General features: G+C 62.0%; 51 protein-coding genes (1 of these 51 only partly in view). 31 read left to right on the top strand and 20 right to left on the bottom strand.

The window, feature by feature from the left end:
- The 3 genes from AADW18_RS08190 to AADW18_RS08180 form a co-directional block, all read right to left on the bottom strand.
- Positions 1-117: the 5' portion of an alkene reductase gene (locus AADW18_RS08190; protein ID WP_337342881.1), read on the bottom strand. The gene continues 978 nt to the left of window position 1, outside the view; only the first 117 of its 1,095 coding nucleotides appear in the window; it begins with the start codon at positions 115-117; its stop codon lies beyond the left edge, outside the window.
- Positions 118-209: 92 nt separating this feature from the next.
- Positions 210-1,064, bottom strand: a complete 855-nt coding sequence (locus AADW18_RS08185; RefSeq protein WP_337342880.1) for a pirin family protein — start codon at positions 1,062-1,064, stop codon at positions 210-212.
- A gap of 23 nt (positions 1,065-1,087) precedes the next feature.
- Positions 1,088-1,471, bottom strand: a complete 384-nt coding sequence (locus AADW18_RS08180; RefSeq protein ID WP_337342879.1) for a DoxX family protein — start codon at positions 1,469-1,471, stop codon at positions 1,088-1,090.
- A gap of 127 nt (positions 1,472-1,598) precedes the next feature.
- Between AADW18_RS08180 and AADW18_RS08175 the strand changes: the two genes are divergently transcribed.
- The 6 genes from AADW18_RS08175 (at position 1,599) to AADW18_RS08150 (ending at position 7,006) form a co-directional block, all read left to right on the top strand.
- Entirely contained in the window at positions 1,599-2,519 is a 921-nt protein-coding gene (locus AADW18_RS08175) for a LysR family transcriptional regulator (protein ID WP_337342878.1), read from the top strand.
- 247 nt (positions 2,520-2,766) lie between these two features.
- Complete coding sequence (locus tag AADW18_RS08170) at positions 2,767-3,987, top strand: helix-turn-helix domain-containing protein (protein ID WP_337342877.1); 1,221 nt, start codon at positions 2,767-2,769, stop codon at positions 3,985-3,987.
- Positions 3,988-4,046: 59 nt separating this feature from the next.
- Positions 4,047-4,724 (top strand): glutamine cyclotransferase, encoded by a 678-nt coding sequence (locus AADW18_RS08165; RefSeq protein WP_337342876.1) that lies wholly within the window; start codon positions 4,047-4,049, stop codon positions 4,722-4,724.
- 10 nt (positions 4,725-4,734) lie between these two features.
- Positions 4,735-5,160: a GFA family protein gene (locus AADW18_RS08160; RefSeq protein WP_337342875.1), complete on the top strand. Its 426-nt coding sequence runs from the start codon at positions 4,735-4,737 to the stop codon at positions 5,158-5,160.
- Positions 5,161-5,544: 384 nt separating this feature from the next.
- On the top strand, positions 5,545-6,342 hold the full coding sequence (locus AADW18_RS08155) for a thioredoxin family protein (RefSeq protein ID WP_337342874.1): 798 nt from the start codon (positions 5,545-5,547) through the stop codon (positions 6,340-6,342).
- 31 nt (positions 6,343-6,373) lie between these two features.
- A complete protein-coding gene (locus tag AADW18_RS08150) occupies positions 6,374-7,006 on the top strand; it encodes a hypothetical protein (protein WP_337342873.1) in 633 nt (210 codons plus the stop codon).
- A gap of 198 nt (positions 7,007-7,204) precedes the next feature.
- Here the strand turns inward: AADW18_RS08150 and AADW18_RS08145 are convergent, their stop codons facing one another.
- The 4 genes from AADW18_RS08145 to AADW18_RS08130 form a co-directional block, all read right to left on the bottom strand.
- The gene (locus tag AADW18_RS08145; RefSeq protein ID WP_337343296.1) at positions 7,205-7,951 is read right to left on the bottom strand and encodes a DNA-formamidopyrimidine glycosylase family protein; all 747 of its coding nucleotides are present in this window, start codon (positions 7,949-7,951) and stop codon (positions 7,205-7,207) included.
- A gap of 250 nt (positions 7,952-8,201) precedes the next feature.
- A complete protein-coding gene (locus tag AADW18_RS08140; RefSeq protein WP_337342872.1) occupies positions 8,202-9,737 on the bottom strand; it encodes a CoA-acylating methylmalonate-semialdehyde dehydrogenase in 1,536 nt (511 codons plus the stop codon).
- A gap of 108 nt (positions 9,738-9,845) precedes the next feature.
- Positions 9,846-10,961 carry an alanine dehydrogenase gene (gene ald / locus AADW18_RS08135; RefSeq protein WP_337342871.1) on the bottom strand — a complete coding sequence of 372 codons (1,116 nt, stop codon included), beginning with the start codon at positions 10,959-10,961 and terminating at the stop codon, positions 9,846-9,848.
- A 62-nt stretch (positions 10,962-11,023) separates the two neighbouring features.
- Positions 11,024-12,400, bottom strand: a complete 1,377-nt coding sequence (locus AADW18_RS08130; protein WP_337342870.1) for an aspartate aminotransferase family protein — start codon at positions 12,398-12,400, stop codon at positions 11,024-11,026.
- Positions 12,401-12,664: 264 nt separating this feature from the next.
- Here AADW18_RS08130 and AADW18_RS08125 point away from each other — a divergent pair, with 264 nt between their 5' ends.
- From AADW18_RS08125 to AADW18_RS08115, 3 genes are all read left to right on the top strand, one after another.
- Positions 12,665-13,213, top strand: a complete 549-nt coding sequence (locus tag AADW18_RS08125; RefSeq protein WP_337342869.1) for a cupin domain-containing protein — start codon at positions 12,665-12,667, stop codon at positions 13,211-13,213.
- 261 nt (positions 13,214-13,474) lie between these two features.
- Positions 13,475-14,977 carry an aldehyde dehydrogenase gene (locus tag AADW18_RS08120; protein WP_337342868.1) on the top strand — a complete coding sequence of 501 codons (1,503 nt, stop codon included), beginning with the start codon at positions 13,475-13,477 and terminating at the stop codon, positions 14,975-14,977.
- 161 nt (positions 14,978-15,138) lie between these two features.
- Entirely contained in the window at positions 15,139-16,437 is a 1,299-nt protein-coding gene (locus AADW18_RS08115; RefSeq protein ID WP_337342867.1) for an MFS transporter, read from the top strand.
- Between the two features lie 133 nt (positions 16,438-16,570).
- Here AADW18_RS08115 and AADW18_RS08110 read toward each other — a convergent pair whose 3' ends face one another.
- Both AADW18_RS08110 and AADW18_RS08105 read right to left on the bottom strand, forming a co-directional pair.
- Positions 16,571-17,857, bottom strand: a complete 1,287-nt coding sequence (locus AADW18_RS08110) for an FAD-binding oxidoreductase (RefSeq protein ID WP_337342866.1) — start codon at positions 17,855-17,857, stop codon at positions 16,571-16,573.
- Between the two features lie 169 nt (positions 17,858-18,026).
- On the bottom strand, positions 18,027-19,424 hold the full coding sequence (locus tag AADW18_RS08105; RefSeq protein ID WP_337342865.1) for a glutamine synthetase family protein: 1,398 nt from the start codon (positions 19,422-19,424) through the stop codon (positions 18,027-18,029).
- Between the two features lie 209 nt (positions 19,425-19,633).
- Between AADW18_RS08105 and AADW18_RS08100 the strand changes: the two genes are divergently transcribed.
- The 10 genes from AADW18_RS08100 (at position 19,634) to AADW18_RS08055 (ending at position 31,581) form a co-directional block, all read left to right on the top strand.
- The gene (locus AADW18_RS08100; RefSeq protein ID WP_337342864.1) at positions 19,634-20,401 is read left to right on the top strand and encodes a gamma-glutamyl-gamma-aminobutyrate hydrolase family protein; all 768 of its coding nucleotides are present in this window, start codon (positions 19,634-19,636) and stop codon (positions 20,399-20,401) included.
- Positions 20,398-21,789, top strand: a complete 1,392-nt coding sequence (locus tag AADW18_RS08095; RefSeq protein WP_337342863.1) for a glutamine synthetase family protein — start codon at positions 20,398-20,400, stop codon at positions 21,787-21,789. The genes AADW18_RS08100 and AADW18_RS08095 overlap by 4 nt, the downstream gene beginning before the upstream one ends.
- Before the next feature lie 169 nt (positions 21,790-21,958).
- The gene (locus AADW18_RS08090) at positions 21,959-23,320 is read left to right on the top strand and encodes an aspartate aminotransferase family protein (RefSeq protein WP_337342862.1); all 1,362 of its coding nucleotides are present in this window, start codon (positions 21,959-21,961) and stop codon (positions 23,318-23,320) included.
- An 82-nt stretch (positions 23,321-23,402) separates the two neighbouring features.
- The gene (locus AADW18_RS08085; protein WP_337342861.1) at positions 23,403-24,518 is read left to right on the top strand and encodes a polyamine ABC transporter substrate-binding protein; all 1,116 of its coding nucleotides are present in this window, start codon (positions 23,403-23,405) and stop codon (positions 24,516-24,518) included.
- A gap of 178 nt (positions 24,519-24,696) precedes the next feature.
- A complete protein-coding gene (locus AADW18_RS08080) occupies positions 24,697-25,830 on the top strand; it encodes a polyamine ABC transporter substrate-binding protein (RefSeq protein WP_337342860.1) in 1,134 nt (377 codons plus the stop codon).
- A gap of 150 nt (positions 25,831-25,980) precedes the next feature.
- Positions 25,981-27,111, top strand: coding sequence for a polyamine ABC transporter ATP-binding protein (potA, locus tag AADW18_RS08075; RefSeq protein ID WP_337342859.1), 1,131 nt, complete (start codon positions 25,981-25,983; stop codon positions 27,109-27,111).
- Complete coding sequence (locus AADW18_RS08070) at positions 27,108-28,046, top strand: ABC transporter permease subunit (RefSeq protein WP_337342858.1); 939 nt, start codon at positions 27,108-27,110, stop codon at positions 28,044-28,046. The genes potA and AADW18_RS08070 overlap by 4 nt, the downstream gene beginning before the upstream one ends.
- Entirely contained in the window at positions 28,043-28,885 is an 843-nt protein-coding gene (locus tag AADW18_RS08065) for an ABC transporter permease subunit (RefSeq protein WP_337342857.1), read from the top strand. The genes AADW18_RS08070 and AADW18_RS08065 overlap by 4 nt, the downstream gene beginning before the upstream one ends.
- Positions 28,886-29,041: 156 nt before the next feature.
- Positions 29,042-30,403, top strand: coding sequence for an NAD-dependent succinate-semialdehyde dehydrogenase (locus AADW18_RS08060; RefSeq protein WP_337342856.1), 1,362 nt, complete (start codon positions 29,042-29,044; stop codon positions 30,401-30,403).
- Between the two features lie 293 nt (positions 30,404-30,696).
- The gene (locus AADW18_RS08055) at positions 30,697-31,581 is read left to right on the top strand and encodes a pirin family protein (protein WP_337342855.1); all 885 of its coding nucleotides are present in this window, start codon (positions 30,697-30,699) and stop codon (positions 31,579-31,581) included.
- A gap of 59 nt (positions 31,582-31,640) precedes the next feature.
- On the opposite strand, the gene AADW18_RS08050 is transcribed toward AADW18_RS08055, so the two are convergent.
- The 9 genes from AADW18_RS08050 to AADW18_RS08010 all read right to left on the bottom strand — a co-directional run bounded on the left by AADW18_RS08050 (position 31,641) and on the right by AADW18_RS08010 (position 42,319).
- On the bottom strand, positions 31,641-32,102 hold the full coding sequence (locus AADW18_RS08050; RefSeq protein ID WP_337342854.1) for a hypothetical protein: 462 nt from the start codon (positions 32,100-32,102) through the stop codon (positions 31,641-31,643).
- A 380-nt stretch (positions 32,103-32,482) separates the two neighbouring features.
- Complete coding sequence (aqpZ, locus tag AADW18_RS08045) at positions 32,483-33,205, bottom strand: aquaporin Z (protein WP_337342853.1); 723 nt, start codon at positions 33,203-33,205, stop codon at positions 32,483-32,485.
- Between the two features lie 268 nt (positions 33,206-33,473).
- Positions 33,474-34,337, bottom strand: coding sequence for a pirin family protein (locus AADW18_RS08040; protein WP_337342852.1), 864 nt, complete (start codon positions 34,335-34,337; stop codon positions 33,474-33,476).
- Between the two features lie 125 nt (positions 34,338-34,462).
- Positions 34,463-35,170, bottom strand: a complete 708-nt coding sequence (nfi, locus tag AADW18_RS08035; protein ID WP_337342851.1) for a deoxyribonuclease V — start codon at positions 35,168-35,170, stop codon at positions 34,463-34,465.
- A gap of 263 nt (positions 35,171-35,433) precedes the next feature.
- On the bottom strand, positions 35,434-36,297 hold the full coding sequence (locus AADW18_RS08030) for a DNA ligase (protein ID WP_337342850.1): 864 nt from the start codon (positions 36,295-36,297) through the stop codon (positions 35,434-35,436).
- A 353-nt stretch (positions 36,298-36,650) separates the two neighbouring features.
- Positions 36,651-37,190, bottom strand: coding sequence for a phosphoglycerate mutase family protein (locus AADW18_RS08025; protein WP_337342849.1), 540 nt, complete (start codon positions 37,188-37,190; stop codon positions 36,651-36,653).
- Between the two features lie 36 nt (positions 37,191-37,226).
- A complete protein-coding gene (locus tag AADW18_RS08020; RefSeq protein WP_337342848.1) occupies positions 37,227-37,973 on the bottom strand; it encodes an alpha/beta hydrolase in 747 nt (248 codons plus the stop codon).
- A 38-nt stretch (positions 37,974-38,011) separates the two neighbouring features.
- Complete coding sequence (gene mfd / locus AADW18_RS08015; protein WP_337342847.1) at positions 38,012-41,515, bottom strand: transcription-repair coupling factor; 3,504 nt, start codon at positions 41,513-41,515, stop codon at positions 38,012-38,014.
- Between the two features lie 258 nt (positions 41,516-41,773).
- Positions 41,774-42,319: a GNAT family N-acetyltransferase gene (locus tag AADW18_RS08010; RefSeq protein ID WP_337342846.1), complete on the bottom strand. Its 546-nt coding sequence runs from the start codon at positions 42,317-42,319 to the stop codon at positions 41,774-41,776.
- A gap of 110 nt (positions 42,320-42,429) precedes the next feature.
- Here AADW18_RS08010 and AADW18_RS08005 point away from each other — a divergent pair, with 110 nt between their 5' ends.
- The 5 genes from AADW18_RS08005 (at position 42,430) to AADW18_RS07985 (ending at position 48,215) form a co-directional block, all read left to right on the top strand.
- Positions 42,430-43,362: a cation diffusion facilitator family transporter gene (locus tag AADW18_RS08005; protein WP_337342845.1), complete on the top strand. Its 933-nt coding sequence runs from the start codon at positions 42,430-42,432 to the stop codon at positions 43,360-43,362.
- A gap of 432 nt (positions 43,363-43,794) precedes the next feature.
- Positions 43,795-45,951 carry a TonB-dependent siderophore receptor gene (locus AADW18_RS08000; RefSeq protein WP_337342844.1) on the top strand — a complete coding sequence of 719 codons (2,157 nt, stop codon included), beginning with the start codon at positions 43,795-43,797 and terminating at the stop codon, positions 45,949-45,951.
- A gap of 14 nt (positions 45,952-45,965) precedes the next feature.
- Positions 45,966-46,301, top strand: a complete 336-nt coding sequence (locus tag AADW18_RS07995) for a DUF3649 domain-containing protein (RefSeq protein WP_337342843.1) — start codon at positions 45,966-45,968, stop codon at positions 46,299-46,301.
- 10 nt (positions 46,302-46,311) lie between these two features.
- On the top strand, positions 46,312-47,859 hold the full coding sequence (locus AADW18_RS07990) for a PepSY-associated TM helix domain-containing protein (protein WP_337342842.1): 1,548 nt from the start codon (positions 46,312-46,314) through the stop codon (positions 47,857-47,859).
- The gene (locus AADW18_RS07985; RefSeq protein ID WP_346842726.1) at positions 47,856-48,215 is read left to right on the top strand and encodes a DUF3325 domain-containing protein; all 360 of its coding nucleotides are present in this window, start codon (positions 47,856-47,858) and stop codon (positions 48,213-48,215) included. The genes AADW18_RS07990 and AADW18_RS07985 overlap by 4 nt, the downstream gene beginning before the upstream one ends.
- An 88-nt stretch (positions 48,216-48,303) precedes the next feature.
- Here the strand turns inward: AADW18_RS07985 and rlmJ are convergent, their stop codons facing one another.
- Positions 48,304-49,158: a 23S rRNA (adenine(2030)-N(6))-methyltransferase RlmJ gene (gene rlmJ / locus AADW18_RS07980; RefSeq protein WP_337342840.1), complete on the bottom strand. Its 855-nt coding sequence runs from the start codon at positions 49,156-49,158 to the stop codon at positions 48,304-48,306.
- Positions 49,155-50,150: a LysR substrate-binding domain-containing protein gene (locus tag AADW18_RS07975; protein ID WP_337342839.1), complete on the bottom strand. Its 996-nt coding sequence runs from the start codon at positions 50,148-50,150 to the stop codon at positions 49,155-49,157. Before AADW18_RS07975 ends, rlmJ begins: the two co-directional genes overlap by 4 nt.
- A gap of 100 nt (positions 50,151-50,250) precedes the next feature.
- Here AADW18_RS07975 and AADW18_RS07970 point away from each other — a divergent pair, with 100 nt between their 5' ends.
- From AADW18_RS07970 to AADW18_RS07940, 7 genes are all read left to right on the top strand, one after another.
- Positions 50,251-50,946, top strand: a complete 696-nt coding sequence (locus AADW18_RS07970; protein WP_337342838.1) for an NAD(P)H-dependent oxidoreductase — start codon at positions 50,251-50,253, stop codon at positions 50,944-50,946.
- Between the two features lie 55 nt (positions 50,947-51,001).
- A complete protein-coding gene (creB, locus tag AADW18_RS07965) occupies positions 51,002-51,679 on the top strand; it encodes a two-component system response regulator CreB (RefSeq protein WP_337343295.1) in 678 nt (225 codons plus the stop codon).
- A gap of 266 nt (positions 51,680-51,945) precedes the next feature.
- Positions 51,946-53,376, top strand: a complete 1,431-nt coding sequence (gene creC, locus AADW18_RS07960) for a two-component system sensor histidine kinase CreC (protein WP_337342837.1) — start codon at positions 51,946-51,948, stop codon at positions 53,374-53,376.
- A 195-nt stretch (positions 53,377-53,571) separates the two neighbouring features.
- On the top strand, positions 53,572-54,942 hold the full coding sequence (gene creD / locus AADW18_RS07955) for a cell envelope integrity protein CreD (protein WP_337342836.1): 1,371 nt from the start codon (positions 53,572-53,574) through the stop codon (positions 54,940-54,942).
- A gap of 24 nt (positions 54,943-54,966) precedes the next feature.
- Positions 54,967-55,401, top strand: a complete 435-nt coding sequence (locus AADW18_RS07950; RefSeq protein ID WP_337342835.1) for a hypothetical protein — start codon at positions 54,967-54,969, stop codon at positions 55,399-55,401.
- 133 nt (positions 55,402-55,534) lie between these two features.
- Positions 55,535-56,134 (top strand): GNAT family N-acetyltransferase, encoded by a 600-nt coding sequence (locus AADW18_RS07945; RefSeq protein WP_337342834.1) that lies wholly within the window; start codon positions 55,535-55,537, stop codon positions 56,132-56,134.
- Positions 56,134-57,015 carry a carbon-nitrogen hydrolase family protein gene (locus AADW18_RS07940; protein WP_337342833.1) on the top strand — a complete coding sequence of 294 codons (882 nt, stop codon included), beginning with the start codon at positions 56,134-56,136 and terminating at the stop codon, positions 57,013-57,015. Before AADW18_RS07945 ends, AADW18_RS07940 begins: the two co-directional genes overlap by 1 nt.
- Positions 57,016-57,148: the final 133 nt, after the last annotated feature.

Below are 57,148 nucleotides of genomic sequence, written 5' to 3'. Positions count from 1 at the left end.
GGCGTCCCCTTCACCGGCTCGGCTCCGCGTCATCGGCGCCATGACGATCCGGCTTTTCAACGATAGCGAGCCGATCTGGACGGGTGACAGCAACGGGGCTAATTGGATAGCGGTCATGGTTGTTCTTCTCTCGTAGAAAGATGGAATGGACTCAGTCGATTTTTTTCAGCATGCGTTCGTTGCTTGCGCGGAAGCGGCACTTACGAACGCTAGCGTAGGCGCCCTTCGCTTCGCAGTTGTGCGCCGATGCGCTGGATCTCGGCTTCGCCCTGCGTGAGCGCCGCCTTGCTCGTGTGCACCGAGTAGTGGCCCGTCACCAGCTCGTGCGGGTGCTTCACTGCCGAGCCCAGCACGAAGGATGTATCGCCTCGGGCCACCACATCGATGGGTAGGCCGGACTCTTCGAACACCACCAATTCCCCGGCATGAACAGTGTCACTGCTATCAAAGTCGCCGGCATCAAGACTCCCCATGCTGACCGCCAGCCACGCCACGTTGTGATTGGAAGGAGGCACATAGCGCCAGCGTTCGCCGTCTTTCAGCTGCACCGCTAGGTAGTTCATGTCTGCAGGTGCGGGAATGGCGCTCTGCGCCTCACCATGGCGCCCGAGCAATACGCGCACAGGACCTTCTTGCGAGACCTGCGAAGGCGAAAGATACAAACTTTGCGCGGGTGCGTTTTCTTCCGAAGCGGGTAAAGCGATCCACAATTGGAACCCCATCATCGGCTCGCTGCCGACCGGGGTGCCCGTGTGCCATACACCGTTGCCCGCACGCATCCATTCCACTCCACCGGCGGGTAGCACACCTTGTTTGCCGGTGGTGTCTTCATAGCTCACGTCGCCTTCCATCAAGAAGGTCACGGTCGCGATACCGGAGTGCGGGTGCATGCCGAACTTCGGGAGTCCGGCTGAGCCCCGGGTGCTGAAAAAGTCGAGGAAGACGAAAGGCTTCAACAGCTCGCCCAGGTCGCCCGGGCTGACAAGGCGTGTGATCGGTCCATGCGTGTTGCTGCGCGTGCGGGAGACGATGGCGCGTGTGTCATTGGCGATTGCAGTTGTCATGTCGATTTCCTCACAGCGAAATGTCAGCGAACCGCGCCCGGGCGGAACACAGGCCGCAGCCGCCAAGCCACGAAGGCGGACAGCAAACCCAGCACCACGGCCGGCATCGGGCTGCCGCCTATCAGTACGAGATGTGTCGCCACGGCACCGATCATCGTTGCGGCGAGTAGCAGGGCACCGAAGAAGCCGGCGGCGGGTAGCAGGATCAGCACGGCGCCAATGATTTCCACAGCGCCGGTGACGTACCGGAACCACTGGCCCGCACCGATCGCATCGAACACCTGGATCATCTGCGGTACCCCCGCCAGCTTGGCCGCGCCAGCGGCGCCGAAAGCCAGGGCCAGGAGCACGCGGACACCCCAAACGATGCGGCGCTGGGTGATGGAGAGCGACGGAGAAGCGGTCATGGACGCGGCTACCTTGTGGCGAATGAAGGGCTTGGCGCCCTGATGCCAAAAGGTTAGGCTCGGTCCGATTGGTTGATAAGACGGTAGAGTAAGATTGGACTCGTCCATTTAGAACGGTAATAGGCTCATGCTCGATCTGAACGACATCGCCCTGTTCGTGCAAGTGGTGCGTGCCGGGAGCTTCGCCGAGGCGGGGAGGCGGCTGGGCGCGCCGCCCAACACGCTGAGCCGGCGCGTCCAGCATCTTGAAGAGCAACTGGGCACCCGACTGCTGCAGCGCTCCACGCGCAAGCTCACTCTCACCAGCGCCGGTGAGGCATTCCATGAGCGCTGCGCGGGCGCGGTGGATGGGTTAACGGAAGCGGGACAGGAGCTTGTGACCGGCACCCAGGAACCCAGCGGGCTGGTGCGTGTTGCGGCGCCGGCTGACTTCTTCAGTTTTTTCCCGATGGAGCGGGTGGCGGATTTTCTCGCCAGGCATTCCCGGGTGCGGCTTGACTTCGTGCTCAGCGACGCCAAGGCCGATTTGATCGTCGACCGAATCGATGTGGCGTTTCGCGGAGGGCCTCTGCAGGACTCGGGCTATGTCGGCCGGCAGTTGGTGAGCGCCGTCAGTGACGGCTTGGTATCCAGCCCTGCTTATCTTGCGGCGCGCGGTGCTCCCGGCACGCTGCAAGAACTGGTGAATCACGACTGTGTGAGCTTCTCCCACGCAAGCGGGTATGCCACTTGGCGCATGACCGGTCCCAGGGGCGTCGACGAGGAAGTGCAGGTTGTCGCGCGCTTCAGCGGCAACACTGCGCAGGCATTGCGCAAGGCCACCCTGGCGGGACTAGGTATCGCGCTGCTTCCCCACGCGATCGTCAGGCAAGACTTGCAAGCGGGCCTGCTGGTACCTGTGCTGCCAAAGTACCAACGGCAGGGCTACGGCATGCATGTGCTTTATCCGAGCAGGCGGCATCTGCCTCTGGCAGTGTCCGCGTTTATAGACATGGTGACGGAGAAGTTGAAGGAGATGCACGGCAGCGGTAGTGATGTCCTTGTCTGACAGCCGGAACGCGATTCGTGCTGGCCAGAGAGACGTAGAGCAGAGCTGCGCCCCGCGATAGCACCGAGTCAGTGGCAATGAGGCCGTCGCAACGGCAGGCGATAGCGAATAGCCGCCTACGGGCATTCAAGGTTGAGCCGGACCTGGAAGCAGCCGAGCAAGCTCGGCTCTACGTGAAGCGCATGCCGACGTGCGTTTGCGCGACCCGGCACAAGCGCAAGTACACACAGCAAGGTAGCCTGTTGCCATGGATTCCCTGATCGACGCCTCCGCGCGTGCGCTCGCCGCTGGCGATGCGCTCGGCGCCCTTAAGCGGATCGCGCTGCGCGACGATCCGCCGGCGCTGGCGCTGCGTGGCATCGCCATGGCTCAGCTAGGCGAACATCCGCGTGCGCGCGAGTTGCTGCGGCGTGCCGCCCGCGACTTCGGCAGCCACGAGGAATTGGCGCGCGCGCGCTGCATTGTCGCGGAGGCCGAAGTAGCACTGGCGATGCGCGACTTCGGTGGTTCGCCGCGCTCGCTTGCCGCTGCTGCTGCGACGCTGGAAGCGCGTGCCGATCATGCCAATGCGCTGCAGGCGTGGTTGATCACCGCGCGCCGCTTGTTGCTGCTCGGTCGGTTAGAAGAGGCCGCGGCCGCGCTGGCTCACCTCGATGGACACGGCCTGCCGCCAGCGCTGGCGGCGATGGCAGAACTGGCTACCGCCGAGCTGGCGCTGCGTTCGCTGCGTACCGGTCCTGCGCAAGCGGCGCTGGCGCGTGCGCATGAGGCAGCCGGTCACGCGCGCGTGCCGGCACTCATGGCGGAAGTAGCGGAGGCACGTGCCGCGCTCGATCGTCCTGCCGCCCGGCGCATATCCGCCGGCGCCGAGCACGCGCTTCGTCTCGACGAAGTGGAAGCGCTGCTGGAATCGGGTGCGCTGGTGGTTGACGCTTGTCGTCGCGGGTTGCGTGCGGGCACTTCATGGCAACCGCTGACGCGCCGGCCGGTGCTGTTCGCATTGGCGCGCGCGCTTGCAGAGGCGTGGCCGGGCGATATTGATCGGGAGGCGTTGATTGCTTGCGCGTTCCGCACCCGTAAACCTGATGAGACCCATCGGGCACGCCTGCGTGTGGAGATAGGCCGCCTGCGCGCGCTCATCGTGCCGTTGGCCCAGATCGAGGCCACGGCGCAGGGCTTCATCCTCAAGCCACGCAACGCCCGCGAGGTGGTAGTGCTGGCGCCGCCGATAGATGGCGATCAGGCCGCGCTGGTGGCGCTGCTCGCCGATGGCGCAGCGTGGTCGACCTCGGCGTTGTCGCTGGCGCTGGGTACCAGCCAGCGCACCATCCAGCGCGCGCTCGTCGAACTCGAGGAGGAAGGGCGGGTGCGCTCGATAGGACGGGCACGGGCGCAGCGCTGGCTGGCACCGCCGCTGACAGGATTCACGACGATCTTGTTACTCCCCACTGCGCTCTCGCCCGGGTAGATTGGCCTTGCGGCGCCACCCCGGGCGCGAAAGAACCTGTTCACGATGGGAGCCAAGCCATGAATACCAAGGCAAGCAAAAGCAGATCCGAAGCACCGGTACACGCGGCCGAGATCGTGCGCGAGTACGGCCCGTTTGGCGATGCCAAAAGCGTAGGTGGCGTCACTCACGACGGTCGCCACGTTTGGGCCGCCATCGGCGACAAGCTGGTCGCGTTCGATCCCGATAGCGGCGAGCAAGCACGCGCGCTGACCCGCACCGCCGACGCCGGCACCGCCTTCGACGGCACTTATCTCTATCAGATTGCCGAGACGCGGATCGACAAGATCGATCCCGCCACGGGCAACGTGGTCAAGTCGATCCCGGCGCCTGGCAACGGTGGCGACTCGGGGCTCACCTGGGCCGAGGGCAGTCTGTGGGTGGGCCAATACCGTGATCGCAAGATCCACCAGGTCGATCCCGAGTCCGGCGCCGTCATTCGTTCCATCGAGTCCAACCGCTTTGTTACCGGCGTGACCTGGATCGATGGCGAGTTGTGGCACGGCACGTGGCAGGACGATGAAAGCGAAATCCGCCGAATCGATCCGGAAAATGGTGCCGTGCTGGAGCGGCTGCAGATGCCGCAAGGCACCGGCGTCAGCGGGCTCGAATCCGATGGCGCGGATCTCTTCTACTGTGGCGGCGGCGGCGCTGGAAAGGTCCGTGCCGTGCGGCGCCCGAAAGAAGCCCGAGCCTAGGAGAACCAACATGAGCGATGTCTATACCGGCGGATGCGCCTGCGGTGCCATCCGTTATGAAATTTCTGGCGAACCTTTGTTCCAGAATCACTGCCAATGCCTCGACTGCCAACACAAAAGCGGCACGGGGCACGGCTCCTACTTGACCTTTCTGCGTTCGGGTGTGGAGCTGCAAGGTGAAGCGATGCACTGGGACATCGTGGCGGATAGCGGTAACCCGAAGACGCGCGCTTTCTGTCCTGTCTGTGGATCGCCCGTCTACGTGACGTTTTCCGCCATGCCAGAAAATATCGCCGTGCACGCGGCGAGCCTCGACGATCCCAGCCGATTCAAACCGCAAGCGGTGACGTATGCCGTGCGCGGGCACGCGTGGGATCTCCTTGATCCGGCACTGGTGAAGTTCGACAAGATGCCGATGATGGCCAGTACCGCATGACATCCGCAGCGGCGGCGCGCTCTTCGTAGAGCCGAGCTTGCTCGGCTGAATGTTTCCGGAGGCCGATACGCCGAGGCAGCGTGGCTTCAAGGAAATCAAAAATATCCGGTTTTACGAGAAGCGCCTTCACGCGATTGTTCGTTATCGCTTGCCGTTGCGACGGCCTCATTGTTACTGGCTCGGCGTCATTGTGGGGGCGCAGCTCCGCTCTACGCCGTCTTAGCCGCTGTCCGAAACACGGTTTTCCATCCGGCCACACAGGGCGAATGCACGCGCCTGTTGGTACCCCATTTTTCGGTTTTTGGACCGAATACAACCGCACCCATCATCCACTCGGTGAGTCAGGTGCACTGGCAAAAAAGCCCTAAAGCTAAGGACCACATGATGAACACCATGACCGTTATTACCGGCGAACCGAACACCAAGAACCATCCTGTCGTGTCGAGAGAGGAATGGCTGGCCGAACGCAAGAATCTGCTGGCGCGCGAGAAGGAGCTGACGCGGCTGAGCGACCAGATCGCCCGCGAGCGACGCGCACTTCCGTGGGTACGCGTCGACAAGAACTATATCTTCGATACGCTCGAAGGACCGCGCACGCTTGGCGATCTGTTTGAAGGCCGGCGCCAACTGCTGGTGCAGCATTTCATGTTCGCGCCGGGCTGGGAGCAGGGCTGCAAGAGCTGTTCCTACATGGCCGATCACAATGACGGCGCCAACCAACATCTGGCGCAACGCGACGTCACGTTTCTGGTTATCTCGCGCGCACCGCTGGCCGATATCGAGAAATTCCGCCAGCGCATGGGCTGGAAGTTCAAGTGGGTGTCCTCGTATGGCACCGACTTCAACCACGACTTCGGCGTCAATTTCTCCCAGGACGAGATGTCCTCGGGCAAGGTCAACTACAACTACATCAAGCAGCCTTTCGCGCATGAAGAGGCGCCCGGCATCAGCGTGTTCTACCAGGACGATACGGGCGAGGTCTTCCACACCTATTCGCGCTTCGGTCGCGGCGTGGAAGTGATGATGCACACCTACGCCCTGCTGGAGCTGACGCCCAAGGGCCGCGACGAGGACGCGCTTGAGTATCCGATGGCATGGGTGCGGCACCACGATCGCTACGAGCCGGCCGCGGCAGTGAAAGCGGCGTCGATAGCCGCCGCGTGCTGCGAAGCACACGCCTGATTCTGTTCCATTTCGCCTGGATGCATGCGACATGTCCGCCCTGTGGCCATGGCTCGCCATCGCCGGACTCGGCGCCCTGCATGGGTTGAGTCCGGCCAATGGCTGGATGTTCGCCGCGGCGTGCGGTGTGCGTGCGCGCGATACAGCGCAGGCGCGGCGAGCATTGCTGCCGATCGCCGTTGGGCATGCCGCGTCGGTTGCTGTGGTGGCGTGCGCCGTCGCGTTCGGGATGTGGTTGGTGGAACGCGCGTTGATACAAGCGCTGGCCGGTATGTTGCTCATAGGTGCGGCGTCATACCGTTTGTTACGCGGCGCCCGTGGAAGCCTGCATATCAGCACGCAGGCGGGCCACACCGGCATCGCACTTTGGTCGTTCCTGATGGCGACAGCGCACGGGGCGGGAATGATGCTGGTGCCAGCATTGGTGCCGCTATGTCTTGCGGATGGCCCCGCACGCGAGATCACCGCGTCCGGGTCGTTGGTTTTGGCGCTGGCGGCTGTCGGCGTTCACACGGTTGCGATGCTGGTGACAACTGGCGTCATCGCCACTGGTGTTTGCCGCGGTGTCGCGATGCAACCTCGTTTGCTGAGCGGCGCTGCGCCGCGTCAGGTATGGGCCGCGGCATTGGCTGTCACCGGGGTTCTGTTGATAGCATTTCGCTAGATAGTCCTGTGGCAGGCCGCGATAAATTTCGTCCTCCCGGTGCAGGCTGGTATCCGGTGTCATGCATTCCGGATGGCGAAAGTCACTGGGCTCCGGCCTGCGCCGGGATGACGGTGGAATTGTTACGAGCAGTCGTTCGATACGAAACTGCTTTTGCTTCCCGCGAGCTACTGGCACTCGGCTCCGACTCCCGTCTCCCTATTCTCGATTCCCGGCTCCATACAACACCTGGCAAGTCTCGCAAAAGAAACTACGCCGGTGAGTGGTGCCAAGGTGCGCTTTCGTCAGTCGTCCGTGTCCACGCGGGCATTCGGTCTTGGTGTGCACCAGCCAGTGTTTGCGCAGGACGAAGGCTTTCTTCCATTCCAGGAATTCGAAGCTGTAGTTCCGCACTTCTGTTATCAGTTGGGTGAGCTTGCGGGCAGGCAGGGCGCCGATCCTGCTGCAAGGATGCACGCGGATGCGGAACAGGACTTCGTTCTTGATGATGTTCCCCGATCCGGAAAAGATCGACTGATCCAGCAGTGCATCGCAGGCGAGCATCGCAGACTTGGCCTTGAGTTTGGCGCGGGCGGCCTTCGGATCCCAATGGTCGGACATGACGTCCGCGCTCCAGTCGTAGGCCTGATCCAGCGGCACTTCGATGTAGCGCAGCGAACAGTTGTAGAAATGCAGGTCGCCGTTATCGAAGCCCAAGCTCATTCGCGCGGGAACCGGTTTGGGATCGTCGATACGGTAGCTGCCGAACAGCATCAGATGGACGCGCATCGAAAAGTCGACGAACTCGATGAGGAAGTGCTTGCCCCAGCTTCGTAGCGATTCCACACGGCAGCCTTCCATGCGACTCAGGTCCAGCGTACTGTTGCCGGTGACACGGCGAACGATCTGACGCTCGAAGCGGGCGGCTTCTTCCCTCAAGATAACGATGGACGGACCTTCCGGCATGTCGATTGCTGGCATGCGACGCGATCCGTCGCTGTCCGGAGCCTGCCGAATGATGGGCGAAACGGGCGTGAAGGTTGGCCCGTGGGCGCGGATGGATTTTTGTGGGAGCGACGTAAGTCGCGACCGCGCCCCGATAACTATTCAGTGTGCAGGATAAAGAACGCGCCGCAGCGCGTCCGGATGGCGAACAAGCAGGCTTTCCATCGCTCGGATTCGCCGTCGCGACTCACGTCGCTCCCACAAAAGATACCTACTTCATCGTCGGCATCACGAACTCCGCATGCCGAGCGCCTTCCGGCCAGCGTGCGGTAACGGTCTTCAATCGCGTATAGAACCGCACGCCATCGGGCCCATGCACATGCAGCGGCCCGAACAAAGAACGTTTCCATCCACCGAAACTGTGGAAAGCCATCGGAACAGGGATGGGTACATTGATCCCCACCATGCCGGCTTGCACACGATGCGCGAATTCTCGCGCCGCGCCGCCATCGCGGGTGAACACGGCAGTGCCATTGCCGTATTCGTGTTCGTTGACCAGCTTCAATGCGGTTTCGAAATCCGGCACGCGCACCACGCACAGCACCGGCCCGAAAATCTCTTCGCGATAGATGCGCATGTCCGGCGTGACGCGGTCGAAAAGACAACCACCCATGAAAAAACCGGAATGGTTTCCCGCCATGTAGGAGCGGCGTCCCGCCGCGAGCTCTTGCTCTGAATCCAAACAGAATCCACGTCCATCCACCACCAGTTCTGCGCCTTCCGCCACGCCAAGATCGACATAGCCGCGCACCTTGTCGCGGTGCGCGCCCGTAACCAGCGGCCCCATTTCCGGATCGTCGCAACCTGGGCCGATCTTCAAGGAGGCGACCTTGGGCGCCAATGTCGCCACCAACGCATCGGCGGTGGCATCGCCCACGCACACCGCGACCGAAATCGCCATGCAGCGCTCACCCGCTGAGCCATAGCCGGCACCCAGCAACGCGGATGCGGCACCATCGATGTCCGCATCAGGCATGACCACCATGTGGTTTTTCGCCCCGCCCAGTGCTTGCACGCGTTTACCGTTGGCGCTGCCGCGTCCATAGATGTATTCGGCGATGGGAGTGGAACCTACGAAGCTGACTGCCTGCACGCGCGGTTCGTCCAGCAACGCATCCACTGCTTCCTTGTCGCCGTGTACCACGTTGAATACGCCGTCCGGTAAACCAGCCTGCTTCAGCAGATCGGCCATGAACAACGATGCCGATGGATCGCGCTCGGACGGCTTCAATATGAAGGTGTTACCGCACGCCAGCGACACCGGGAACATCCACAGCGGCACCATGGCGGGGAAATTGAAGGGCGTGATGCCGGCAGTGACACCGAGCGGTGCGTGTTCGCTCCATGAATCGACATCGCGGCCGACATTCATCGAATGCTCGCCTTTAAGAAGATGCGGAATGCCGCAGGCGAACTCCACCACTTCCAATCCGCGGGTGACTTCTCCGCGAGCATCCGACAGCACCTTGCCGTGTTCGGAAGTGATGACACGCGCCAGCTCGCTGGCGTGGCGTTCCAGCAGTTCCTTGAAACGGAACATCACGCGTGCGCGGTTGAGCGGCGTGGTTTCGGACCAGGCGGGAAAAGCGGCGGACGCAACGTCTACCGCATTGCGGACTTCATTCGTAGAAGCCAGCGGCACGCGCGAGGTGACGGTGCCGGTGGCGGGATCGAAGACATCGCCGAAGCGGCCGCTGCTGCTTTCTACCCGCATGCCGTTGAGGTAATGATGCAGCGGGTGGGTCATGGATGTCTCCGGTATGGGGCCTTGCAGGAGCGACGTAAGTCGCGATGAAGCTTTACCGGTAACGCTTCATCGCGACTTACGTCGCTCCTGCAAGGTTGGGTGTGTGACTTACGCCAGCGCCTTCGCCGCCGGCACATACACGTAGCCCAGATCGTCGGCGACGGCCTTGTAGGTGATCTTGCCCGCGTGCACGTTCAAGCCGTTGAGCAGATGCTCATCGTCCAGCAGCGCCTGCTTGGCGCCCTTGTTGGCCAGTTGCATGGCGTAGGGCAGGGTGGCATTGGTCAGCGCGAACGTGGAAGTGCGCGCGACGCCGCCAGGCATGTTGGCGACGCAGTAGTGAATGATGCCGTCCACTTCGTAGGTCGGGTTCTGATGGGTGGTGGCCTTGCTGGTCTCGAAGCAGCCGCCCTGGTCGATGGCCACGTCCACCAGCACCGAACCCGGGTGCAATAGCGAGAGTTGCTCGCGCGAGATCAACTTGGGCGCGGCGGCGCCGGGAATCAGCACCGCGCCGATCACCAGATCGGTATAGGCCAGGCGTTCTTCAATGGCATCGCGAGTGGAGTAAATGGTGGTCAGGCGATCGCCATAGACCTCGTCCAGATACTTCAACCGATCCAGCGAACGGTCGAGGATGGTGACGTGCGCGTTCATTCCCATGGCCATGCGCGCCGCATTGATGCCGACCACGCCGCCACCGATCACCAGCACTTCCGCTGGCTTCACGCCCGGCACGCCGCCCAGCAGGATGCCGGAACCGCCCTGCGCTTTCTCCAGCGCATGCGCGCCGGCCTGGATCGACATGCGTCCTGCCACTTCGCTCATCGGCGCCAGCAGCGGCAGGCCGCCTTTGCGGTCGGTGACGGTTTCGTACGCGATGCAGGTGGCGCCCGATTTCACCAGCGCCTTGGTCTGCTCCGGATCCGGCGCCAGGTGCAGGTAGGTGTAGAGGATCTGGCCGGGGCGCAGCATGGCGCATTCCACCGGTTGCGGTTCCTTGACCTTGATGATCATCTCGGCGCGCTGGAAGATTTCCTCCGCGCCTTCCACGATTTCCGCACCGGCCTTGATGTATTGGTCATCGGTCAGGCCGATGGCCTTGCCGCCGTCGCGCTGCACCATGACCTGGTGGCCTTGTAGCACCAGTTCACGCGCGCCGGCCGGGGTCAGGCCAATGCGGTACTCGTGGTTTTTGATTTCCTTGGGAACGCCGATCAGCATTTTTCTCTCCAGTAGCAGATGAGGCTTGCGCGTGGGGAGCGCTTTGGCCGTGTGCGGCAATTTTACGGGGTGGCGCGCAAAGTGTCCGCCAGAATTTCGAAGATGCGGTCGATGTGGGATTTCTCCACGATCAAGGGTGGCGACAGCGCCATCACGTCGCCGGATACTCGGGTCAGCAGGCCGCCTTTGTGGAACGCGTGGGTAAATGCGTCGTAGGCGCGGGTGCCGGGTGCGCCGGGTCGCGGCGATAGCTCGATAGCGCCGACCAATCCGTAGTTGCGAATGTCGATGACATTGGGCAGGCCTCTCAGCGAGTGGATGCCTTCCTGCCAGTATTCGCCCAGCTCGATGGCCTTGTCGAACAGGTTCTCTTCTTCGTAGGTATCCAGTGTCGCCAGGGCCGCGGCGCAGGCCAGTGGGTGGCCCGAATAGGTGTAGCCGTGGAAGAGGTCGATGACGTTTTCCGCGCCATGGGTAAAGGCCTCGTGGATGCGGTCGGATACGAACACCGCGCCCATCGGCACGCATCCATTGGCGATTCCCTTTGCCGCGGTGATCATGTCCGGAGTTACATTGAATCGTTGCGAACCGAAGGCATGGCCGATGCGGCCGAAGCCGGTGATGACCTCATCGAAGATCAACAGGATGCCGTGCCTGTCGCAGATTTCGCGGAGGCGTTGCAGGTAGCCTTCCGGCGGGAGAATCACGCCGGCCGAGCCGGAGATGGGCTCGACGATGACCGCTGCAATCGTGGATGCGTCGTGCAACGCCACCAGGCGTTCCAGATCTTCCGCCAGTTCGGCCCCGTACTGCGGCAAGCCTTTGGAAAATGCATTGCGGGATATGTCCAGCGTGTGCCGCATATGGTCGGTGCCCGGCAGCAGCGAACCGAACCATTTGCGATTGTTCGGCAGCCCGCCCACCGATATTCCGCCGAAGCCGACACCGTGATAACCCTTTTCCCGGCCGATCAGACGCGTGCGCTGGCCTTCGCCGCGTGTGCGGTGATAGGCCAGCGCAATCTTCAGTGCGCTGTCGACCGCTTCGGAACCGGAGTTGGTATAGAAAACATGATTGAGATCGCCCGGAGTCAGCGCCGCCAGGCGTTCGGCCAACACAAACGGCAGCGGCGAGCTCATCTGGAAGTTGGGCGCGAAGTCCAGCGTCTCGATCTGCTTCTTCACCGCCTCGACGATGCGCGGGCGCGCGTGGCCGGCATTGCAGCACCACAGCCCCGCGGTGGCATCCAGGATCTGGCGACCATCCACCGTGGTGTAGTGCATGCCCGAAGCGCTGGCCAACAGGCGCGGCGTCGCCTTGAACTGGCGATTGGCGGTGAACGGCATCCAGAAGGCATCCATCGATTCCGGCGCCTGCACGGCTTGGTGGCCATAGAACTCGGCCAGGGCACGGGTGGTGGAGGTGTCGTCAGCGCTCATGAGGCGGCTCCGAGGGGCGGGCGGGGAGATTTGCGCAGCTTATCGCGTTGAAAAAACTTTACAACCGCTGTTGCCGATGAAAGATGACACGGTGGCCGTGAGACCCCTGTCATCTCTTTGGCGTTGTTGCCAATCAGGGTTATCCAGGCTGCCGGCGTGGACAACCTGAAATGGGATGCAAGCGGCCGCCGGAAAGAAAATTGACCGCGTCGCCTCACGGTGTAAAGTATCCCGCAACACCGGCAGCCAGATACAAGAGCGGGAATGGACATCGGCGCACGCCTGCAATGGGTCCGCAAATCGAAAGATCTCAGCCAGCGCGAGCTGGCCAAACGCGTGGGCGTCACCAACAGCACCATCTCCCTGATCGAACAGAACAAGGTCAGTCCTTCAGTCAGTTCCTTGAAGAAGGTGCTGGACGGCATTCCCATCTCATTGGCCGACTTCTTCACTCTGGATTTGGATGCCGAGGCGCGGGACACCCCGTTCTATGGCGCCGGCGAATTGCCGGACGTGGGCAGCAACGGCATTCATTACTATCTGGTGGGCCAGCACCGTCCGCAACGGCAGATGTGCATCCTGCGCGAGGTGATGCCGCCGGGCACCGATACTGGCGACTCGATGCTGGAACACGATGGCGAAGAAGGCGGCGTGGTCGTGCAAGGCGAAGTCGAGGTCACCGTCGGCGACCAGGTGCGCATTTTGCGCGCTGGCGAAGGCTACTATTTCGAAAGCCGCATCCCGCATCGTTTTCGCAATGTGGGTGACGAAGACGCAGTGATCTTCAGTGCCAATACGCCGGCGACGTTTTGATTGTTTTCCTTCTCCCTCCGGGGTGAAGGCGTACGGCTTGCGAGCCACCGGCTCGCGTACGTCTGAACGCCCTGCGTGCTTCGTAGGGCCGGGGCGTGCAGTGAGATGCCTTGACACACCGAACAACGGAGGAAAATGCAGGTCTGAATCGATCAGCAACCTGAAAGTCCACTCCCTCATCCGCCCCCGTATCAAGTACGGGGCAGGCCCTTCGGGCACCTTCTCCCGGGGGGAGAAGGAAAAGCCAAATCGGAGCACCGAATGAACGCACCACGCACCCGTGAAAACTGGCAGGCCCTTGCGGAAAGCCTATCCCTCCGCACACAAGCCTTCATCGACGGCCGCTACGTCGACGCCGCTAGCGGCAAGACTTTCGACTGCGTCAGTCCCATCGACGGCCGTGTGCTGGGCCAGATAGCCGAGTGTGCCGAAGAGGACATCAATCGCGCCGTCGCCGCCGCGCGCCGCAGCTTCACGTCCGGCGCCTGGGCCGAGGCCAAGCCGACGTACCGCAAGAAGGTGCTGCTGAAGTTCGCGCAGCTGATCGAAAAACATGCGGACGAACTCGCGTTGCTGGAATCGCTGGACATGGGCAAGCCGGTGACCGATGCGCGGCAGGTCGATGTTGCCGCCACCATTCGCTGCATGGCGTGGACGGGCGAGGCGCTGGACAAGATCTATGGCGAAGTGGCGGCGACCGGGCCGGATGAACTTGGTCTGGTCACGCGCGAGCCGTTGGGTGTGATCGGTGCCATCGTGCCGTGGAATTTCCCATTGCTGATGGCGACCTGGAAGTTGGCACCAGCGTTGGCGATGGGCAATTCGGTGGTGCTGAAGCCTTCGGAGAAATCGCCGTTGTCGGCGATCCGGCTGGCGGAGATCGCGATGGAGGCTGGGCTGCCCGCCGGTGTGTTCAACGTGGTACCGGGTTTCGGCAAGGAAGCGGGCGAGCCGCTGGCACTGCACATGGATGTGGATGGGCTGGTGTTCACCGGCTCCACCGCGATAGGCAAGCGGCTGCTGCAATGCGCGGGCCTGTCCAACATGAAACGCGCGTACATGGAATGCGGCGGCAAGAGCCCGAATATCGTATTCGCCGATGCGCCCAATCTTGATAAGGCGGCCGAGGCAGCCGCCAGCGGCATTTTCTACAACCAGGGCGAGGTCTGTACGGCGGCATCGCGATTGTTGGTGGAACGTTCCATCAAGGACGAATTCGTCGCGCGCGTGGTCGAAGCCGGCCGCAAGATGCAGCCGCGCCACCCGTTGCAGCCGGGCGCGCCGATGGGCGCGATGGTCGACGAATCGCAAACCGGGCGTGTGCTGGGCTACATCGAAAAAGGCGTCGCCGAAGGCGCGCGACTGGTACTCGGCGGCAAGCGTGCCGAAGTGGTCGCTGGCGGCTGCTATATCGAGCCCACGGTGTTCGACGACGTGTCGCACTCGCACACGATCGCGCGGGAGGAAATCTTCGGCCCGGTGCTGTCGGTGATCGCCTTCGACGATGAGCAGCAAGCTTTGCGTATTGCCAACGACAGCGAATATGGATTGGCGGCGGGCGTGTGGACGAAAGACATCAGCCGCGCCCACCGCGTTGCACGGAAACTTCGCGCTGGCAGCGTGTGGGTCAACTACTGGGATGGCGGCGACATGACAGCGCCGTTCGGTGGTTACAAGCAATCTGGCAACGGCCGCGATAAATCGCTGCATGCCTTCGAGAAGTACACCGAGGTCAAGGCGACCTGGATAAACTTAGCGGACTAGTACGGGTGTCCTTGTGGGAGCGATGTAAGTCGCGACGTTGATGTTTCCGGTCGCGACTTACATCGCTCCCACAAGGAAAGATTTCCACAAGGAAAGAGCTGCATGGCTTGCGATGCCGCCGCGATCTGACAGAATCGGACGTCGCCCACCGAAAGCTCCCCATGACCGCTTCCGTCGTCTCCGCTTCCGCCGCGCAAGGCAATTCCCCCCGTCGTGTGTTGTTCGCCAGTCTGATCGGCACCACCATCGAGTTCTTTGATTTCTACATCTACGCCACGGCGGCGGTGTTGGTTTTTCCCAAGTTGTTCTTTCCGGCCAGCGATCCGGCTTCGGCCACGCTGCAGTCGCTGGCGACGTTCGCGCTGGCTTTTTTCGCCCGACCGGTCGGGTCCGCAGTGTTCGGCCACTTCGGTGACCGCATCGGCCGCAAGGCGACGCTGGTGGCGGCGCTGCTGACCATGGGTTTGTCGACGGTGGTCATCGGCTTGCTGCCGACTTACGCCAGCATTGGTGTGGCCGCGCCCCTGCTGTTGGCGGTGTGCCGCTTCGGCCAGGGACTGGGATTGGGCGGCGAATGGGGCGGGGCAGTGCTGCTGGCGACCGAGAACGCACCCCCCGGCAAGCGCGCCTGGTACGGGATGTTTCCGCAGTTGGGCGCGCCTATCGGCTTCCTCTGTTCCACCGGCATTTTCCTGTTGCTTACCGAGTTGATGACCGACGCGCAGTTCCTGGCCTGGGGCTGGCGCATTCCGTTCCTGGCCAGTGCGGTGTTAGTGCTTGTGGGTTTGTGGGTGCGGTTGCGCATTGCCGAAACGCCGGATTTCCAGAAGGCCATCGACAAGGGCGAGCGGGTGCGGCTGCCGATGCTGACCGTGCTGTCGAAGCACCCGCGTGCGCTGTTCGCCGGCACCTTCGCGGCCATGGCGACCTTTGTGCTGTTCTATCTGATGACGGTATTCGCGTTGAGCTGGGGAACCTCGGCGCTGGGCTATTCGCGCGAACAGTTCCTGCTGCTGCAGATGGTGGGCGTGCTGTTCTTCGCCGCTGGTATTCCGGTATCGGCGATGTTCGCGGATCGACGCGGAAGGCGCTTGGCGATGATGTTGGCCAGCGTGGCCATTTTCCTGTTCGGTTTGTTCTTCGCGCCGCTGTTCACAGCAGGGAATGCCTGGGGCGTCCTGCTGTTCCTGTCGCTGGGACTGGGCGTGATGGGACTGACCTATGGGCCCTGCGGCACCATCCTGGCAGAGATGTTTCCCACTGAAGTGCGCTACACAGGCGCATCGCTGTCGTTCAACCTGGCCGGCATCTTCGGCGCTTCGCTGGCGCCGTATATCGCCACCTATCTGGCCAAGGATTACGGGCTGGCATACGTGGGGTATTACCTGTGCGGAGCGGCCGCGCTGACGTTGGTGGCGTTGTGGATGATGCCGCGCCCCGCGATAGCAACGAGTAAGTAGCAATGAGGCCGTCGCAACGGCAGGCGATAGAGAATAGCCGCTTTTCAGTGACTAGCCGCTTCTTGTTGAGCCAAGCGAAAGACAGCGGAGCAAGCTCCGCTCTACGTTGACCCGGCGCCATCCCATGATTGCTTCACCACAACGCATCGCGCAACTTATACCAGGCCATCGCAGCCACCAGTATCGGTGTACGGAAGGCGCGTCCTCCCGGGAAGGGAAGATGTGGGATACGCGAGAACAGGTCAAAGCGTTCGGCCTGGCCGCGTACCGCTTCGGCGATCAGCTTGCCCGCCAAGCCGGTTGCCGCCACGCCATGGCCGCTGAAACCTTGGGCGAAGTAGATGTTCGGTGTCAGCCGGCCCCAATGCGGTGCGCGGTTGAGGGAAATATCCACGTAGCCGCCCCAGGCATATTCGATATCCACGTCGTGCAGTTGTGGGAACACGCGGCGCATGCGCCGGGCCATGGTGCCACGCAGGTTGGGCGGAGGCAGGGTGGAATAGCTGGCGCGTCCGCCGAATAACAGGCGGTGATCGCGGCTGAGACGGAAGTAATCCAGCGCCCAGTTCACATCGGCTACCGCCATGCCGTTGCGAATCAGTTCGTGCGCGCGCTGTTCCCCCAACGGCACCGTGGCGCCGATGTATGTGCCCACCGGCATGATGCGTGATTCCAATTCAGGCGTGATGCCGCGCAGCCACGCGTTGCCAGCCAGGATGGCGTGAGCGCAATGCACTTCGCCTTGTGCGGTCTTCATGATGGGTGATTTATCGCGAACCAGTTGCGTCACTCGCGAGCGTTCGAAGATGCGCACGCCGGCGGCCATCGCCGCTCGTGCCAGTCCGAATGCGTATTCCATCGGGTGCAGGTGGCCGCTGTGCGGATCATAGACCGCGCCCAGGTAGCGATCGCTGGCGAGCTGCGCACGCAACTGATCCCGGTCCCACCACTCCATGGAGTAGTCGTAGCGTTCCGCCATGTGCGTTTGCCAAGCGCGCAGTTGCCGCTCCTGGCGTGGCTTGATCGGCACGCTTGCATGACCGTCACGCCAGTCGCAGGCGATGGCGTGCTTGGCGATACGTCCATGCATCCATGCCATGCCTTCGCGCGAGAGGTCGAAAAGCTTGCGTGCATCGTCCGCGCCAACGAGTGTTTCCAGTTTGTCCTGTTCGCAACCGAAGCCGACGATGGCTTGTCCACCGTTGCGGCCGGATGCACCCCAGCCGATTCGCTCGGCTTCCAGCACCACGACTCGGTAGCCCGCTTCCGCCAACTCCAGCGCGGCCGACAGGCCGGTGTAACCGGCGCCGAGGATGCAGACATCGGCGTCGACGTGGCCCTGCAACGCGGGTTGTTCCGGCAGCGGTGTGGCGCTGGCGGCGTACCAGGAGGGAGGATACGGAGGGTTCGTTAGCGGCATCGCAGATATCCGAACGTCGTCATTCCAGCGCAAGTTGGAGTCGCTTCTCAACAGCCGGAGGCTGGTCATCCATTTTGACTTTTCTCGGCGGGCCTCAGTGAGTGCATCAAGATCAAAATGGGTTCAGCGTTCGCTGGAATGACGTAGGAAAGTGGCAGACGGGCACACATCACACCGCCCGCAGATACCACGCGTATTCCAGGTCGGTCACCTGGGTATAGAAGCTCTGCATCTCCTTGCGCTTCTGTTGCCCATAGATATGGCGGAAGGCGTTGCCGAACTGTTCGCGAATGAACTCGCTGCCCATGAAATCGGAAATCGCGTCGCGCCAGAAAGGTGTGCGAACTTCCGTCTGCTCATAGGCATTGCCGGTAATCGGCGGGCCGGGATCGAAACGGTTCTCCAGCCCGTGCAGTACGCCAGCCAACACCGCGGCAGTGACCAAGTAGATGTTGGCGTCTGCGCCGGCGACGCGGTGCTCGATGCGCGTGTTCGCTTCGTTGCTGTGCGGGATGCGCATGGCGACGGTGCGGTTGTTGAAACCCCAGCAATCATTGAGCGGCACGAAGGCATTGAGCACGAAGCGCCGATAGCTGTTGGCGTGCGGCGCGAACAGCAGCAGGCAGTCGCGAGCACTGCGTTGCAAGCCACCGATGGCGTGCTTCAACGTCTCGGCGGGCGCGTCCGGCGTGGAGGCGAAGATATTGCGGCCGGATTCGTCCAGTACGCTGACATGGATGTGCATGCCGTTGCCCGCCTGTTCCGCGAACGGCTTGGCCATGAAGCTGGCCTGCATGCCCTGTTGCTGCGCTACCGCCTTGATGGCGCGTTTGAGATAGACCGCGTCGTCGCAGGCCAGCACTGCGTCGTCGCGATGCTTGAGGTTGATTTCGAACTGTCCGGGCGCGTATTCCGCCACGGCGGTGTCCGCAGGAATGCCCTGCACGTCGCAGGTGGCAGCGACCGCGTCGGTGAAGCCGCGATAGTCGTTGAGGTCCTCCATGTAGTAGACCTGCGTACTTTCATTGCGTTGGCCCGTCATGGGATTGACCGGTGTACGTGGCCGTCCGTGGCTGTCCAGGCGTTGGTCGAACAGGTAGAACTCCAACTCCACCGCAACTACGGGCTTCAGCCCGCGCTGTGCGAAGCGCGCCAGTACGCGCTTCAGGACTTCGCGCGGATTGGCTTCGAACATCCCGCCGCTCGCGTCCTCCATCGACAACAGTAACTGCGCCATGGGGCGCGGTGACCATGGCACCGGTCTCAGCGAGCCAGGCACGGGACGGCAGATGCGGTCTTCATCGCCGATGTCGTAGCCCAGCCCGGTTTCTTCCACGGTATTGCCGGTGATATCGGTGGCGATCAGCGACATCGGCAGGCACACGCCGTCGGCGTAGACCTTTTCCAATGCGCCGCGGGTAATGCGCTTGCCACGCAATAGGCCGTTCATGTCCGGCAGCAGCAGATCCACCAGTTCGCAGCCTTCCACGCGCTGCAAGGCGGCGGCATCTTCGGCGGACATCGTGGCGTGCGCGGGTACTTTTTCGGCGTGTGGATTGCGGGTCATGGCGGCTTCACCGGCGGTTCGCGGCAGCTTAGCAGACAGTGGCGGGTGTCAAGAATCCTCAACGCGTGCCGGGATCGATTGGCTCTGAAACGACCAATAATGGTGCCGCACTGCACCAGTTGGGCGCTTGGAAGGCAAATTAGAGCTCCGGTGTTGTAAAAATAAAACGCCCGAGTTAAGTTGCGGGCACGCCACTTCGAGCTATCCGCATGGCCAGCCTGCCGCTGGTCGGTCTGCCTACCGACCATAAGCAAATCGGTGCGCACCCCTTCCTCGCGGTGGGTGAGAAGTATGCGCGCGCGGTGGTCGATGGGGCGGACGCCGTGCCGGTGCTGCTGCCCACCTTGGAGCCGGCTTTGCCGTTGCGGCAGTTCCTTGAAAGCGTCGATGGCATTTTGTTGACCGGGTCGGTCAGCAATATCGAGCCGCACCATTACAGCGACGAGTCCAGTTACGAAGGCAACCTGCTGGACCCCAAACGCGACGCCACCAACCTGGCGTTGATTCCACTGGCGATGGCGATGGGCGTGCCGCTGTTGGCGATCTGCCGTGGTTTCCAGGAGGTCAACGTCGCTTTTGGCGGCGGCCTGTACCAGAAGGTTCACGAGCAGCCCGGCTTCATGGATCATCGCGAGAACCCCGACGATCCGCTGGAAAAGCAATATGGCCCGGCGCATGCGGTCGCGTTGACGCCGGGCGGCATGCTGGCCGATATCGCCGGTGCCGAAAGCGCGCACGTCAACTCGCTGCATGGGCAGGGCATCTCGCGCTTGGGCGCAGGCCTGGCGGTGGAAGCGGTGGCGCCGGACGGTTTGATCGAAGCCTTCCGCCACGAAGGCGCAGGCTTCCTGATGGGCGTGCAATGGCACCCGGAATGGCGGGTGCGTGAAAACCCGTTCTATCTCTCTCTTTTTCAAGCCTTTGGTGCCGCCTGTCGCGCGCGCGCCGCCCAGCGAACGCAGCGGAACGACTCATGAGCCCACGCCCGACCCGCAGCAAGAAAACCGCCGCACCCGAACAGCAGGAAAGCTCGCTCAGGCGCTGGTTGAAGGATCGCAGCATCACCGAAGTGGAGTGCCTGGTGCCGGACATCACCGGCAACGCGCGCGGCAAGATCATTCCCGCCGACAAGTTTTCGCACGATTACGGCACGCGGTTGCCGGAAGGCATCTTCGCCACCACGGTGACGGGGGAATATCCCGACGATTACTACGAACTGACTTCGCCGTCGGATTCGGACATGCTGCTGCGGCCAGATCCGGACACCATACGGATGGTGCCGTGGGCAGCCGATCCCACCGCGCAAATCATCCATGACTGCTACACCAAGGAGGGCAAGCCGCACGACCTGGCCCCACGCAACGTACTGCGTCGCGTGCTGGCCGAATACGACGACGCCAAGCTGCGGCCGGTGGTGGCGCCGGAGCTGGAGTTCTTCCTGGTGCAGAAGAACACCGACCCCGACTTCCCGTTGCTGCCGCCGGCGGGCCGTTCCGGCCGTCCGGAAACCGCGCGGCAGTCGTATTCCATCGATGCGGTCAACGAGTTCGACCCCATCCTGGACCTGATGTACGACTATTGCGAAGCGATGGAACTGGATGTGGATACGCTGATCCACGAATCCGGTGCCGCGCAATTGGAAGTCAACTTCACTCACGACGACGCGTTGTCGCGTGCGGACCAGGTATTCCTGTTCAAGCGCACCATGCGCGAGGCGGCGATGCGGCATGGCATCTATGCCACTTTCCTGGCCAAGCCGATGGAGAACGAACCCGGCAGCGCCATGCACATCCATCAGAGCCTGGTGGACCCGAAGACCGGCCGCAACGTGTTCGCCGGCAAGACCGATGGCAAGACCAGCAAACTGTTCGGGCATTATCTGGCCGGCTTGCAGAAGTACGTGCCGATGGCCATGGCGTTCTTCGGCCCCAACGTCAACTCCTATCGTCGGCTGGCGCTGGGGCAAGTGGCCCCGATCAATGTGCAGTGGGGTTTCGACAACCGCACCTGCGGCTTGCGCGTGCCGATGGACACGCCCGAGAACACGCGCGTGGAGAGTCGCTTCGCTGGGTCCGATGCCAATCCTTACCTGGCCATGGCCGCGACGCTGGCGTGCGGACTGTTGGGCATCCGCGAACAGCTCAAACCCACCGAACCGCTTTCCAGCAGCGCGCAGGACGTCGGGTTCGAACTGCCGCGTTCGCTGGGCGAGGCGCTGGATAATCTGGAAACCTGCAAGCCGCTGCAAGACATGTTGGGTAAACGCTTCGTCCGCGCGTATATCTCGGTGAAGCGCAAGGAATACGAAACCTTCTTCCGCGTGATCAGTTCGTGGGAGCGGGAGTTTTTGTTGTTGAATGTTTGATGCTTTTTTCCTTCTCCCTCCGGGAGAAGGTGCCCCGCAGGGGCGGATGAGGGAGTGCGCTATCCGGCACCAGCGAAAGTTGGCCGCGAGCGGATGGTCCATTCCCTCATCCGGCGCTTCGCGCCACCTTCTCCCGGCGGGAGAAGGGAAAGCTGATCCTGGAGCTGCCATGAATCTCGAAACCCACACCCTGCAACAGCTCGACGCCGCCCATCACCTGCATCCGTTCAACGACAACGCGGCACTGGCGAAGAAGGGCACGCGCATTCTTACCCGTGGCGAAGGCTGCTATGTGTGGGATGCGGAAGGCAACCAATTGCTCGATGCGTTCGCCGGTTTGTGGTGCGTCAATGTCGGCTACGGCCGCAGGGAACTGGGCGAGGCCGCGTCGAAGCAGATGACGCAGCTGGCGTACTACAACAGCTTCTTTCAGTGCACCACGGAGCCGACGATCCAACTGGCCGCCAAGCTGGCCGAACTGGCGCCGGGCGATCTCAACCACGCGTTCTTCACCAACTCCGGTTCCGAAGCCAACGACACCATCCTGCGGCTGGTGCGTCATTTCTGGGCGGTGCAGGACCAGCCGCGGAAGAACATCTTCATCGGACGCCACGACGGCTATCACGGTACCACCATGGCCGGCGCCAGCCTGGGCGGCATGAAAGGCATGCACAAGCAGGGCGGGCTGCCGATTCCCGACATCCACCATATCGATCCGCCATTCTGGTTTGCCGATGGCGGCGAGCTGTCCGAAGACGACTACGGTCTGCTCGCAGCCAAGCGATTGGAAGACAAGATATTGGAGCTTGGGCCGGATCGTGTGGCCGCCTTTATCGGCGAACCCATCATGGGCGCCATCGGGGTGTACATTCCGCCGCGGACTTATTGGCCGGAAATCGAGCGCATCTGTCGTAAGTACGACGTGTTGTTGGTGGCCGACGAGGTAATCTGCGGTTTTGGCCGCACCGGCGAATGGTTCGGTTCCCAATATTTTGGTTTCCAGCCCGACGTCATGCCGATCGCCAAGGGCATCACTTCCGGCTATATCCCCTTGGGCGCGGCGATGTTCAACGATCGCGTGGCCGGCGTATTGAAAGAGCAGGGCGGGGAACTCGCGCATGGATGTACCTATTCCGGTCATCCGGTCTGCGCAGCGGTGGCGCTGGAGAACATTCGCATTCTGCAGGATGAAAAGATCGTCGAAACCTGCAAGCTGGATACCGGTCCTTATCTGGGCCAGCGCTGGGCCGAGCTGGGCGAACACCGGCTGGTAGGGCAGGCACGTATCGCCGGCATGATGGGCGCACTGGAACTGGTGCCGGACAAACGCAAGCGGGCTTACTTCCCGGACCGGGGCTCAGTGGGCGTGCTGTGCCGGGACATCGCCCTGCGGCATGGACTGATCCTGCGCGCTACCTGGGATGCCATGCTGCTGTCGCCGCCCTTGATCATCAATCGCGAACAGATCGATGAGCTATTCGAGAAAGCCTGGAAGGCGTTGGATGCTACCGCGGAGGCGCTAGGCCGGTGACCGGGACAACGGCCTGTCTTCCCAGCGTGATAGCCGGGCGTATTATGTTTTCTCCCCCTTTTTCGGTTTCTGGAGAAACCCCATGAAGCTCCGAGTGTTGGCCGCATTGATGGCTACCTTCGTACTGGCCGCCTGCGGCGATAAAGATGAAACCGCGAAGAAGGCCGAGGAAGCCAAGGTCGTCAACGTCTACAACTGGTCCGACTATATCGCCGAGGACACGCTACCCAATTTCGAGAAGGCGACCGGCGTCAAGGTCGTCTATGACGTATTCGACAGTGACGAGATGGTCGAAACCAAACTATTGGCCGGCTCCAGCGGCTACGACGTGGTGGTGCCATCGCTCAGTTTCCTGGGCAGGCAGATCCAGGCGGGCGTGTTCCTGCCGCTGGATAAAACCAAGATTCCCAACCTGAAGAATCTCGATCCGGAATTGCTCAAGCGCATCGCAGTGCAGGATCCGGGCAACCAGTACGCCGTGCCATATCTCTGGGGCACCAGCGGCATTGGCTATAACGTGGATAAAGTGAAAGCCGCCTTCGGCAATACTGAAGTCGCCAACAGCTGGGACTTGGTGTTCAAGCCGGAGAACCTGTCGAAGCTGAAGGACTGCGGCGTCACACTGCTGGATACGCCGTCCGAGCTGATCCCCATTGCGCTGAACTACCTGGGCGAGGATCCGCATAGCTTCGATCCGGCCACCATCGACAAGGCGGCTGCCTTACTGAAAGGCATCCGGCCATACATACGCAACTTCCACTCTTCGTCCTACATCAACGATCTGGCCAATGGCGATGTCTGCCTGGTGGTGGGTTGGTCGGGCGACGTGATCCAGGCCCGCGACCGCGCCGAAGAGGCAGGCAACGGAGTCAATATCGCGTATTCCATTCCGAAAGAGGGTGCGCCGCAGTGGTTCGACATGATGGCGATTCCCAAGGATGCCAAGCATGTGGACAACGCCTACGCGTTCATCAACTACATGTTGGATCCGAAAGTCGCGGCGGCGAACACCAACTTCGTGACCTATCCGAACGCCGTGCCCGCTTCAAAGCCGATGATCGATAAGTCGATCGTCGAGGATCCCACGATCTATCCACCGGCTGACGTGGACGCCAAGCTGTTCACCTTCGCGGTGTTGCCGCCGGAAGTGGATCGTCAGTACACCCGGATATGGACGGAACTCAAGACGGGGCAGTAAACATAAAGGGACGTGTGGGTCGGCGCGGAGCCGGCCCAGCCAGGCAGGGCGAAGATTCTGAAACAAAAATTTGTTCAAGCCGAAGTTTTGAAATAGAAGATTCTGAAGTGGGAAAGTCCAATCGAAGCACCCACCAGCCCATCACCCTGTCATGCCCGTCATATCTGGAGAGAGATTGATGAAATTGCGAGCCCTAGCGACCGCTATCCTCCTCGGCACTATCCTGGCCGCCTGCGGCGACAAGCCTGCAGACGGCACCGCTGCCAATAGCGAGAAGGAAGGAGAAGGCAAGGAAGTCAATGTCTACAACTGGTCCGACTACATCGCCGAGGACACGATTCCCAACTTCGAAAAGTCGTCGGGTATCAAGGTCACCTACGATGTCTTCGACAGCAACGAGGTACTGGAAACCAAGCTGCTCGCCGGTTCCAGCGGCTACGACATCGTCGTTCCCACGTTGAACTTCCTGGGCCGGCAGATCCAGGCCGGCGTTTTCATGCCGCTGGACAAAGCCAAGATCCCGAACTACGCCAACCTCGACCCGGAAATCATGAAACGGATCGAGTCGCAGGATCCGGGCAATCAGTACGCGATTCCCTACATGTGGGGCACCACCGGCATCGGCTACAACGTGGACAAGGTGAAGGCGGCTTTCGGCAATACCGATATCGCCAGCAGCCTGGACATCGTGTTCAAGCCAGAGAATATCTCCAAGCTGAAGGAGTGCGGCGTCACCTTGCTGGACACGCCGTCGGAAATCATCCCCATCACGCTGAACTATCTGGGCGAGGACCCCAATAGCACCGACCCGGCGGTGATCGACAAGGCCGCGGCGTTGCTGAAGACCATCCGCCCTTACATCACCAACTTCCACTCCTCGCAGTACATCGATGCGCTGGCCAATGGCGATACCTGTTTGGTGGTGGGCTGGTCGGGCGACATCATCCAGGCACGCGATCGTGCGGAAGAAGCGGGCAACGGAGTAAAGATCGCCTACGCCATTCCCAAGGAAGGCGCTCCACAGTGGTTCGACATGCTGGCTATTCCCAAGAGCGCAGAAAACATCGACAGCGCCTACGCCTTCATCAACTACCTGCTGGATCCGCAGGTGATGGCCAATAACTCCAACTTCATCAGCTATCCGAACGCCATCCCGAAGTCGAAGCCGCTGATGGACAAGTCCATCACGGAGGACCCGACGATCTATCCGCCACCGGAAGTCGCCGCGAAGCTCTTCACGTTTGCCATCATCCCGCCTGAAGTGGACCGGCAGTACACGCGTATCTGGACGGAGTTGAAGACGGGGCAGTGAGGTGAGGAGAGGGTAAAGGGTGAAGTCGCGCCTTCGGCGCTGTAAAGGGTTAAGTAAAAGCGGCACCTCATTCCCTTTGCAGGCGGAGCAGCCGCCGACTTCACTCATCACAGCCCGAAGCGCGGGCGGCTTTACCGTATGGGGAATCGCATGGCGGAAGACCACGGCACCAAAAGCGGCACCAAAGAAAATGCCGAGGCCTATCTGCGCATTGTCGATGTGCGCAAGGAGTTCGATGGTTTTGTTGCCGTCGACGACACCAACCTGACGATCCGCAAAGGCGAGGTCTTCGCGTTGCTGGGTGGGTCTGGTTGCGGAAAATCGACGCTGCTGCGCTGCCTGGGCGGTTTCGAAAAGCCCAGCGCCGGCAAGATCTACCTCGATGGCCAGGTCATGAATGATCTGCCGCCATACGAGCGTCCCATCAACATGATGTTCCAGTCGTATGCGTTGTTTCCGCACATGACGGTGGAGCAGAACATCGCGTTCGGATTGAAGCAGGACGGCTTGTCCAAGGATGCCATCAAGAAGCGCGTTGAAGAAATGTTGGCGCTGGTGCAACTCAATCGGCTGGCCAAGCGCAAACCGCACCAGCTATCTGGCGGCCAGCAGCAGCGCGTGGCGCTGGCGCGGTCGCTGGCGAAAGGGCCGAAGCTGTTGCTGCTGGACGAACCGATGGGCGCACTGGATAAGAAACTGCGTTCGCAGATGCAGCTGGAACTGGTCAATATCATCGAGAAATCCGGGGTGACCTGCGTGATGGTCACCCACGACCAGGAAGAGGCGATGACCATGGCGACCCGCATTGCTCTGATGGATGCAGGCCGCATTCGCCAGGTCGGTACGCCGGATGAAATCTACGAGCAGCCCACCAGCCGCTTCGCCGCCGAATTCGTTGGTTCGGTCAACCTGATGGAGGGCGTGATCGAGGAGGATGAATCCGACTACGTGACCATTCGTTGCCCGCAGTTGCCAGTCGCGATTTATATCGGCCACGGCATCTCCGGTTTCGAAGGCCAGCAGGTTTCCTTTGCGGTGCGCCCCGAAAAGCTGGGCATCGGCAAGCAGGAGCCGGAGCAGCCGCACAACAAAGCCAGGGGCATCATCGAGGACATCGCTTACTTTGGCAGCCATTCGGTCTATCACGTACGGTTGCCGGGCGGCTACAAGATGATGGCCAACTTCGCCAATGTGCAGCGCTGGGCCAGTGAAGGCATGACCTGGAACGACGAGGTGTGGGTGTGGTGGGGTGATAACGACGGCGTGGTACTGACGTCATGAAGGCCCCCGGCTTCCTCAAGAAACTCTCGCCGCACCCGCGCTGGGGCGTGATCGGGATTCCTTATGTGTGGTTGCTGCTGTTCTTCGCCATCCCGTTCCTGATCGTGCTGAAGATATCGTTCGCCAGGCTGGCGATCCAGATGCCGCCGTATACGCCGATCATGGAGTACGTGAACAACGCGGTGACCATGAAGCTCAATCTGAGCAACTACGTGGCGCTGTTCACCGATTCGCAATACGTGCGGGCCTATTTGAGCTCGGTCAAGATCGCCGCCATATCGACTTTCCTGGCGCTGCTGGTGGGCTATCCGATCGCCTATGTCATCGCCAGGCTGCCGCCGGCCTCACGGAACGTCGCCATGATGCTGGTGGTACTGCCGTCGTGGACGTCGTTCCTGATTCGGGTGTACGCATGGATCGGCATCCTCAAGAGCAGCGGACCGATCGGCAGGCTGCTGGAAGAGTTGGGGATCATCGACCTGCTGGTTGGACTGGGTCTCATCGAGGGTCGGCAAATCTTGTACACGCCGTTGGCCGCCTATGTCGGCATCGTGTACTGCTATCTGCCATTCATGGTGCTGCCGCTGTACACCAATCTGGTCAAGCACGATCAGCGATTGCTGGAAGCAGCCTACGATCTGGGCGCAAAGCCCTGGAAGGCATTTTTCACCATCACCTTGCCACTATCGCGTGCCGGCATCATCGCGGGCTGCATGCTGGTGATGATTCCCGCGGTGGGCGAGTTCGTGATTCCCGAGCTGCTGGGCGGACCGGACACGTTGATGATTGGCCGCGTGCTGTGGGGTGAATTCTTCAACAACCGCGACTGGCCGGCGGCATCGGCGGTTGCCATCGTGATGCTGATCCTGCTGCTGATTCCCATCCTGATCTTCAACCGTGTGCAACAGCGCGAGATGGAGGGGAAACTGATATGAGCAGCTTCGTCCGCCGCTGGCCGAGCTGGCTGATCCTGGGTCTGGGCTTCGCCTTCCTGTATGTGCCGGTCTTCATCCTGATGGCGTACTCATTCAACGAGTCGCGCCTGGCGACGGTGTGGTCCGGCTTTTCCTTCAAGTGGTACGGCGCATTGTTTCGTGACAAGCAGATGCTCGATGCGGCCTGGATCAGCATCAAGGTGGCGTTCTGGACCGCTACCGCCGCGGTCGTGTTGGGCACGATGGCGGCGCTGGCGATGACGCGCATGCGCAGATTTGCAGGCAAGACACTTTTCGGCGCGTTGATTACCGCACCGCTTGTGATGCCGGAAGTGATCATCGGTTTGTCGTTGCTGCTGATGTTCGTGTCGCTGGGCGAAATGTTCAATCTGACGCCCAAAGGCATCATCGCAATCTGGATAGCCCATGTGACGTTCACGCTGGCCTTCGTCACCGTGGTCGTATCGTCGCGACTAGCTGAACTGGACAGATCGCTAGAAGAAGCCGCCATGGATCTGGGTGCCAACCGGATCAAGGTGTTCTTCCTGATCACGCTGCCGATCATCGCGCCCGCGCTGGTGTCGGGCTGGCTGCTGGCGTTCACGTTGTCGCTGGACGATGTGGTGATCGCCAGCTTTGTGGCCGGCCCCAGTTCCACCACGCTGCCGATGAAAGTGTTCTCGTCGGTGCGGCTGGGATTAAGTCCGAAGATCAACGCACTCGCCACGCTGATGATCGTGGCCGTGTCGATCGCCGCGTTCCTGGCATGGTGGCTGATGTACCGCGAAGAGAAGCGGCGTCAACGCGATATGCAGATGGCGTTGCAGGAGAATGGGTGACTTTCACCCTGCAGGAGCGGCGTCCCGTCGCGAGCTCTTTGCTTTTTTATCGGCAATTCTCTGAAGAGCTCGCGGCGGGACGCCGCTCCTACAAGGTTTTTCAACCGCGTAACGCCTCCGGACGCAAAATTGATGTGATCCATCCAGGAGATTCCCATGGCCGTAGACATCATCAATCCCGCTAACGGCAAGATCGAGCACCGCCAGGAGTTGATGAGCGCGGCAACCGTGGAAGCCGTATTGGCCGCGGCCCAGAAAGCTTTCCCTGCATGGTCATCCCGGCCGCTTAATGAGCGCGGCGAGTTGCTGCGGCGCGTTGGTGCGGAACTGCGGCGGCGTAAGGACGACTTCCAGCGCACCATGACCGCGGAGATGGGCAAGCTGCGCAAGGAGGCGCTGGGCGAAGTGGAAAAGTGCGCCGGCGCCTGCGATTACTACGCCGATCATGCCGTCGACTATCTGCGCGACCAGCCCGTCACGACCGATGGCAGCAAGAGCTACGTCCGCTATGAACCGCTGGGCTGCGTGCTGGCGGTGATGCCGTGGAATTTCCCTATTTGGCAGGTGTTTCGTTTCCTGGCACCGGCGCTGATGGCAGGCAATGTCGCCGTGCTTAAACATGCCAGCAATGTGCCTGGTTGCGCCGATCTCATTTCCAAAGCTTTGAACGCCGCAGGTATTCCGCATGGCGTATTCGGCGTACTGCACATCGATAACGATCAGGCCGCGGAGGTGATTCGCGACTCGCGCATCGTCGCGGTGACGTTGACCGGCAGCGAACGCGCCGGGCGTTCGGTGGCGTCCAACGCGGGCCAGCAGTTGAAGAAATGCGTGATGGAATTGGGCGGCAGCGACGCTTTCGTAGTGCTGGACGATGCCGATCTGGAAAAGACCGTGGCCGGGGCGGTGGCATCGCGCTTCGCCAATGCAGGACAGACCTGCATCGCCGCCAAGCGCTTCATCGTGGTCGATGTCATTGCGGAAGAATTCGTGAAGCGATTCGTTGACGCATCGTCCAAGCTCACCTTGGGGGATCCGCAGCAGGATTCCACCACGCTGGCGCCGTTGGCGCGGCAGGACCTTCGCGACGATCTGCACAAGCAGGTGCAAGCCAGCATCGCCAAGGGTGCAAAACCTTTGTTGGGTTGTCAGCTTGATGGATCGTACGCCGGCTACCCGGCGTCGATTCTCGACGAGGTTCGGCCAGGCATGCCGGCCTACGAGGAAGAACTGTTCGGGCCCGTTGCCAGCATCCTGCGTGTGCGCGACGAGGCGGAAGCGATACGCGTCGCCAATGACACGACATTCGGTTTGGGCGGCAGTGTATGGACGGGCGACGCCGCGCGTGGCGACAGAGTTGCGCGCCAGCTGCAAGTAGGCGCGGCCTTCGTCAACGCCATCGTGCGCAGCGATGTGCGGCTGCCGTTCGGCGGCACCAAGCGATCAGGTTTTGGCCGCGAACTGGCCGAGCACGGCATTCACGAGTTCATGAATATCAAGTCGGTCTATGTGGCGTGATGCGTCAATTCGAAGGACATGAATGTAGGAGCGGCGTCCCGCCGCGAGCTCTTCCTGTCAGATTGCCGTGGACACAAAGAACGATGGAAACTGTCTGCTCGCCATCTGGACGCGCTGCGGCGCGTTTTTTCTTCGCAGCACCGTGCTGCCGTCGAGGCGCGCTCGCGGCGAGACGCCGCTCCTACAAGGGCCGCTTTGGGCCTTGGTCCACGATTGGAACAGATGGTTACAGTGGCCATCATTCCGTAGCGGCCAAGGTGGTGCCATCTTGTCGTGGTCCCAAAGGAGTCGCCATGAACACCCCTGTTCAAGCCAGCACTACCAGTGCTACCCAAACCAGCCCTGCCCGCATCCTGCGCAAAGTGCGCGGCCGCGCCGCTTCCGATGGTGCCGGCGTCAAACTGACGCGGGTGATCGGCGGCCCTGACCTCCCGGATCTGGATCCGTTCCTGCTGCTGGATGAGTTTGGTACCGATCGCGCCGAAGACTATCTCGCGGGCTTTCCCGATCACCCGCATCGTGGCTTCGAAACCGTCACGTACATGTTGGATGGCCGCATGCGCCATCGCGACAACCATGGCAACGAAGGTCTGCTGACGCCGGGTTCGGTGCAGTGGATGACGGCCGGCCGTGGCTTGGTGCATTCGGAAATGCCCGAGCAAGAATCCGGGCGCATGCGCGGTTTTCAACTGTGGGTGAATCTACCCGCGCGCGAGAAGATGACCGATCCCAGATATCAGGAGTTCGCGCCGGATCGCATTCCTTCCGCGACACCTGCCAAGGGCGTCAGCGTGAAGGTGATCGCTGGTGCGGTAGGCGAAGTGGTGGGCCCCATCGTGCAGCCGGCCACTGATCCGCTATATCTGGACATTGCATTGGAAGCAGGGCATGACTGGCGCTACCTGTTGCCCGAAGGCCACAACATCTTCGCCTACGCGTTCGAAGGCGCGATAACCGTGGGCGAAGGTGATGACGCCCGGTCGCTGGAAACACACGAGCTAGCGGTATTGGGCGGTGGGAACGAGCTGCAACTAAGGGCTGGCAGCCAACCTGCGCGATTGATCCTGGTCGCCGGACGGCCCTTGCGCGAGCCGGTGATGCGCCACGGTCCTTTCGTGATGAATACACGGGAAGAACTGATGCAGGCCTTCGTCGATTTCCAGGAAGGCCGTTTCTAGATATACGAGATATGCAGGAGCGGCGTCCCGCCGCTCCTGCAGAAGCGAACTGTGCGGGGTCAACGCCCGGCAGAAAGCAAAATCGCGCTGGTCTCGTTGACATCCAATTGCCGTGCCAGCGATTGCAGCGAACCTAATTCTTCCGTGGACCCGGCATTGATCCAGACCTGAGCGTAGTGATTCTTGCCTAGCTTGATCACGGTGATACGGCGCGACTCCGCGTCGGGAAAGCTGCGGCCTGCGAGATCGGGACGATACCAGTGGAGTTCCTTGCCGGAAAACATCCCTTCTTCGGCGCGTAGCGGACGACTGAGGCTGATATCGGGATCCTTTGAGGTCAGCATCACGTTCAACACCTGGCGTCCGTCCTGCGTCACCGCCTTGCAGGCGATGAATTCGCGATCTATCCGCTGCTCCCATTGCAGATCGGAGTTGGCGGGTAGGGCGGGGCATTGAAACGATTGTTGCGCCAGCGCGGTGGCAGGCAATAACAACAAACTTAGGACAAGAGCGGTCTTCATGCGGGCGTCCCCTTGAGCGGTGTCGCAATGCGCGGCAAATGTTCTGGCGTTGATCAGGATCGCCGTGGCAGGCCGTCATGCTGGCCAGACCTCGTTCGTACATCCCCATGGTTCCCACGGCGTCCGCCTGCCGGCTTCCCCGCTGGCAGGTGCATCGACCATAGCCCAAGCGATGGGCTAAAACAACCTGATAGAAGCGGTATTCAACTGGTTTGAGCGCCTTTCCTCTCAATGCGGGAAGGACAGAGATGACGATCGATTCGTCTGCTTTCAGATGAAACTATTCCGGATCACTGGAGCAGGCAGGATCGCCTGAGAGGTGTTTCCTGAAGAGAGCGGACCCGCTGGCGCAGGCGAAGGCCTGGCCAGCGGGCGACGGATCAGGCTTCGTCGCGGCCCAGCCAGCCGTAGAGCATGCCGCCGATCAGGCCGCCCAGGATCGGTGCCAGCCAGAACAGCCACAGCTGACTCAGGGCGCCGGAGCCGGCGAACAGCGCCACGCCGGTGGAACGGGCGGGGTTCACCGAGGTGTTGGTCACCGGAATGCTGATCAGGTGGATCAGGGTCAGCGCAAGACCGATCGCGATTGGCGCGAATCCCGCCGGCGCGCGCTTGTGGGTAGCGCCCATGATGACGATCAGGAAGAACGCGGTCAGCACCACTTCGGTCAAAAAGCCCGCAGCAACCGAATAGCCGCCTGGTGATAAAGCGCCGTAGCCGTTGCTGGCGAACGCGCCGGCGGCTGCGGGATCGATGGCGAAAGCCGCCGTGCCCTTGGCGATCTGCAGCAGGATGAAACCCGCCGCAACGCCGCCGATCACCTGCGCGATCACATAAGGCAGAAGTTGTTTGGCCGGAAAGCGGCCGCCCGCCCAGAGGCCGAAACTGACCGCCGGGTTGAAATGGCCGCCGGAAGTATGGCCGAAGGCATACGCGCCGGTCAGCACGGTAAGGCCGAACGCCAATGACACCCCCAACAACCCAATACCCAGCGGATTGCCATCGCCACCGAAATTGGCTGCCAGCACCGCGCTACCACACCCACCCAGTACCAGCCAGAACGTACCCAGGAACTCTGCCGCCAGCTTCTTGCCAAGATTCATCGGAATCTCCTTGAGGTTGATCAAACCGTCGGCCGACGGCGCAGGCACCATAGCCAGACGCGGGGAAGGGGGCAAGTATTTGTTTTTATGTGATATTGCGACCGTTATGTAATAGCGGGTTCTGGCCTGTTGGAGCGGCGTCTCGTCGGTAGGAGCGGCGTCTCGCCGCAAGCTCTTTCTATCAGGTCGCGATTAAGCGGGGAGCTCGCGCCGAGACGGCGCTCCTACCCTCGTCGGAAAAAATCTGCCCCGGCAGTTGTGCTTTACATCAACGCTCCGGCAACGGAATGAATTCCGTTTCGCCCGGGATCTGCCCGAAACGGCCTTCGAGCCAATCCTGCTTGGCTTGCTCGATGCGTTCCTTCGAACTGGACACAAAATTCCACCACATATGGCGCGGTGCATCCAAAGGTTCGCCGCCCAGCAGCATCGCCTTGAGTGGCGTCTTGGCACGCAGCACCGGACGAACGCCGCGGTCGAGCACAACCAGATGCTTCTCTGGAATGTCCGCGCCGTCCAACTGCGCATCGCCTTCCAATACGTACAGGGCTCGCTCGACGGCGGTATCGTCGATGGTCAATTCCGCATCGGCCACCAGATCGACGGCGACGTTGAAGGTATCGGCAAATACCCGCACGGGCGATTCTTCGCCAAAGGCGCGGCCCGCGATGACGCGCACGAAAGCGCCATCGCGACGCCACTGCGGCAACGTCGCGGCGGCGTGATGATGGAATTCGGGTGCGACCTCTTCGTCCCTCTTGGGTAGCGCCACCCACGTCTGCATACCGTGTATCGCATGGCCTTGGCCGCGTTCGCTGGCCGGTGTGCGTTCGGAATGCGCGATCCCGCGACCAGCGGTCATCCAGTTGACGTCGCCGGGCACGATCACCTGTTCCGAACCGAGGGTGTCCTTGTGGTTGATCGCGCCCGCCCAGAGGAAGGTCACTGTCGCCAAGCCGATATGCGGGTGCGGCCGCACGTCGATGCCGCGCCCAGGCTCGAATATGGCCGGGCCCATGTGGTCGACGAATACGAACGGCCCCACGCTACGGGCTTGCAGGCTGGGTACGGCGCGGCGCACTTCGAAGCCGCCGCCCAGGTCATGGATGCGGGGTGTAATGAGAGTAGTCATGGGGCCTCCTGTGTGGCTGGCAGGATGGCATAGCTAGGGCGGAAGTCTGTCGTCGCTGCAGAAACGATCCGTTGCGTATCGGGTGCGGGATTGGGAATTGCGTACCGCATACCGCGACAGGTCTATCAAAATAAACCGGCCTTTCCCGATGACGCCAGAACGCTCACTTCACCGCGCCGCGACGCCAAGCGATCAGCCAGTCGCGTAGGCTCCGGCAAGCGATAGCCAGCCAGGAAGCGCAGCACCAACGCCGCGGAGGTTTCCATGGATACGCGGTGCCCCGGCGACACGATCAGCGGATTGCAGCGTCGTTTGCTGCGCAGCGCCCAGCCGATCTGTTCCCCGCGATGCAGCAGGGGGCTGCGGTCGCCGGGTTGCGGGCCGGGTTCTTCGTAGTTGCCGCACAGGACTTTTTTCGCGACGCCTATGGTGGGAAGTCCGGTGGCGACACCGAAGTGAGCCGCGACGCCGAGCCGGCGCGGGTGCGCGATGCCCTGGCCATCCACGAAGATCAGATCGGGTGCGCGCGTCAGCATTGAGCTCGCCTCCATCAACGCCGGCAACTCCCGGAAGCTCAACAGTCCCGGCACATACGGCATCGACGTGGAAACGCGGACGATATGCGTCTCGATGGGCTGAAGCGTCTGCGCATCCAACAGCACCACGGCCGCGCGAGTGCGGGTGCCTTCGTCCTCGAAGCCGACATCGAAGCCCGCCAGCAGATGAGGCTCTGGGAAATCGTCCCGCAAGGAAACGCGCTGCGCGAGTTCGGCCTGCAGCGCGCGCGCTGCCGCTACGCTGCCGTCCCAGTCGCCGAATACGTCCGATCGCATCGTGTCATTCATGCGGATAAGGTTAACGCCGGGATGTTTGCATGGCGTGCATGCGCAGGGGTATTCAGGCGAGACGTCATGACCCGCCGTTCGGCAATTGAAAGCTCCTCAGCAGCGCTACTGGGCAACGCGGCTCCGGGCACAGGCGCAGGGTCCCGGCGTACGCCGGGATGACGGGAATGTTTTATGACGGCCATTCGGCTGTTGAAGAGCGATTCGAAGTGAGTATTGGATACGAATCGCCCGACGCGTTGCACGGATGTTCACGGCGGGTCTGGCGGTGGCGGATCGTGACGGATGCGCAGAAAGCGCGCGAAACGCGGCAGTCCTTTGGAGGTCAGTCCGTTGTAGCGATAGGTAACCATGCTGCCGATAGCGGGTGGCTCCGTGCGTTGCGCGTCGGTGAAACCAGTGCCCAGGCGAAATCGTTTGCCATCCGATAACTCGACCAGTAGCGCGCCCATCATCCCCACATACTTACCTTTGCCTGGCGCATGGGCGATCACGCGGGCCTCGGCATCCTGAAAAGGTTTGTACTTGAGCAGGCTGCCGCTGCGGCCAGCCCCATAGCGCGCGTTCCGATGATGCAGCATCAGCCCTTCGCCACCCGCGGCGACCACTTCTTTGAGCCGTGCATCGAGATTTTCCACATCGTCGAAGCGAGATTGTGCGATGGGCTGTAGCCATGCCACGCCCGCGGCGGGCAGCAGCGTCCGCATCTGCATGACACGTGCTTCGAATACGCCGCCATGATCCGGCAGATCGAACACCATGAAGCGCACCTGGTGCCACGCGGCATCGTCCGGCTGAATCGAACGCACCAGCGCACTGACGTCATCGAAACGGCCGCGCCCCATCCAAAGTTCGCCATCCATCGCCACGCTCGGCCACTTGGCCGTGAACCAGGCCGGCGGCGAGACGCGTTGGCCACCGCGGGTCCACAGTTGCTGGCCGTCCCAGCGGCCGCGCACGCCGTCCAGTTTCTCGCTGATCCAGTAACTGGAAATGTCGCTAGCACCACCGTAATCCGTGGCGAGCATCAATCGGGGCGGTACGCCCTCGACCGCCCAGAGTGCCGATGGCGCAAGGCAGGCGAGCAACAGGAAAAGCGTGCGCAGGAAAGTCATTGGGTTCCTCCTTGAATGTGCATCGGAGGTCGGCGTATGCCGGATTCCGACGGTGCGCGTCAGGCACCTTCCCGATGCCGGTGCAGCTTACGTCCGCTTGGATTTGAAGTGGTCTGAGCGGCGTGTCAGGGTTTTCCGATTTTTATGTGGGCGCTGGCGGTCACATGTGCAATGCATGCATCGCGTGAATCTCGGGTTTCCTGCGTCGTGCGCGCGGCGCATGCTGCTCGTGCCGCTCGGCACCTTTGGCTTTGGGAGTGCAGACGGATGGTTAGGGAAAGAGCTCGCGGCGGGACGTCGCTCCTACAAGGGCGTGGCGTGCAACGCAGATCGCGCCGGTGGAAAACTCTGCCTTAGTACTCGCTCTGCGTCAGCCGGGCGACACCATCGGCACCGATATCCACGCGGTACAGGCGGTTGAACTGACTGTCCGGTATCGGTTCGACGTTCTGTCCCGACAGGGCGCCCACGATCTCTGGCACGGTGTTGCTGTGGCCGACAATCAACACCGCGCCTTGGCGGTGCTGCCGCAGCCACTGCGCGGCCAATTCGGAAGCGGGGCCTTTCGAGAAGTAATGCGTCACATCCATGTGGTTCTGGTTCGCGGTGGGCAGAGCCGTCTGCTGGGTACGGCGGAATTCGGTGGCGTATACGGCGGTGATCGATTCATCGGCTATCAGCGATGCCAACCTGGCGGCGCGCTCGCGACCCGCGGCCGTAAGCGAAGGATCTTCGGGATCGTCGCTGGCTTTCTCGGCGTGGCGCACGACGATGAAGCTGACTTCATTGCGGCCACTGTTGCCATCACGGGGCGCTGGCACCGACGCGCACCCGGTCAACATAACCAGGCCGGCCAGAAGAAAGCAGCAATGCAGGAGCGCGCGTTTTGGCATGGCGATGGTCCTCCGGGATGAAGAAGCAGGAGCTTGCTATTGCTGAAGCGCTTTATTTACCACGGCGGCGAAGGCTTGCGGTTGTTCGAGCATCATCATGTGTCCGGTACCAGGAATGACGTCGATGCTGCTCGCCTGGCGCAGCGCCCAATCCTGCACGTCCCAACCGGGCCGCGAACGTTCACCCGCCAGCAAATGAACGCGATGACGCGAAAAGACCTCGCGGAGTTTCGGCAGATAGCCGGGCGAGCCGGTTTCTTCGACAACCGAACGCGCCATCGCATGCACGGTCGATGCGGGCTGTTGCGATAGGTAGCGCGTTGCGATTTCGACGAATAACGGCTCGGCCGGCACGCCGGCACGCGCCAGCCATGCGGCCGGGTCCGCACGGAAGCCTTCCAGCATCGCTTCGGCTTCCTCTTGAGACATGCGTGCCACAGACGCTGACCAGAAGGCGTCCTTCAGCGTGAAATTGCCTTCGATGCTGACCAGATCCACGACCCGATTCGGATGCGCATGCGCGAACAGCGCGGCAATCGCGCCGCCAACGGAATGTCCCACCAGGTGCACCCGCTCGTCGCCAAAGTTCTGACGTATGAGCTGATCCAGATGGGCGACTTGCGCCGGCAAATTCACTTCGTGCGCGGGCACATCCTTCAGGCCGCCATAACCCAGCAGATCAGGCGCCAGCGTCTTTGCCGGTCGGAAATGGATCGACAGGTCGGGCACCTGCAAGGTGCCTATCAACCCGTGCACGAAAACGATGGGTGTCGGAACGGACATCAGTAAGACCCATGATGTGGAAACAAGAAGGTTGCGCCTCAGGCCGCCGGCCGCAACGTGGTCAGCAAACCCTTGGCCGCGTTGAAACGGTCGGGCGCTTCCGGCAACGGTACCTTGATGCGCAGTTTGTCCGGACCATCCATGACGTACAGCTTGGGCTGCTTCTGGATCATCTGGATGACCGCCATCGGATCGATGTTGGGCTTGGCGTCGAACACGATACGGCCGCCGTTCTCGCCGAGTTCCAGCTTGCGGATGCCCAATGTGGTAGCGGTGAGTTTCAGTTCCGCTGTGGCGAACAAGTACTTCGCCGGATCCGGCAACAGCCCGAAGCGGTCGATCATCTCCACCTGCAGGTCACGCAGTTCGTCGATGTCGCGCGCGCTGCTGATGCGCTTGTACAGCGTCAGGCGCGTATGCACGTCCGGCAGGTAATCGTCGGGGATCAATGACGGCACATGCAGTTCCACTTCGGCGCCGCGGTGTTCGTAACCTACGTCGACATCCGGCAGGTGGCCTTGCTTGATCGAGCGCACCGCGCGCTCCAGCAGTTCGGTGTACAGGCTGAAGCCGACTTCGGCCATCTGGCCGCTCTGGTCCTCGCCCAACAGTTCGCCAGCGCCACGGATTTCAAGGTCGTGAGTGGCCAGGGTGAAGCCCGCACCCAGTTCGTCCATGGCAGCAATGGCTTCCAGGCGGCGTTCGGCATCGGCGGTCATGCTGCGTTTTTCAGGCACTACCAGATACGCATAGGAGCGGTGATGCGATCGGCCCACGCGGCCGCGCAACTGATGCAACTGCGCCAGGCCGAAGCGATCGGCGCGGTTGATGACGATCGTATTGGCGTTGGGAATGTCGATGCCCGATTCGATGATCGTCGTGCACAGCAGCACGTTGAAGCGTTGCTTCTGGAAATCCAGCATGACCTGTTCCAGTTCGCGTTCCGGCATCTGTCCGTGAGCAACGCCGATACGCGCTTCCGGCACCAGTTCCGACAGGTCGCGCTGCATCCGGCCGATGCTTTCCACGTCGTTGTGCAGGAAGTACACCTGGCCGCCGCGCGCCAGTTCGCGCTGGAAGGATTCGCGGAGCAACGCCGGATCCCACGGGGTAATGAAGGTCTGCACGGCCATGCGGTTGGCCGGCGGCGTGGCGATGATGGACAGATCACGCAGGCCTGCCATGGCCATGTTCAAGGTGCGCGGAATAGGCGTGGCGGTGAGCGTCAGCAAGTGGACGTTGGCGCGCAGCGCCTTCAGCGCTTCTTTCTGCCGAACGCCGAACCGCTGCTCTTCATCCACGATTACCAGGCCCAGGTCCTTGAATTTCACGTCGGGCTGCAACAGGCGGTGCGTGCCGACGATGACGTCGATCTTGCCTTCCGCCAACTTCTCCAGCTCCGCCTTGATCTCCTTGGCCGTCTTGAAGCGCGACAGCACCTCCACGCGTAGCGGCCAATCAGCGAAGCGGTCGCGGAAGTTGCGGTAATGCTGTTCGGCCAGCAGCGTGGTCGGTACCAGCACCGCGACCTGCTTGCCGCCACTGGCGGCCGCGAACGCCGCGCGCACGGCGACTTCGGTCTTGCCGAAGCCCACGTCGCCGCAAACCACGCGATCCATGGGCTGGCTGCTGCCCAGGTCGCGAATCACCGATTCGATGGCGTGATGCTGGTCCGGTGTTTCTTCGAACGGGAAACTGGCGGCGAAAGGTTCGTACATCGCGCGGTCCAACGGCAATGCCAATCCCGCGCGGGCTTGCCGGCGCGCCTGGATTTCCAGCAGTTCGGCGGCCACGTCGCGGACTTTTTCCGCGGCTCTCTTCTTCGCCTTGGTCCAGGCTTCGCCGCCCAGTGAATGCAGCGGCGCGGTTTCCACCGATGCGCCGGAATAGCGGCTGATCAGGTGCAGTTGTGCAACCGGGACATACAGGCGATCGCCCTTGGCGTACTCGATCTCCAGATATTCGCCGGGCGTGCCGCCGGCCTCCAGCACCACCAGCCCGCGATAACGGCCGACGCCGTGATCCTCGTGCACGATGGGCGCGCCTTCGCTCAATTCGCCCAGGTCGCGGATGATCGCTTCGGGCTCGCGCCCGGTGCGCTTGCGCCGGTGCGTCTGGGTGGCGCGCTCTGGGAACAACTGGCGTTCGGTGAGTACCGCGACGCGCGGTTCATCCAGTGCGAAACCGTCTTCCAGTGGAGCGACTGTGATGGCGAAGCGTGGAAGCGTGATAGCAGTTAGATCGTCGTTCCCGCCTCCGCGGGGATGACGATCTGATAGAAATCCGGTAAAGCTTCCGGCGACTTCAGGCGTGAGTTCCGCTGCCTGCAGCACTTCCAGCAACGCCTCGCGGCGGCCCGCCGAGTCCGCGGCGATCAACACACGGCCGGGGTAGTGCGCCAGGAAGGACTTCAAGGCTTCGCCCGGTGCTGAGTCCTTGGCGGCGATCGGCAACGGCGGCAGGGGCTGTTCGCCCAATGCCTGCGCTTCGGTATGGCGCGGATGATCGGCGCCGCAAACCTCGATGCGTGGCTTCTGATTCAGTCGCTCGCGCAAGGTATCCGGAGGCAGATACAACTCTTCCGGCGGCAATAGCGGACGTTCGATGTCATGGCGGCGCTGCTCGTAGCGATTCTGGGTCTGTGCCCAGAACGCATCGGCGGCGCCGTGAGCGCCGTCCGCCAGCAGTGGCAGCACTTTCTCGCCCAGGTAATCGAACAAGCTGGCGGTCTGCTCGAAGAACAGCGGCAGGTAGTACTCCACGCCTGCCGGCGCCAGGCCGGATTTCAAGTCCTGGTATAGCGAACTGCGGCGCGTATCCACGTCGAAACGCTCTCGCAATGTGGCCAGGGCACGTTCGATCGCGTCTTCGTCCAACGGAACCTCGCGGCCTGGCAACATCCGCACCGCATCGGTCTTCTCCAGCGAACGCTGCGATTCCGGGTCGAAGGCGCGGATGGAGTCGATGCTGTCATCCAGCAGCTCGATCCGCAGCGGCGCCTCGGCGCCCATCGGATAGACATCCAGCAATCCGCCGCGCACCGCGAAATCGCCCGGATCCAGCACCTGCGGCACATGCCGGTAGCTAGCTGCTTCCAGCCGCCGCTTCTCGGCGTCGAAATCGAGCGTCTGGCCGACCCGGTAATCGAAGCTGCCGCCCACTACGTAGCGCAACGGCGGCAGGCGCTGCATCAGCGTTTGAACCGGCACCACCACGATGCCGCGCTTCAGCGTGGGCAAGCGGTGCAGTGCCGCCAAGCGCTGCGACACGATGTCCGGGTGTGGGCTGAAGCGGTCGTAGGGCAGGGTTTCCCAATCCGGGAACGGCAGCACCGGCATGTCATCACGCGTGCCCAGCAGCGTATGCAGGTCGGCTTCCAACTGATGCGCGCCCTGGGTATCGCGAGCAACGGCCAACAGTGGCCCATCGTGCGTTTCGGCGGCCTGGGCGAGGAACCACGCCAGCGCGGTAGGAGAGGCGGGTGCGCGCCACCAGGCACGCAGCTGGCCGCTCTTGGGTAGCAGGGGAAGGGGGGAACGCATGGATTTGGAATCGGCAGGCATCGGCACACAAAACGGCAGCAGCGCCGGACGCGTTCACGCCCAGCGCAAGAAAGGGAGCTTAGTTTAGCCGGTCGCTGTGCCAGCCCATGTCAGCAGACTTCGCTTAGATCGGAGCGACCGTGACCTGCCGCTATCGCCGCAAGACCGCCACCCGTGTTCCTTTGCAGGAGCGGCTTCCAGCCGCGAGCTCTTCCTCAACGCGGGCGGATACTCAAAGAGCAAAAGCGGCCAATACGACTATTGGTCTTCGAGATTAAGGACCACGCGCACCAATCCCGGCGTGTCGTGTTCCCGTACCCGGTGAAATCCCAGCGATTCGGCCAATTGCAGCATGGGCTGGTTGCTGTCCAGCACGTCGCCGTACAGGTGTTCCAGCTTCTTGGATTTGGCCCATTTCACCAGCCGGCGCATCAGGTGCCGGCCCAGCCCCTGGCCGGCAATGAAATGGCTGACCAAGATGGCGAATTCCGCATCGCGGCTACGTGAGGTAACGGATGCGCGAGCGACCGCGCCTACCAGGGCTTCGCCAGGAGGAAGCGGCTCGGCGGCGACCAGCGCGAATTCTGTCTGCGGATCCGGATGGCTGAGCCGGTGCGCCATTTCCGGCGTCAGCTCGGTCAGGGCGTACAAGAACCTTTGGCGGATCTCCTCCGGCCCCAGCAATGAGAAGGCGCCTTGAATGGGGCCGGCGTCCTCGGGACGGATCGGGCGAATCAACAGCTCCCGGCCGCTGGGGAGGCGGAAGCGTTCGTGCCAGGGCGGGAGTCGTTTCGGCGCGGTCATATGGTCTTGGATACTCCCATGGGCCCTGTGAAAGATTGTTCTAGTCCGCCTACACGACGAATCACATTCGCTTGCTAGACTGCCGGCATTCACCAAAGAGGGAGCTTTCCATGGCAGGCGGCGGCGATTCTACGCGGGCGATTCTTTTTGCGCTGGGCGCGAACTTTGCGATTGCGGTGGCCAAAGGGGTAGCGGCCTTCGTGACCGGTTCCAGCGCCATGCTGGCGGAGACCGTGCACTCGCTGGCCGATTGCGGCAACCAGCTGCTGCTGCTGTTGGGGCTGCGGCAGGCGACCCGTGCTCCTTCACCGGACCATCCACTGGGCTACGGGCGCGCCATCTACTTCTGGTCGTTCCTGGTCGCGGTGATGCTCTTCAGCGTCGGTGGCATGTTTTCGATCTACGAAGGCGTGCACAAGTTTCAGAGCCCAGAACCATTGAATCAATGGTGGTGGGCGGCGGGCGTGCTGGTGTTCGCCATTGCGGCCGAGGCAGTATCGATGCGCGCCTGCATGCAGGAGGTGAACAAATCACGCGGCGAACGTTCGCTGTGGCGTTGGTTCCGCGACAGCCGACAGGCCGAGCTGGTGGTGATTTTCGGTGAGGATCTGGCCGCGCTGCTGGGTCTGGTGTTCGCATTGGCGGCGGTGCTGCTGTCGGTGATCACCGGCAACCCCATTTGGGATGCGATCGGCACGATAGTGATCGGTGTGTTGTTGATCGTGGTTGCGGTGTTGGTGGCGATAGAAGTCAAAGCCCTGCTGATCGGCCAGAGCGCTGACCCGATATTGGAATCTCAGATCAGCGAATGGCTCGGCAAGCGCCCGGAGATCAGCAAGCTGATCCACGTCATCACCATGCAGATGGGCAACGATGTGGTGGTCTCGGTACAGGCGGTGATGAAGGAAACCGTCAGTGCTCAGGCATTGTTGAGCGACATCGATCGGGTGGAAATCGAACTCAAGCAGCAGTTCCCCGTGGTGCGCTGGAGCTTCTTCGAGCCGGACCGGGAAGCAGAACCCGGTGCTGCCGCGCCGGTTTAGTTGGAACCCGGCCAAGCGCAATGCTTTGCTGCGGGTGACCCCGTAGGGCGAAGCTGCGGGCTTCTCGTAGAGCGGAGCTTGTTCCGCTGCTCTTCGCGAGCACTCACACATAAGGCAGCGTGGTCCCGAGAGGCAGCCAAACAATTTTTGCTCTACGAGAAGCCCTTCTAAGCGGCTGTTCGCTATCGCCTGCCGTTGCGACGGCCTCACTGCTACCGACACGGTGCCATCGCGAGGCGCAGCTCCGCTCTACGTGGTTCTCTGCCGCTTGACCCGTACGGACGTTCGGGTTTTAATGAGAATGATTTACATATGCCGTTGAGAATGAATCGCCGTTGTGTTGTTGGCGTTCTTTTTCAGCAGGTGGGCCGTCGAGGAGGGGCGGCGGGAATCTTTTCCTATCTTCCAGTGAAGAATTTCCCGATAAAACCAATGAAAAATAACGATAAATCAGGCCTCAGTTTCCGTCCTTTCCTTTTCCGTGTTACGCCGCTGGTGCTTGCCTTGCAGATGGCGCTGGCCGCGCCGCTGGCGGCGGCTGAAAGCACCGATGCCGATCAGGCCACCGAGCTGGCGCCGGTCGAGGTGGTCGGTGCCCGTATCGATGACCTGGAGGGTGGCCGCGTAGGTGCCAAGGTCGACGCACCGCTGCGCGAGATTCCGCAGTCTGTCAGCGTGGTCACGCGTGAGCAGATCGAACAGCGCGGCGCCACCACGGTCGAACAGGCACTGCGCTACACCGCCGGCATCAGCCTGCCCTACGGCTTCGATGCCCGTTACGACTGGATGGATATTCGCGGCTTCAGCGCGGTCAACGATATGTTTCGCGACGGTCTGCGCCAGCAGAGCGGCACGTTCAGTGCGCCGCGCCTGGATCCGTACGCACTGGAGCGGATCGAAGTGTTGAAGGGTCCGGCCGGCGTGATGTACGGCGCCGGCGGTCCAGGTGGTCTGATCAACCAGGTCAGCAAGCGCGCGACGGGCGAACAGGTCAACGAGGTCGGCGTCAGCTACGGCAATTACGACCGCGTCAGCCTGCGCACCGACTTCGGCGGCGCGCTCAGCGACGGGTGGCGCTATCGCGTGGTCGCCCTGGGCAGCGACGCCGATGACCAAGTCGATTTCACGGGAAATCGCCGCTGGCTGCTCATGCCATCGCTGGCATGGAGCAGCGAATCGACCTCGCTCGATCTGCAAGCCACTTGGCAGAAGGATGATGGCCGCTACAACTTCTCTTTCCAGCCGGGGCCCGGCGTTCGCGATCTGCTGGGCCTGGACTATGACGTGCCGCGCGACCGCTACCTGGGCGAACCGAGTTTTGATCGTTTCGACCGTGAATACACCACCTTCGGCTATACCTTCGAGCACCGTTTCAACGAGACGTGGCTGTTGCGACAGAACGCCCGCTACAACCGCACCGAACTGGATTACGGGACGATCGGCATCGTCGGCTTCAACCTGGCGCAGCCTACCGAAGTCACCCGCTACGTCTTGCTGCGCGATGAGCTGTCGCGCGGCGTTGTCATCGATACCTCGTTGCAGGCGAGCTTTGGCCACGGCCGCGTGCATCACACGGTGTTGGCAGGCATCGACGTGCAGCGCATCGAGAATGACGAATACGGTGTGTACACGGGCGGCAATGATCCGGTGACGGGTCTGCCTTATGTGGCCAACCTGGATCTGGTGAATCCGGTCTACGGCAGTCCGGTGACGGTGCCGCCTGGTGCGCGCATGGTGACCGATGGGCGTCAGGTCGGTCTGTATCTGCAGGACCACATCAAGTTCGATGATCGCTGGGTGCTGCTGCTGGGTGGCCGTTACGACGAGGCGCGGCAGAAGATCGAAGGCACGACGTCCACCACCGATTACGCGTTCAGTGGCCGCGCAGGTTTGGTGTATCTGGCCGAAGGTGGCTTCGCGCCGTACCTGAGCTATAGCGAAAGTTTTTCGCCGCTTTACAGCAGCGGCTTCAAGCCTGAAACCGGCTGCCAGGTGGAACTGGGTGTGCGTTGGCAGCCGATCGGCAGTTCGGTACTGATCAGTGGCGCGCTGTTCGATCTCCGCCGCGAGAATATGGTGGTGACCGATCCCGCTAATCCGATGCAGCAGGTCCAGGTGGGCGAAAGCCGTTCGCGAGGCGCTGAAGCCGAGATCAATACGGAGATCGCCGCCAACACGCGCCTGACCGCTGCGTATACCTATCTCGATACGGAAGTACTCAACAACGGTGGAATGATCGATGAAGGCTCGCAGTTGCCGCGCGTGCCGGAACATTCGGCTTCGTTGTTCCTCGACTACACACTGCCTTCCGGGCCAGCGTCCGGACTGCAGGTGGGGGCGGGCGTGCGTTATGTCGGTGAGACGCTCTATACCGGCGGCTCGCTGATGAATCCGGCGGAACGCGTGCAGGTCCGCACCGGCGCCTACACGCTGGTGGATGCTTCGGTGCGCTATCCGTGGCGCGACTGGCATTTCGCGCTGACCGCCAGCAACCTGTTCGATCGCGAATATTCGATCAGCTGCGATAACAACGTCTGCTACGGCGGCTATGCGCGCAGCGTAAATCTATCGGCCAACTATCGCTGGTAAGCCAGGAGAAGATCATGCAGACCGCCACCCACCCCGATTCGGGCCCGGCAGCGAAACCTCGGCCACGCGGCGCCTCTCGCTGGGGTATCACTTCGCGCGTGCTGGCGGCGCTGTTCGGCGGCTATTTCGTCGCCTGGGGCAGCACCGCGTTCCTGATCCTGGTGTTGCCCATGTCGCGCGTCGATCGCGTGGTCACCGCCAGCCTGCTGTGCTTCGCGGTCTGGTGCGCGGCCGTGGTGTACGCATTCGCGGCACGTAGTGCGTGGCGCGCGTGGTGGGTGCTGCTAACGGTAGGCGGTGCGCTCAACGCGACCGCCTATCTGCTCGCCGAACAAGCCGCGCGTATCTGAGGACGCCAGCATGAAGAACAGTTTCACTCAAAGCATGGCGTGGCTGCACACCTGGTCGGGCTTGATCATCGGCTGGCTGCTGTTCGTGATCTTCGTCGGCGGCACCATTGCGTGCTTCGATGCAGAACTGGATCGCTGGACGCGGCCCGGCGTGCCGGCGCAGGTAACGGCCGACGCGAATATGGACACGGTGATGCAGCGACTGGAACGCGAAGATCCTTCGGCACACGTGTGGTACCTATACACGCCGCATCCGCGTTACCCAGCCATCAAAGCGGGTGGCTGGGATGTAGGCCGCGAGTTCACCACGCACAGTTATGATCCCCGCAGTGGCGAGAAACTGCCGGACAGCGCGGGCGGCGAATTTTTCTTCACGCTGCACTACAACCTGCATGCGGGCACCATCGGCATGTACCTGGTCGGTCTGGCCGGGATGATGATGCTGGTGGCGATCGTCACCGGAGTGATCATCCACCGGCGCATCTTCAAGGACTTCTTCACCTTCCGTCCGCGCGCCGGCGGCCAGCGTGCATGGCTGGATGGGCACAACATCACCGGCGTGCTGGGTCTGCCGTTTCATCTGATGATCGCCTACACCGGCGTGGCGATCTTCGTGTCGTCCTACATGTTGGCCGGCGTGCATCTGGTCTACAAAGGCGACATGGAGGCGTTCTTCGACGAGCTGGCGCCGCATCCGCATCGCGAAGAAATGCACCAGCCAATTCCCAAGCGTGCGCCGCTGGCGCCGATGCTGGCCGATGCACGCGAACGTCTCGGTGGCGAACCCTGGCTGGTTTCCGTCGAGCATCCAGATGACGCCTCGACGGTGGTCAGCATCGGGTTGGATCACTCGCGCCATGTCGCCTGGAATCATCGTACGGCTTATTACGATGGCGTCACTGGCGAGTTCATGGCACAAGGGCCGAAACCCGGTTCGGCATACCACACGTACCAGTTCCTCGGTGGACTGCACATGGCGCAGTTCGGCAGTGGCGGTCTTTATCGCTGGCTGTACTTCCTGCTGGGCCTGGCAGGTTGCGTGATGCTGGCCAGTGGTCTGCAGGTGTGGCTGGAGAAGCGCGAGAAACGGGTAGCGGAAGCCGGCGCTATTTCCGGTTATGGCTTGGTGCGGGTGCTCAATCTTGGGGTGGTGGCCGGGATGCCGCTTGCGACGGCCGCGATGCTGTGGGCCAACCGGTTGGTCCCAATGGAACTCGCCGGCCGCACGACCTGGGAAATCTATGCGTTCGGCACCGTCTGGATTGTGGCGACTTTGTGGGCCGTGCTGCGAGTTCGCACGCCGGAGCGTGCGTGGCGCGAATTGTTCGCGGCGACAGCCGTGTTGTTGTGCGGACTGCCGCTGCTGAACCTGTTCACCACATCGGATCGCCACCTGGGCGCGACGTTGGCGAATGGTGACTGGCCGATGGCCGCGGTTGATCTAACGGTTTTGATGCTGGGTGTGCTGTTCGGGTTGATGGCGTGGCGCGTGGGTCGCGTCAAGATGCCTGCACGGCAACGTGCGGCTGCACTGCGCACAGCGGAGGAAGCCCGATGAATGCCATGAACCCGAGTTTGATCTTGGTGATCGCACTGGCGCTGTGTTATGCCGGCTGGTGCCTGCTGTGCCTGGGCATGGAACGTCATCACCGGGATTTCTTCGGCGATGCACCATCGCCAGCGCGGCGCAGAAAGCTGCGTGTCGGCGGCTGGTTTGCGTTGATGCTGGCATTCGCGATCAGCGTGTATGCCATCGGTTGGGAGTTCGGTCCGGTGCTCTGGGGCTGTGCCCTGATGCTGGCGGCATTGGTGTGGGCGCTGCTGTTGCCGTTCGCCGCGCGTTGGGCGGTGCGATTGGCGTGGCTAGCTCCGGTTGCAGTATTCGCGGCTGTAGCTCTTGTGGGAGCGACGTGAGTCGCTCCCACAGGGAGGGATTTACGAGGAGCTCTGTGCCGTTATCGCAATCTGATGGGAAGAGCTCGCGGCGGGACGCCGCTCCCACCTATTCCTTCTTGAGCCATTCCAGCCGTGTGGAGGCACGGGCTTCGCCCAGTACGCGTTTCAGCATGGGTAGCGCAGGGGCGAGGGTCTGGTCGAACTGCCACGGCGGGTTGAGGATCAGCATGCCGCTGCCGTTGAGGCGCAGTGGGGAATCATCGGGACGGATCTGCAGTTCCGCCAACAGGGCAGACTTCGCCGGCAGCGCTTCAGCCTTGCGGAAGAAATGCATCAGGCTGCGGCGCAGTTTGATGGGGTACCACACGGCATACATGGCGTTCGGCCAGCGTGCCATCGCCTCGCGCAGGGTGGCGATGATTTGCGGGTATTCGGCATCCTGCACTTCGTAAGGCGGGTCGATCAGCACCAGCCCACGGGCGAATTTGGTGTCGCCGATCTTGGGCGGCAGCAGTGCCTTGATGGAGGCGTAGCCGTCGCGCGCGTGCACGGCGACCTTGATGTCGTGTGCGAACAATTCCTTCAGCGCCTGCGCCTCTTCTTCCTGCAGTTCGCAGGCGGCCATCCGGTCCTGATCGCGCAACGCCTGCGCCACCAGCAGGGGCGAGCCGGGGTAGGCGACCATCGCCCCGACCGGGTTGATGGCCTGCACGGCACGCAGGTAGCGCTCCAGCACTTCGGGTGCTTTCGGCTCGCCCATCAGCTTCAGGACGCCGGCATCGGCTTCGGCCGTCTTACGGCTTTCCACCGCGCTCAGCAGGTAGCGCCCGCGTCCGGCATGGGTATCCAGCACGAAGAACGGCGAATCCTTGCGTTTCAGCGCGTCGATCAGTGCCAGCAGCGTGGTGTGTTTAAGAACGTCGGCATGATTGCCGGCATGGAAGGCGTGGCGATAGTTCATGGCGTCAGTCTACGCGGTCGGTCTCCATGGCGGCTCCCGGGCGGCTTCTTCGCGGAAGCAGAACTGTGAATCTGGCAGGCCACGGCCTCGCTTTTCAACCACTCCCGCACACGCAACAACGCAGGATCCGCATCACGGCTGGTTGGCCAAACCAGGTGCGAGTCGAACCCGCGCAGCACCGGACCGGGCAACGCTTGCAGCGTTCCGTTGTTCAGTTCATCCACCACTAGCACGCGATTGGCCAGCACCACGCCTTGTCCAGCGATCGCTGCCTGGATGGCGTGTGCTTCGTCGGAGAAATGCAGTAAACGCATCCCTTTTTTAGGCATCGCCAATCCGGCCTCGCGGAACCAGCGCGGCCAGTCCGGTGTTTGCTCATCCTGCATGCGCCAGTCGTAGGTCAGGATGGAGGTACGCGCCAGTTGCGCGGGTTCCAAAGGCCCCAGCCATGGGCTGGCGACGGCGAGGAACTCGTTGGGCAACAGGTATTCCGAGCTCAGGCCCGGGTAATGGCCACTGCCGTAGCGCACCGCCAGATCCGCGCGATGGTTGTGCAGGTCGGCCGGTTCGTCGGAAGCATGCAGGTGCAGGTCGATCTCCGCGCCCGTTGCCGCAAAGCCGGACAGGTGCGGTACCAGCCAGCGCGCCGCGAATCCCCGGGTGACGGATAGCGTGACGATGGGGCGCGCGTGTCCCGGCCGTAAGCCGTCCAGCGTCTGCGCGATATCGTCCAGTGCGCCGCGCACCACGGGGAACAAGGTTTCGCCCGCGCGCGTGAGCCGCACTGCGCGGGACTGGCGCTTGAACAGCGGTACGCCCAGGCGTTCTTCCAGTGCCCGGATCTGATGACTGACGGCGGTGGGCGTGATGGCCAGTTCGTCGGCCGCGTGCCGGAAGCTGAGATGGCGCGCGGCTGCCTCGAACACCCTCAATGAGCCCAGCGGCGGCAGCTGCCGTCCAGGGTGAGTCTGTTTAGGGTGAATTTTTTTCATCTTATGGCAAAGAAATCATCGCTTTTCTTAGTGTGTGAGGCTTGGAATCATGGCGTCAACGGGAGTTTCTTATCCCTGCCACTTCAATCATAGGTGAGATATGTTCAGGATTCTGCATCTGGATGCCAGTGCCCGGCCGGGTCGTTCCGATCAACAAGCCCATGGCTCTCACACACGCAGGCTCAGCGCGCGTTTCATAGAACGATGGCGCGCGTTGCGGCCCGAGGACGCGGTGACATATCGCGATATCGGCGCTTCGCCTCCTTCGCCGGTCACAGGCGATTGGATCCATGCCGCGTTCACCCCGCCTGACAAGCGGGAGCCGTGGATGCAGGAGGTGCTGGCGGAAAGCGATCAGCTGGTGGATGAGCTGGTGGCCAGTGATCTGATTGTCGCTGGGGTGCCTATGTACAACTTCGGCATGCCCGCGCAGTTCAAGGCCTACATAGATAACGTGGTCAGGGTAGGGCGCACGTTCGGATTCGATCGTGCGCGGCCAGGCGATCCCTATTGGCCCATGCTTGCCGGGCAGGGCAAGCGCCTGGTCATTTTCAGTTCGCGCGGTGATTTTGGTTATGGACCAGGCCAGCGGCTGGCGCACACGAATCACGTGGAAAGCGGCGTCGCCACGCCGTTGCAATACCTTGGGATCGAGTACGCCGCCAGCGTGGCAGTGGAGTATGACGAGTTCGCCGATGAGCGCCTGGCGGAATCGTTGCGGAGCGCCGAAGCCGAAGTGGATCGTTGGGTGGAGGTGTTGGCCGATGAAGTGGTCGCGGCGTCGGCGTGCGCCTGAGGGATGACACGCCCTGGATGGCCTGCCGGCGCCATTGCCCTATATCCTGCGCGGCATGCCGACGATCCTGATTGCCGAAGACGAACCCGCCATCGCCGACGCGGTGCTGTATGCCCTGCGCAGTGAGGGACTGAATGCGGAGCACTGTTTATTGGGCCGCGACGTGGTGCCCCGGCTGCGCGCTGGCGGCCTGGACCTGGTGGTGCTGGATGTCGGATTGCCGGATGTCAGCGGTTTTGATGTCTGTCGCGAACTGCGCGGATTCAGCGACGTGCCGGTGATCTTCCTGACTGCCCGCAACGACGAGATCGACCGGGTGCTGGGTTTGGAATTGGGCGCCGATGACTACATGGTCAAGCCGTTCTCGCCCCGCGAACTGGTGGCGCGAGTACGTGCGCGGCTGCGTCGCAGTCATGCCGGCACCGAGGCGAAGGATTGGGCGGTGCAGGGCGACTTCGCCATAGACCAAGAAGGCCACCGCATCCGTTTCCGCGGGCAGGCGCTGGAGTTGACCCGCTACGAATACGCACTGCTGGCGGCTCTGTTGCAACGGCCCGGCGCGATCCTCAGCCGTGCGCAGCTGATGGATCGCGGCTGGGACAGCGATGCCGACAGTACCGACCGAACCGTCGATACGCATATCAAGACATTGCGGGTCAAACTACGTGCCGCCGGCGCCGATCCGGACCCGATCCGCACCCACCGCGGCATCGGCTACGCCATCGAGGTTTAGAGGGCCTGTTAATGCTATTGGGATGGGCCACGCCGCGATCCAGCGCGTGCGGGGCAAGGAAGAAGGAGGAAATGTATGCCGATCCATGCCCGAGTGATGACGCAGTCCCGCATGCACTGGGTTGCGGCCCTCCGGGTTGCTTCCCCGCCTCGCCAGGAACTCGCGCGTGGCTTGAACAGGCAGCCAGCCTGTCGCTGCGCCACGCACAAGCCCCTGGCACGGCGGGGAAACAACGTGACCTATCCCAATAGCGTTAACAGGCCCTAATGCGCCTAGGCCTGCGCTTGTTCCTGGGGTTCTTCCTGATCGTGGGGTTGGCGGCATTCTTCGTGATGCGCGTTTTCGTCAACGAAGTGAAGCCCGGCGTGCGCCAGGCGATGGAATCGACGCTGGTCGACGCCGCCAATGTGCTGGCAGTAATGGCCGCTGACGACATGAAGGCAGGCCGCATTGCGAACGGCGAGTTCGCGCGGCGCATCGATGAAGCGAGCCTTCGCGATCTGAACGCACAAGTTTGGCGCTTTCCCAAGCGCCATCTGGACTATCGCGTGACCGTCACCGACACGCGCGGCGTGGTGGTCTATGACTCGCAAGGCCGCGACGTCGGTCGTGACAATTCCCGCTGGAACGATGTCTACCGCACCTTGCGTGGCGAATACGGCGCCCGTTCCAGTCCGGAAACGCCGGACGATACAACTCGCACCGTCATGCATGTGGCAGCGCCGATCCGCGATGGCGACAAGTTGATCGGTGTGCTGACGGTGGCCCAGCCCAATCGCACCATCGATCCTTTCATCGCCGCCAGCCAACGCGCCATCATGCGGCAAGGCGGGTGGTTGATTGGCTTGTCGGCCTTGATCGGCGCATTGATCACGTGGTGGCTGGTGCATGGCATCCAGCGCCTGAACCGATACGCGCAAGCGGTCAGTGCCGGCAAGCCTGCGCCGCCGCCGCCGCCTCGCCGTGATGAGATCGGCGACCTGGGCCGCGCCGTCGAAGAAATGCGCCGCAAGCTGGAAGGCAAGGCGTACGTCGAGCAGTACGTGCAATCGCTGACACATGAGATGAAGAGTCCGCTGGCGGCCATTCGCGGTGCGGCCGAACTTTTGCAGGAGCCATTGCCCGAGGAAGATCGCAAGCGCTTCGCCCATAACATCCAGACGCAGCAGCAACGGCTGACTGAAACCATCGACAAGCTATTGGCATTGGCCGAAGTGGAACAGCACGGTTGGCTGCAAAAGCACGAACCGGTCGATGTGGCATCACTGCTGGTGGAGGCGGGGGAAGGCGTGTCGACCACGTTGGCCGCGGCGGATTTGGTGTTGTCGGTGAACATCGAAGACCCAAAGGCGGTCGTCCAAGGCGACGCCTATCTGCTGCGCCAGGCGCTATCCAACTTGCTCGATAACGCCATCGCTTTCTCGCCGCGTGGCGGGAAAATTGTCCTGTCCAGTGAAATCGCCAACGGCATGCTGGATATCCGGGTGCGCGACCAAGGCCCGGGTATTCCCGACTATGCCCGCTCCCGGGTGTTCGAACGCTTCTATTCGTTGCCGCGGCCTGGTGGCGAGCCGCGCAGCTCCGGATTGGGCCTGCCGTTCGTCGCCGAAGTGGCGCGGCTGCATGGTGGCGAAGCCGATCTGCGCAATCTGGAGCAGGGCGGGGCGCTGGCTACATTGCGCTTGCCCGTGGTGTAGGCGAACGTATCCTGCCCTTGTAGGAGCGACGTAAGTCGCGATGAGTTTTCCCATGAAAGCTTCATCGCGACTTACGTCGCTCCTACAACGTGAAAGGAATCCCGCCGCAAACTTCACACAGACTTCAAACTCCGCTCAAACCGCCACCACACAGCGTCGCCAGACTTCGTTCCGTGTTCAACCGGGGCGAAATCCATGAAGTCTTTACGTTTGCTGTTACGTTTCCTGACCATCGGCGGTTTGGTGCTGCTGTTGCTGATTCCCTTGATGATGATCCGCGGCACCATCAGCGATCGCGAACGCTACCGGGCTCAGGCGGTGGAGCGGGTGTCGCAAAGCATGGCCGGACCACAGCAAGTGGTCGGGCCGTTGCGCGTCGTGCCATGGCGGGCGGTTCGCAAAGTCAACGCAACCAATGCCGACGGCCAGCCTGAGATACGCGATGAAGTCACCGAAGGCTATGTCTACCAGACACCCAAGCGTCTGAGCATCGATGGTGGACTCAAGCCTGACAAGCGCAGGATAGGGTTGTACGACGTGCGCGTGTTCCAACTGAAGGCAAAGATCAAGGCCGAGTTCGACGCGCTGCCATTCACCGAAGTCTCCGGCCGCGTTTACGGCGATCCCTATGTGGTCCTGGGTGTCGCCGACGTGCGTGGTTTCGTCGGCACGCCCACCTTGAAAATGGACGGCACGCCGTTGGCGCTGGAGGCGGGCACAGGCGCCATGGCCGACCGGATGGGCGGCATGCACGCCATGCTGGCGAAGAGTGAAATCGCCCTGCCTTCAAGCCGGCTGGAAATGGACCTGACACTGGCTGGCACACAATCGCTGGGTATTGCGCCGCTGGGTGACAGCAACCATATCGCCCTGCATTCGGCTTGGCCGCACCCATTGTTCGGCGGGCGCTTCCTGCCCAATGATCGCAAAATCGGTGCGGACGGTTTCAGTGCCAGCTGGGAAATCTCCTCGTTGGCAAGTGCGGCGCAGAGCCAGTTGGCCACGAAAACCGGCAAGCTGACCCGCCGCGATTCCAGCGCCTATGCTGAAACGATGCCCTCCGACGAACCCAACAACAGCGCATTGGACAGCGTCGATATCAGCCTGGTCGATCCCGTCGATGTATATACCCAGGCCGATCGCGCCAGCAAGTACGGCATTCTGTTCGTGGTGCTGACGTTCGTTGGATTCGCACTTTTCGAACTGATAAAGCGGCTACCCATCCATCCGTTGCAGTATCTGCTGGTCGGTCTGGCGCTTGCGATCTTCTTCCTGCTGCTGCTCAGCCTGTCCGAACACATCGACTTCTGGAAGGCCTACCTGATCTCGGCGGTCGCCTGTATCGGCCTGCAATTCGTCTATCTATCCGGTGTATTGAAAAGCTGGCTGCGCGCGGCAGGCTTCGCCACGATGCTGACCGCCCTGTACGGCGTGCTCTACGGCTTGCTGGTCTCCGAGGACAACGCATTGCTGATGGGCTCGCTGATGCTGTTCGGGATTCTGGCGGTGATCATGTGGGTGACGCGCAAGGTCGACTGGTATGACCTGAGTGCCTCATTGCGCTGAGTGGCACTACGCGTGAGGAGCGTCATGCTTGATCACTTCACCTTGCACCGGCGTGCAGTCAAAGTACTGCCGCCGGCCATCCGGACGTCCGGGGTGGTGGCGGATGATGATCCTTACGCCTTGTCGAAGTTGTTGTTTCCATTGCGGCGTAAATCGAGTGGCGCGCTTGTCTATCGCCTGACGGAAGAAGCCGCGGTGGCGATGGCCGACGATCCTCTGGCTTATCTCAAGGATGCGGTCCAGGCCAGGGAAGGCCTCGGTCGCCGGCGAGCGCCATTTGCTTATCGAGCCTGGCGAAAAGCAATGCTACCTGCGGGATGGTCAAGCGTTTGGCTCCCCAAAGCCGCGGAGCCGACGCCTGATGTCACGGAGGCATACTTCACCGCGAAGAACGACGGCAAGGCTTTGCTGGTCGTGATTCCCTCGCAGCGCCTCGCGTTCTATCTCTGGTGCGATTAAAGCAGAGGGCTGGAATCAGCATATGGATGCCGGAGGAGCCGCAGCGCCATCGCGTTCTGAAAGCAGCATGCATCCCGTCATCGATGCGCGCCGCCATCTCGCCCCGGCCGGTGGCGTGCGGTAGAGTTCAAGGATGAATTCTCCGCACACTATCGGCCTTTTTCGCGGACCGGGCATCCTGCCGTATCTCGAAGACGTAGCGCGTCTGCGCGTGGAAGTGTTCCGCGATTGGCCTTATCTGTATGAGGGCGATGAAGGTTCCGAGCGGAACTATTTGGCTCCGTATGCCAACTCGCCTGATAGCCTGTTCGTCCTTGCCACGGTGGGCGATCGCGTAATTGGTGCCTCCACCGCATTGCCGTTGATCGACGACACCGAAGCGTTCCAACTGCCTTTCGTGAACACTGGCATCGCGGCGAAGGAAGTGTTTTATTTCGGCGAATCGGTGTTGTTGCCGCAGTATCGCGGTCGTGGCATCGGTCATGCCTTCTTCGATCATCGTGAAGCACATGCGCGTGCGTTGGGGAGATTCCGTTGGACCGCATTCTGCGCGGTGGACCGCAATGAGGCGGATCCCCGTCGTCCGGCCGGCTTCCGTTCGAACGACGGTTTCTGGCACAAGCGTGGCTACGAGCGCAGGAAAGATATGACAATGTACTTGCCGTGGTTCGAGACCGGGCAGGGCGAGATCGTCCATCCGCTGACATTCTGGCTGCGACCACTGGAGGCATGATGAAAATCGCGGTGGCGAAGTATCCGGTGAGCGCGCCCGCCACGTTCGGCGACTTCGCGGAGAAGCAGGCTCGGCTGTTAGTGGACGCGGCTGCACGGGATGTCCGTATTGCCGTGTTGCCGGAGTACTTATCGCTGGAGCTGGGTGCCACGTTCGAGGCTTCCGTTCAAGGCGACTTGCACGCTTCGCTGGCGGCTATCCAGGTACATCACGCCGACTGGCTGACGCTGTTCTCGCGGCTTTCGAGCGAAACCGGAATGCATGTGGTCGCCGGCACCTTCTTGCTGGCGAAGGCGCAAGGATGCTATCGCAATCGCAGCTATTGGTTCACGCCTCAAGGCACGCACGCCTGGCAGGACAAGTTGCAGCTGACCGGCTTCGAAAAATCCGCAGCGGTGATCGAAGGCGGCGATGAATTGAATGCCTTTGAAGCCGAAAATATTCGCGCCGGAATAGCGGTGTGTTACGACGGCGAGTTCCCATTGCCGGTTCGCGCGCAGTACGAGGCCGGTGCGCGCTTGCTGCTGGTACCCAGTTGTACCGACACCGAAGCGGGCGCTACGCGCGTGCGTGTCGGCTGCCTGGCGCGCGCGCTGGAAAACCGGATGTTTGTCGCGCAATCGGTCACCGCCGGAGAAGCACCCTGGAGTCCGGCGTTGGACGCCAATACCGGGGAGGCAGCGATCTTCGCGCCAATGGACGCGGGCTTTCCCGCTGATGGTGTGCTGGCACAGACGCGAGGCGACCAGGTGTGGGCCATCGCCGATCTTGATTTCGCTGCGTTGGAAGCAAACCGCGTCAACGCGCAGGTCGCCAATGACCGTGATTGGATGGGGCAGCTGGCGCCGGGGATTGCTCGTGCGCAGGTGAAGCTGCTGTAGATGTCCTTGTAGAGAATTTCTCCTTGTAGGAGCGACGTCAGTCGCGATGAAGCTTTACCGATAAAGCTTAATAGCGACGGACGGCGCGCCCACAACCGAGATTAAAAAGTTACGCAAAAAAGCAAACACCCCG

Source organism: Pseudoxanthomonas sp. CCNWLY206-1, assembly GCF_039710385.1.
Lineage (GTDB): Bacteria > Pseudomonadota > Gammaproteobacteria > Xanthomonadales > Xanthomonadaceae > Pseudoxanthomonas_A.
Note: the sequence above shows the minus strand (reverse complement) of the source record. Positions and strands in the feature narration are given on the sequence as shown.

Excerpts from the sequence above, each read along its gene's own strand:
- AADW18_RS08070 (WP_337342858.1), top strand. The coding sequence starts at position 27,108 with ATGAAGGCCCCCGGCTTCCTCAAGAAACTCTCGCCGCACCCGCGCTGG.
- creB (WP_337343295.1), top strand. The coding sequence starts at position 51,002 with ATGCCGACGATCCTGATTGCCGAAGACGAACCCGCCATCGCCGACGCG.
- mfd (WP_337342847.1), bottom strand. The coding sequence starts at position 41,515 with ATGCGTTCCCCCCTTCCCCTGCTACCCAAGAGCGGCCAGCTGCGTGCC.
- creC (WP_337342837.1), top strand. The coding sequence starts at position 51,946 with ATGCGCCTAGGCCTGCGCTTGTTCCTGGGGTTCTTCCTGATCGTGGGG.
- AADW18_RS08005 (WP_337342845.1), top strand. The coding sequence starts at position 42,430 with ATGGCAGGCGGCGGCGATTCTACGCGGGCGATTCTTTTTGCGCTGGGC.
- AADW18_RS08085 (WP_337342861.1), top strand. The coding sequence starts at position 23,403 with ATGAAGCTCCGAGTGTTGGCCGCATTGATGGCTACCTTCGTACTGGCC.
- AADW18_RS08050 (WP_337342854.1), bottom strand. The coding sequence starts at position 32,102 with ATGAAGACCGCTCTTGTCCTAAGTTTGTTGTTATTGCCTGCCACCGCG.
- AADW18_RS08105 (WP_337342865.1), bottom strand. The coding sequence starts at position 19,424 with ATGACCCGCAATCCACACGCCGAAAAAGTACCCGCGCACGCCACGATG.
- AADW18_RS07990 (WP_337342842.1), top strand. The coding sequence starts at position 46,312 with ATGAAGAACAGTTTCACTCAAAGCATGGCGTGGCTGCACACCTGGTCG.
- AADW18_RS07995 (WP_337342843.1), top strand. The coding sequence starts at position 45,966 with ATGCAGACCGCCACCCACCCCGATTCGGGCCCGGCAGCGAAACCTCGG.
- creD (WP_337342836.1), top strand. The coding sequence starts at position 53,572 with ATGAAGTCTTTACGTTTGCTGTTACGTTTCCTGACCATCGGCGGTTTG.
- AADW18_RS08095 (WP_337342863.1), top strand. The coding sequence starts at position 20,398 with ATGAGCCCACGCCCGACCCGCAGCAAGAAAACCGCCGCACCCGAACAG.
- AADW18_RS08100 (WP_337342864.1), top strand. The coding sequence starts at position 19,634 with ATGGCCAGCCTGCCGCTGGTCGGTCTGCCTACCGACCATAAGCAAATC.
- AADW18_RS08110 (WP_337342866.1), bottom strand. The coding sequence starts at position 17,857 with ATGCCGCTAACGAACCCTCCGTATCCTCCCTCCTGGTACGCCGCCAGC.
- AADW18_RS08040 (WP_337342852.1), bottom strand. The coding sequence starts at position 34,337 with ATGACTACTCTCATTACACCCCGCATCCATGACCTGGGCGGCGGCTTC.
- AADW18_RS08145 (WP_337343296.1), bottom strand. The coding sequence starts at position 7,951 with ATGCCGGAAGGTCCGTCCATCGTTATCTTGAGGGAAGAAGCCGCCCGC.
- nfi (WP_337342851.1), bottom strand. The coding sequence starts at position 35,170 with ATGCGATCGGACGTATTCGGCGACTGGGACGGCAGCGTAGCGGCAGCG.
- AADW18_RS08175 (WP_337342878.1), top strand. The coding sequence starts at position 1,599 with ATGCTCGATCTGAACGACATCGCCCTGTTCGTGCAAGTGGTGCGTGCC.
- AADW18_RS08090 (WP_337342862.1), top strand. The coding sequence starts at position 21,959 with ATGAATCTCGAAACCCACACCCTGCAACAGCTCGACGCCGCCCATCAC.
- AADW18_RS07970 (WP_337342838.1), top strand. The coding sequence starts at position 50,251 with ATGTTCAGGATTCTGCATCTGGATGCCAGTGCCCGGCCGGGTCGTTCC.
- AADW18_RS08020 (WP_337342848.1), bottom strand. The coding sequence starts at position 37,973 with ATGTCCGTTCCGACACCCATCGTTTTCGTGCACGGGTTGATAGGCACC.
- AADW18_RS07975 (WP_337342839.1), bottom strand. The coding sequence starts at position 50,150 with ATGAAAAAAATTCACCCTAAACAGACTCACCCTGGACGGCAGCTGCCG.
- AADW18_RS07945 (WP_337342834.1), top strand. The coding sequence starts at position 55,535 with ATGAATTCTCCGCACACTATCGGCCTTTTTCGCGGACCGGGCATCCTG.
- AADW18_RS08010 (WP_337342846.1), bottom strand. The coding sequence starts at position 42,319 with ATGACCGCGCCGAAACGACTCCCGCCCTGGCACGAACGCTTCCGCCTC.
- AADW18_RS08060 (WP_337342856.1), top strand. The coding sequence starts at position 29,042 with ATGGCCGTAGACATCATCAATCCCGCTAACGGCAAGATCGAGCACCGC.
- AADW18_RS08140 (WP_337342872.1), bottom strand. The coding sequence starts at position 9,737 with ATGACCCACCCGCTGCATCATTACCTCAACGGCATGCGGGTAGAAAGC.
- potA (WP_337342859.1), top strand. The coding sequence starts at position 25,981 with ATGGCGGAAGACCACGGCACCAAAAGCGGCACCAAAGAAAATGCCGAG.
- AADW18_RS08065 (WP_337342857.1), top strand. The coding sequence starts at position 28,043 with ATGAGCAGCTTCGTCCGCCGCTGGCCGAGCTGGCTGATCCTGGGTCTG.
- AADW18_RS08115 (WP_337342867.1), top strand. The coding sequence starts at position 15,139 with ATGACCGCTTCCGTCGTCTCCGCTTCCGCCGCGCAAGGCAATTCCCCC.
- AADW18_RS08125 (WP_337342869.1), top strand. The coding sequence starts at position 12,665 with ATGGACATCGGCGCACGCCTGCAATGGGTCCGCAAATCGAAAGATCTC.
- AADW18_RS08055 (WP_337342855.1), top strand. The coding sequence starts at position 30,697 with ATGAACACCCCTGTTCAAGCCAGCACTACCAGTGCTACCCAAACCAGC.
- AADW18_RS08180 (WP_337342879.1), bottom strand. The coding sequence starts at position 1,471 with ATGACCGCTTCTCCGTCGCTCTCCATCACCCAGCGCCGCATCGTTTGG.
- AADW18_RS08185 (WP_337342880.1), bottom strand. The coding sequence starts at position 1,064 with ATGACAACTGCAATCGCCAATGACACACGCGCCATCGTCTCCCGCACG.
- AADW18_RS08120 (WP_337342868.1), top strand. The coding sequence starts at position 13,475 with ATGAACGCACCACGCACCCGTGAAAACTGGCAGGCCCTTGCGGAAAGC.
- AADW18_RS08080 (WP_337342860.1), top strand. The coding sequence starts at position 24,697 with ATGAAATTGCGAGCCCTAGCGACCGCTATCCTCCTCGGCACTATCCTG.
- ald (WP_337342871.1), bottom strand. The coding sequence starts at position 10,961 with ATGCTGATCGGCGTTCCCAAGGAAATCAAAAACCACGAGTACCGCATT.
- AADW18_RS08130 (WP_337342870.1), bottom strand. The coding sequence starts at position 12,400 with ATGAGCGCTGACGACACCTCCACCACCCGTGCCCTGGCCGAGTTCTAT.
- AADW18_RS08155 (WP_337342874.1), top strand. The coding sequence starts at position 5,545 with ATGAACACCATGACCGTTATTACCGGCGAACCGAACACCAAGAACCAT.
- AADW18_RS08025 (WP_337342849.1), bottom strand. The coding sequence starts at position 37,190 with ATGCCAAAACGCGCGCTCCTGCATTGCTGCTTTCTTCTGGCCGGCCTG.
- AADW18_RS07985 (WP_346842726.1), top strand. The coding sequence starts at position 47,856 with ATGAATGCCATGAACCCGAGTTTGATCTTGGTGATCGCACTGGCGCTG.
- AADW18_RS07940 (WP_337342833.1), top strand. The coding sequence starts at position 56,134 with ATGAAAATCGCGGTGGCGAAGTATCCGGTGAGCGCGCCCGCCACGTTC.
- AADW18_RS08000 (WP_337342844.1), top strand. The coding sequence starts at position 43,795 with ATGAAAAATAACGATAAATCAGGCCTCAGTTTCCGTCCTTTCCTTTTC.
- AADW18_RS08150 (WP_337342873.1), top strand. The coding sequence starts at position 6,374 with ATGTCCGCCCTGTGGCCATGGCTCGCCATCGCCGGACTCGGCGCCCTG.
- AADW18_RS08165 (WP_337342876.1), top strand. The coding sequence starts at position 4,047 with ATGAATACCAAGGCAAGCAAAAGCAGATCCGAAGCACCGGTACACGCG.
- aqpZ (WP_337342853.1), bottom strand. The coding sequence starts at position 33,205 with ATGAATCTTGGCAAGAAGCTGGCGGCAGAGTTCCTGGGTACGTTCTGG.
- AADW18_RS07950 (WP_337342835.1), top strand. The coding sequence starts at position 54,967 with ATGCTTGATCACTTCACCTTGCACCGGCGTGCAGTCAAAGTACTGCCG.
- rlmJ (WP_337342840.1), bottom strand. The coding sequence starts at position 49,158 with ATGAACTATCGCCACGCCTTCCATGCCGGCAATCATGCCGACGTTCTT.
- AADW18_RS08160 (WP_337342875.1), top strand. The coding sequence starts at position 4,735 with ATGAGCGATGTCTATACCGGCGGATGCGCCTGCGGTGCCATCCGTTAT.
- AADW18_RS08030 (WP_337342850.1), bottom strand. The coding sequence starts at position 36,297 with ATGACTTTCCTGCGCACGCTTTTCCTGTTGCTCGCCTGCCTTGCGCCA.
- AADW18_RS08170 (WP_337342877.1), top strand. The coding sequence starts at position 2,767 with ATGGATTCCCTGATCGACGCCTCCGCGCGTGCGCTCGCCGCTGGCGAT.